Source organism: Paenibacillus baimaensis, from assembly GCF_025567575.1.
Genome location: NZ_JAOQIO010000023.1, coordinates 1 through 57,671, shown reverse-complemented (window position 1 = coordinate 57,671; position 57,671 = coordinate 1). Strand labels below are relative to the sequence as shown.

General features: G+C 39.6%; 46 protein-coding genes and 1 pseudogene (1 of these 47 running past the window's edge). 7 read left to right on the top strand and 40 right to left on the bottom strand.

Annotated features, from left to right (window positions below; all coding sequences use genetic code 11):
• Positions 1-2,638 carry the 5' end (the start) of a cadherin-like beta sandwich domain-containing protein gene (locus OB236_RS09785; RefSeq protein ID WP_262683819.1) on the bottom strand. Its footprint begins 6,119 nt before the window's first position, so 2,638 of the gene's 8,757 nt are visible here — the first part of the coding sequence; the start codon lies at positions 2,636-2,638; its stop codon lies beyond the left edge, outside the window.
• A 321-nt stretch (positions 2,639-2,959) separates the two neighbouring features.
• Between OB236_RS09785 and OB236_RS09780 the strand changes: the two genes are divergently transcribed.
• Entirely contained in the window at positions 2,960-4,159 is a 1,200-nt protein-coding gene (locus tag OB236_RS09780) for a hypothetical protein (RefSeq protein ID WP_262683818.1), read from the top strand.
• A 253-nt stretch (positions 4,160-4,412) separates the two neighbouring features.
• On the opposite strand, the gene OB236_RS09775 is transcribed toward OB236_RS09780, so the two are convergent.
• From OB236_RS09775 to OB236_RS40015, 4 genes and pseudogenes are all read right to left on the bottom strand, one after another.
• On the bottom strand, positions 4,413-4,946 hold the full coding sequence (locus tag OB236_RS09775; protein ID WP_262683817.1) for a hypothetical protein: 534 nt from the start codon (positions 4,944-4,946) through the stop codon (positions 4,413-4,415).
• 1,387 nt (positions 4,947-6,333) lie between these two features.
• Positions 6,334-8,919, bottom strand: a complete 2,586-nt coding sequence (locus tag OB236_RS09770; protein WP_262683816.1) for a metallophosphoesterase — start codon at positions 8,917-8,919, stop codon at positions 6,334-6,336.
• Between the two features lie 3 nt (positions 8,920-8,922).
• Complete coding sequence (locus tag OB236_RS40020) at positions 8,923-9,426, bottom strand: class I SAM-dependent methyltransferase (RefSeq protein WP_408638436.1); 504 nt, start codon at positions 9,424-9,426, stop codon at positions 8,923-8,925.
• A gap of 150 nt (positions 9,427-9,576) precedes the next feature.
• Positions 9,577-10,112: pseudogene (locus OB236_RS40015) on the bottom strand (SAM-dependent methyltransferase); the annotation flags it as partial.
• Positions 10,113-10,495: 383 nt separating this feature from the next.
• Here OB236_RS40015 and OB236_RS09760 point away from each other — a divergent pair.
• Both OB236_RS09760 and OB236_RS09755 read left to right on the top strand, forming a co-directional pair.
• Positions 10,496-11,557, top strand: a complete 1,062-nt coding sequence (locus OB236_RS09760; RefSeq protein ID WP_262683815.1) for an AAA family ATPase — start codon at positions 10,496-10,498, stop codon at positions 11,555-11,557.
• Between the two features lie 2 nt (positions 11,558-11,559).
• The gene (locus tag OB236_RS09755; protein WP_262683814.1) at positions 11,560-13,371 is read left to right on the top strand and encodes a DUF2201 family putative metallopeptidase; all 1,812 of its coding nucleotides are present in this window, start codon (positions 11,560-11,562) and stop codon (positions 13,369-13,371) included.
• A 111-nt stretch (positions 13,372-13,482) separates the two neighbouring features.
• Here the strand turns inward: OB236_RS09755 and OB236_RS09750 are convergent, their stop codons facing one another.
• Positions 13,483-13,749 carry a hypothetical protein gene (locus OB236_RS09750; protein WP_262683813.1) on the bottom strand — a complete coding sequence of 89 codons (267 nt, stop codon included), beginning with the start codon at positions 13,747-13,749 and terminating at the stop codon, positions 13,483-13,485.
• Between the two features lie 247 nt (positions 13,750-13,996).
• On the opposite strand from OB236_RS09750, the gene OB236_RS09745 reads away from it, so the two are divergent.
• Positions 13,997-14,353 (top strand): helix-turn-helix domain-containing protein, encoded by a 357-nt coding sequence (locus OB236_RS09745; RefSeq protein WP_262683812.1) that lies wholly within the window; start codon positions 13,997-13,999, stop codon positions 14,351-14,353.
• Positions 14,354-14,562: 209 nt separating this feature from the next.
• Here the strand turns inward: OB236_RS09745 and OB236_RS09740 are convergent, their stop codons facing one another.
• Together OB236_RS09740 and OB236_RS09735 are read right to left on the bottom strand one after the other, a co-directional pair.
• Positions 14,563-15,552 (bottom strand): hypothetical protein, encoded by a 990-nt coding sequence (locus OB236_RS09740; protein ID WP_262683811.1) that lies wholly within the window; start codon positions 15,550-15,552, stop codon positions 14,563-14,565.
• Positions 15,553-15,706: 154 nt separating this feature from the next.
• Complete coding sequence (locus OB236_RS09735) at positions 15,707-16,645, bottom strand: helix-turn-helix domain-containing protein (protein ID WP_262683810.1); 939 nt, start codon at positions 16,643-16,645, stop codon at positions 15,707-15,709.
• Positions 16,646-16,906: 261 nt separating this feature from the next.
• On the opposite strand from OB236_RS09735, the gene OB236_RS09730 reads away from it, so the two are divergent.
• The gene (locus tag OB236_RS09730) at positions 16,907-17,371 is read left to right on the top strand and encodes a nuclear transport factor 2 family protein (protein WP_262683809.1); all 465 of its coding nucleotides are present in this window, start codon (positions 16,907-16,909) and stop codon (positions 17,369-17,371) included.
• Between the two features lie 236 nt (positions 17,372-17,607).
• On the opposite strand, the gene OB236_RS09725 is transcribed toward OB236_RS09730, so the two are convergent.
• The 8 genes from OB236_RS09725 to OB236_RS09690 form a co-directional block, all read right to left on the bottom strand.
• Complete coding sequence (locus OB236_RS09725; RefSeq protein ID WP_262683808.1) at positions 17,608-19,347, bottom strand: GTP-binding protein; 1,740 nt, start codon at positions 19,345-19,347, stop codon at positions 17,608-17,610.
• Position 19,348: 1 nt separating this feature from the next.
• Positions 19,349-20,272 (bottom strand): sulfate adenylyltransferase subunit CysD, encoded by a 924-nt coding sequence (cysD, locus tag OB236_RS09720; RefSeq protein WP_262683807.1) that lies wholly within the window; start codon positions 20,270-20,272, stop codon positions 19,349-19,351.
• Between the two features lie 577 nt (positions 20,273-20,849).
• Positions 20,850-21,017: a hypothetical protein gene (locus OB236_RS09715; RefSeq protein ID WP_262683806.1), complete on the bottom strand. Its 168-nt coding sequence runs from the start codon at positions 21,015-21,017 to the stop codon at positions 20,850-20,852.
• Positions 21,018-21,744: 727 nt separating this feature from the next.
• Positions 21,745-24,312 carry a UxaA family hydrolase gene (locus OB236_RS09710; RefSeq protein ID WP_262683805.1) on the bottom strand — a complete coding sequence of 856 codons (2,568 nt, stop codon included), beginning with the start codon at positions 24,310-24,312 and terminating at the stop codon, positions 21,745-21,747.
• A 286-nt stretch (positions 24,313-24,598) separates the two neighbouring features.
• On the bottom strand, positions 24,599-24,913 hold the full coding sequence (locus OB236_RS09705) for a hypothetical protein (RefSeq protein ID WP_262683804.1): 315 nt from the start codon (positions 24,911-24,913) through the stop codon (positions 24,599-24,601).
• A gap of 641 nt (positions 24,914-25,554) precedes the next feature.
• The gene (locus OB236_RS09700) at positions 25,555-26,868 is read right to left on the bottom strand and encodes an abortive infection family protein (protein WP_262683803.1); all 1,314 of its coding nucleotides are present in this window, start codon (positions 26,866-26,868) and stop codon (positions 25,555-25,557) included.
• A gap of 66 nt (positions 26,869-26,934) precedes the next feature.
• The gene (locus OB236_RS09695; RefSeq protein ID WP_262683802.1) at positions 26,935-28,074 is read right to left on the bottom strand and encodes a hypothetical protein; all 1,140 of its coding nucleotides are present in this window, start codon (positions 28,072-28,074) and stop codon (positions 26,935-26,937) included.
• Complete coding sequence (locus OB236_RS09690; protein WP_262683801.1) at positions 28,071-28,583, bottom strand: DUF4365 domain-containing protein; 513 nt, start codon at positions 28,581-28,583, stop codon at positions 28,071-28,073. Before OB236_RS09690 ends, OB236_RS09695 begins: the two co-directional genes overlap by 4 nt.
• Before the next feature lie 240 nt (positions 28,584-28,823).
• On the opposite strand from OB236_RS09690, the gene OB236_RS09685 reads away from it, so the two are divergent.
• Complete coding sequence (locus OB236_RS09685) at positions 28,824-29,123, top strand: hypothetical protein (RefSeq protein ID WP_262683800.1); 300 nt, start codon at positions 28,824-28,826, stop codon at positions 29,121-29,123.
• A gap of 65 nt (positions 29,124-29,188) precedes the next feature.
• Here the strand turns inward: OB236_RS09685 and OB236_RS09680 are convergent, their stop codons facing one another.
• The 9 genes from OB236_RS09680 to terL form a co-directional block, all read right to left on the bottom strand.
• The gene (locus tag OB236_RS09680; protein WP_262683799.1) at positions 29,189-30,805 is read right to left on the bottom strand and encodes a recombinase family protein; all 1,617 of its coding nucleotides are present in this window, start codon (positions 30,803-30,805) and stop codon (positions 29,189-29,191) included.
• A 32-nt stretch (positions 30,806-30,837) separates the two neighbouring features.
• Positions 30,838-31,014: an SHOCT domain-containing protein gene (locus OB236_RS09675; RefSeq protein ID WP_262683798.1), complete on the bottom strand. Its 177-nt coding sequence runs from the start codon at positions 31,012-31,014 to the stop codon at positions 30,838-30,840.
• A 69-nt stretch (positions 31,015-31,083) separates the two neighbouring features.
• Positions 31,084-32,235 carry an Ig-like domain-containing protein gene (locus OB236_RS09670; protein ID WP_262683797.1) on the bottom strand — a complete coding sequence of 384 codons (1,152 nt, stop codon included), beginning with the start codon at positions 32,233-32,235 and terminating at the stop codon, positions 31,084-31,086.
• Positions 32,236-32,525: 290 nt separating this feature from the next.
• Entirely contained in the window at positions 32,526-32,834 is a 309-nt protein-coding gene (locus tag OB236_RS09665) for a phage head-tail connector protein (protein WP_262683796.1), read from the bottom strand.
• Complete coding sequence (locus tag OB236_RS09660; RefSeq protein WP_262683795.1) at positions 32,834-33,010, bottom strand: hypothetical protein; 177 nt, start codon at positions 33,008-33,010, stop codon at positions 32,834-32,836. Before OB236_RS09660 ends, OB236_RS09665 begins: the two co-directional genes overlap by 1 nt.
• An 86-nt stretch (positions 33,011-33,096) precedes the next feature.
• Positions 33,097-33,927, bottom strand: coding sequence for a phage capsid protein (locus tag OB236_RS09655; RefSeq protein WP_262683794.1), 831 nt, complete (start codon positions 33,925-33,927; stop codon positions 33,097-33,099).
• A 27-nt stretch (positions 33,928-33,954) separates the two neighbouring features.
• The gene (locus OB236_RS09650) at positions 33,955-34,572 is read right to left on the bottom strand and encodes a DUF4355 domain-containing protein (protein WP_262683793.1); all 618 of its coding nucleotides are present in this window, start codon (positions 34,570-34,572) and stop codon (positions 33,955-33,957) included.
• A gap of 585 nt (positions 34,573-35,157) precedes the next feature.
• A complete protein-coding gene (locus tag OB236_RS09645; protein WP_262683792.1) occupies positions 35,158-36,465 on the bottom strand; it encodes a phage portal protein in 1,308 nt (435 codons plus the stop codon).
• Between the two features lie 922 nt (positions 36,466-37,387).
• Positions 37,388-38,938, bottom strand: a complete 1,551-nt coding sequence (gene terL, locus OB236_RS09640; RefSeq protein ID WP_262683791.1) for a phage terminase large subunit — start codon at positions 38,936-38,938, stop codon at positions 37,388-37,390.
• A gap of 134 nt (positions 38,939-39,072) precedes the next feature.
• On the opposite strand from terL, the gene OB236_RS09635 reads away from it, so the two are divergent.
• Positions 39,073-39,708, top strand: coding sequence for a hypothetical protein (locus OB236_RS09635; RefSeq protein WP_262683790.1), 636 nt, complete (start codon positions 39,073-39,075; stop codon positions 39,706-39,708).
• 103 nt (positions 39,709-39,811) lie between these two features.
• On the opposite strand, the gene OB236_RS09630 is transcribed toward OB236_RS09635, so the two are convergent.
• The 15 genes from OB236_RS09630 to OB236_RS09560 all read right to left on the bottom strand — a co-directional run.
• Complete coding sequence (locus OB236_RS09630; protein ID WP_262683789.1) at positions 39,812-40,657, bottom strand: tyrosine-type recombinase/integrase; 846 nt, start codon at positions 40,655-40,657, stop codon at positions 39,812-39,814.
• Positions 40,658-40,815: 158 nt separating this feature from the next.
• Positions 40,816-41,550 carry a transposase gene (locus OB236_RS09625; RefSeq protein WP_262683788.1) on the bottom strand — a complete coding sequence of 245 codons (735 nt, stop codon included), beginning with the start codon at positions 41,548-41,550 and terminating at the stop codon, positions 40,816-40,818.
• A 127-nt stretch (positions 41,551-41,677) separates the two neighbouring features.
• Positions 41,678-42,220 (bottom strand): hypothetical protein, encoded by a 543-nt coding sequence (locus OB236_RS09620; protein ID WP_262683787.1) that lies wholly within the window; start codon positions 42,218-42,220, stop codon positions 41,678-41,680.
• Between the two features lie 211 nt (positions 42,221-42,431).
• On the bottom strand, positions 42,432-43,679 hold the full coding sequence (locus OB236_RS09615; protein WP_262683786.1) for a site-specific DNA-methyltransferase: 1,248 nt from the start codon (positions 43,677-43,679) through the stop codon (positions 42,432-42,434).
• A gap of 62 nt (positions 43,680-43,741) precedes the next feature.
• Positions 43,742-43,939 carry an aspartyl-phosphate phosphatase Spo0E family protein gene (locus OB236_RS09610; RefSeq protein ID WP_262683785.1) on the bottom strand — a complete coding sequence of 66 codons (198 nt, stop codon included), beginning with the start codon at positions 43,937-43,939 and terminating at the stop codon, positions 43,742-43,744.
• Between the two features lie 963 nt (positions 43,940-44,902).
• Positions 44,903-47,041 (bottom strand): hypothetical protein, encoded by a 2,139-nt coding sequence (locus OB236_RS09605; protein WP_262683784.1) that lies wholly within the window; start codon positions 47,039-47,041, stop codon positions 44,903-44,905.
• 23 nt (positions 47,042-47,064) lie between these two features.
• Positions 47,065-47,253: a hypothetical protein gene (locus tag OB236_RS09600; protein ID WP_262683783.1), complete on the bottom strand. Its 189-nt coding sequence runs from the start codon at positions 47,251-47,253 to the stop codon at positions 47,065-47,067.
• Between the two features lie 88 nt (positions 47,254-47,341).
• Positions 47,342-50,866 (bottom strand): hypothetical protein, encoded by a 3,525-nt coding sequence (locus OB236_RS09595; protein WP_262683782.1) that lies wholly within the window; start codon positions 50,864-50,866, stop codon positions 47,342-47,344.
• A 514-nt stretch (positions 50,867-51,380) separates the two neighbouring features.
• Positions 51,381-51,716 (bottom strand): hypothetical protein, encoded by a 336-nt coding sequence (locus tag OB236_RS09590; protein WP_262683781.1) that lies wholly within the window; start codon positions 51,714-51,716, stop codon positions 51,381-51,383.
• Positions 51,713-52,993 carry an S-layer homology domain-containing protein gene (locus OB236_RS09585; RefSeq protein ID WP_262683780.1) on the bottom strand — a complete coding sequence of 427 codons (1,281 nt, stop codon included), beginning with the start codon at positions 52,991-52,993 and terminating at the stop codon, positions 51,713-51,715. Before OB236_RS09585 ends, OB236_RS09590 begins: the two co-directional genes overlap by 4 nt.
• A 147-nt stretch (positions 52,994-53,140) precedes the next feature.
• Entirely contained in the window at positions 53,141-54,043 is a 903-nt protein-coding gene (locus tag OB236_RS09580; RefSeq protein WP_262683778.1) for a hypothetical protein, read from the bottom strand.
• A 122-nt stretch (positions 54,044-54,165) separates the two neighbouring features.
• Positions 54,166-54,825, bottom strand: coding sequence for a DUF4253 domain-containing protein (locus OB236_RS09575; protein ID WP_262683777.1), 660 nt, complete (start codon positions 54,823-54,825; stop codon positions 54,166-54,168).
• A gap of 42 nt (positions 54,826-54,867) precedes the next feature.
• Positions 54,868-55,194 (bottom strand): hypothetical protein, encoded by a 327-nt coding sequence (locus OB236_RS09570; RefSeq protein WP_262683776.1) that lies wholly within the window; start codon positions 55,192-55,194, stop codon positions 54,868-54,870.
• A gap of 259 nt (positions 55,195-55,453) precedes the next feature.
• Positions 55,454-55,801, bottom strand: coding sequence for a hypothetical protein (locus OB236_RS09565; RefSeq protein WP_262683775.1), 348 nt, complete (start codon positions 55,799-55,801; stop codon positions 55,454-55,456).
• Between the two features lie 126 nt (positions 55,802-55,927).
• The coding region (locus OB236_RS09560; RefSeq protein WP_262683774.1) for a hypothetical protein at positions 55,928-57,671 on the bottom strand (1,744 nt) is incomplete at its 5' end.

Here is a 57,671-nt window from a genome sequence, read left to right as displayed (position 1 = left end):
ACGGCCCAACTTTAAAGCTGTTGTTCATCGTATACGTACCGGATAGATCAAATCGGTTATTGCGGAATTTCAATTCTTCAACCGGTACGGAACCTGTAACCTTCTGGCTCCCTACCTGCAAGCCGATCTCAAGATCACCAGTCAAACGCAAGCCATCCTTGGCAAAAATAAGCTTGCTCGCCTTGACAGGCATATCCATATTCAAATAATCAGTTGCCTGACTGCTGTTCAGGGCAACGGAAAAGTTGTCCGACGAAATCGTAAACGCTCCGTCCTGAATCGTGTAGGACAAATTCGATCCCAAGGTTCCACCGCCATTGACGAATAAGCGGCCCTCTCCACTAATCGTGGCCTTGCCGGTTGATGGCTCCTTGGTCACCGCAAGACGGCTGCCTTTAAACATGACGGATTCGTTGATCGTCACGGTTTCTGATGTATCGTTAAGCGTATAGGTATTCACCGTATTTGGGTCCTCCGTAAACGGACCTTGCAGCACAAGGCTGTTCACTTCATTGCTTGCGGAAGTGCTTGGAACTTCTACTCGGGCAAAGTTGCGCGGTTTGTAGAAATCAAGTGCCGTCACTGTCAGCCCTTCAAGGAATACATTGAAATTAGGGTTGTCATCGTCTTTGTAGAACTCATGCTCCAGACGGACATCATATTTACCTGGCGGTAATTCAACCTTAACCTTCTTGTCATTCTCAACCTTATCCCTCACTGTCAGTTCCAACTGGCGAGAATTTAGGATATTGTAATCCAAATCATATCGTTGGCCGTCCTGACCCTTCAGGTAGTAATGAATCATATCCAACGGCTTGCGCAGCAAATTCGTAATGCCTGTGCCGACAGCGACTAGCCGCTTTTTATCATTAACATGCAGGAACGATGCACCAACCCGGTCGAAATGGACCTCCGGCGGCAGCATGTTCGGATCGTTCTTCATAGCAAAATCCTTGATTTCTGTGTAGCTTGTGCCAATCTCATTAACTGCATAGCCACGAATCTCATAATCCTGCTGCCAAATCAGACCCGGGATTTCAATGGTAAAGGGGCTTGGATCATCCGGGATTGTTCCCGTATAAGGTACCCGGGTCCAAGCGCTATCTCCCTTCTTACGGTACTCCACTCCTTGCGAGGAGATGGCTTTGTTGCCATTGTCATAAACATTCGTCACAACGCTGACGGTATCATTGATATGTTGAGAGTCAAATTTGATAACCGGATCCTCATCAAACTTAATACCTGGCGCTGTCGGCGGCGAATAACCGAACACCCAGGTTTCGTTCATAATAGTTGCAGGCCACGTCCCGACTTGAGCATTGCCGCTACTCGGGAAGTTTACAACACCAATTTCACTGCGGCTTCCGCCGAATACAACAAAATTTTTACCGTCAAATGCCATGCTGGCATAGCTGAGCGGGAAGGGAATCTGCTGATTGGAAACTAGCTGAACATCGTAGGAGACTGAGTTAGTGGGATTCGTTTTGTTCTCAAAGATTCCTTCCATGCTGAACTTCGGCCGCGCACTGCCTTCCCACTTGTCGCTACTCCAACCGTACGCCATGCTGTCGAACGCAGGGGGATACCTGGTCGTAGGCAATTTCAAGCCTTTCACCAACTCGGCAGCGTACGTATGCACATAGTCCCGTTCCCCACTAAAGAGCACAACGCGGCGTCCGTCATAAGCCATGACATGGCCCCAACGACCGTAATCAACATGTGGACCATTCACCGAACTCCATGACTGTGCAGCCCGATCCCACTTCCACAGCAGCGGAGAACTGTCATCATGGGTCACTGAATGAGTCGAATTGTCGCTGGTGGCTACATACGATTTCGTCACCGATCCCGAGTTACCGCCGTACAGCACCGCCGTATTGCCGTCGTAGGCCATCTGGCCGCTATATGCAGCAGGAGGTGACTGAGCTGGCTGCGCCTGCGTCCAGGTTGTTCCGTTCCACAGCCATGTATCGCCAAGCAGCGTCTTCGAATTTCCACTTCCTGTATAACCGCCGAACAAGACTAGCTGCTCACCATCATAGGCGAGCTGAGCTCCTCCACGGGCTGAAGGAGCTGTCCCGCTTACTTGCTCCCATTTTTCATCTGTGCCGTTCCACAGCCAAGTATCGCCAAGAAGTGAGCCTGACTGACCTACGCCGCCAAACATAAGCACTTTTTGGCTAGTAGCGTCATAGGCCATTACCGCTCCTTGACGTTTGGGAGGCTTGGAAGAAGTAATCGTCAATTCTTGCCAAGTTTTCTGTCTACCATCCCAAATCCAGGTCTCATCAAACAGTCCGCTATTGCCCTGACCACCGAACATGACCACATTGCCTGCCTTCTCGTCATGAGCCATAGCCGCAGCTTGTCTGGCAGCGGGAGGTAAATTTGACGTGACTCTCTCCCATTTATAGTCTGTTATTGAACTGGTCGTTGTGAGCGTAGTCAGCTGCAGCGTCGGCGTAACCACGGTGTAAGTATTCGACTGCACGGTATTAGTTCCACTGCCGTAAGTCTGTCCCGTTACCGTTCCATCTGCTTGAACCGCGCTAATCCCCCCATGCAAGAGAGGCATACACTGAACCAACAGAGCAGCAATTAATATTTTGGCCAATCCGGAATTCCAACGTTTTCTCACTAAATACTCCCCTTCACTTTCACTTGTATTACGCTTGCTAGAAGCGTTAATAGAAACAAAACTATCAACTTACCTACTGCATTCAAGCAGGCGAAAATCCTACAACGTTTGACACAATCCGCCCTTTCCCCTGTCTAATTTTGTCTTATTCTTTTGTATAGTTAGTTTAACATGTCTATTCTGAACCAATTCTGAGCAAAGCAAGGATAAGGCCTAGCAAAGTGAAAGAATAATCTGTTGTAAGCACTGGAAAAGGCAATGTTTACAATTTTTTAGATAATTTAATGCAAAAAATCCCACCATTGCTGGAGGGACTTTGCGTTGGATGAAAAATTAGTAATGAAATTTCTCACAATTATGCTTAGCACTTTGTTCCTATATTTGGTATATTTGGATTTGACAGATTTCGAGCAAATTCTTCAACCGATGGAGAGAGTATATGGAGTTGTTAACATGTGGGCATTTATTAGTGTCATGTGTTTCCTGGGATCACTTGCTTGTTTACTCGGGGCGATAATAGCACTTTTTCAAAAGAAAGGGTTGCACACTAAATACTTTATAATATCAGGAGCGTTATTTGTATTTTTTATAGTGGCTATAATTGCAGCGCCTGCTTCACCCGAAGCTTCAGCTAACACAATTGGGATAAATGTTGAAAGCGTCGCATCCAATCAGCCTCCCGTTAAAGAAACTCCAAAAGCAGTACCCTATACAATTTTTGAAGATAATAAAAGTAAGAAGGGACCGGGCAGAGGTGTCAGAGTTATGACTGATGCCGCTACCGAAGCTGAATTCTATCAAATTTATGAAAATATACGAAAGGATTCGAAAGGTTTCGAATTCGTCTGGCTATACTTTCATGACACAAATACAAATGCCTCTTCTACTTCCGGACAATTCCTGGGAGCAGTCAGATTTCCACTCACTCAAAGAGGGGTGGCTTTATCCGGTGCAAAAGATATAAATGAAATTTTATTCCAATTTGAAGGCGGATCACCACAGGCAGCTAAAGCTAAAGCTGCTAAAAATTTCAAAGATTATGAAACAGTTTCTAAAATGCTCGCACAAGAGGGGAAAATTAGTTCTGTTAGTCCCAGCATCGAACATTTCAAACAAGCGTTTAATGCATTCGCAAAAGAAATTGGGTTTTCACACCAAATTAACAAGATTGATCTCGGGGTTCAGGCTCCGGATAATTTTCAAGTGAAATTTACTAATAATCTGATATTAAACGGAGCTATCAATCAAAAAGATGGGAGTGTGCGCGAAGTTTTCATAGCCGGGGTAGGGGATGGAAAAACGGATGCATCTGGAACTGATATCATATTATCGATTGTTTCCCTGATTGCAGCCACAAATCCCAAATTAGAGGTATCAGAAATTTCGGCTATTATCACAGATCTTGGTCTCGAAGGTGAGAATGTATCTGATTTGAACTCCTCCGTCAATAAGAACGGGATCAAATACTCCCTAAAGACTTCAGTAAAGCTCGGCGTTTGGTTTTTCGCACAAAAATCATAATACATTCATTTTCCAAGCATGTAAGACAGCCCCTCTATTCCGCAAAAGGAATGAGGGGTTTCTAATTCTTAAGTCCTTGGGTGTAACTTAATATTTATTTCGCTGATTTAGCATGTTAAATCACACATTAACTTCAAAATAGATTAATTGCAGTATGCGTTGATTAAAGGGCATGTGCCAAGTAAATTGTAAATATCTTCAATATCGTTAAATATTTAGAGAAAATTTCGGATTAGTCTAATAGAAGGTCAAACTATTTTTTATAATTGAAAAAATGTATGTCTTCATTTGAAACTATTGTCTTGTTCCCTAACAAATCACAAATAAAATAGTACTGATTTCGATTTTTATTTACATTCGGCTCTAATCCCTCGTTAACTGAAAATAAATATGGGTTCTTTTTTTTAGGAAGTAGTTGAAATACAGCTTCTATATCATCTGTTTCTATTTTTGAATTGTTCCAAATTTGTATATAATTAAACTCTTCGCTAGATCTGGAATCCACCATCTGTGATCCAATACTTAGTGATATAGATTCCTTCAGAATTCTAGTTTTATCAAATATTTCTCTAAAATCATTAATTATCGCCTGATCAGTTCCTCGACTATACTCTCTACAAACATTGGTTGTTCCCCCAGCTAAAGAAGTGCAAATAAAATCGCCGCTCTCATCTAACTTTATGCAGTAATCAATATTATGGATATTTCCACAGCTCTTCATTTCTTTACCTTTGAAAAACAGGTTCATACCATCATTTTCTTCATCTAATAACAGTTTCAAATTCATATTTTTATTAGAACCTAATTTATTAATTAAATAATCAATATCGTTCTTAGAAACAATTTGTTTCTTTGATCTAATAGTAAAATAATAATTGTTATCGTTGCTTATAAATTTGAAATTTGGTTCTAGGGAATTTGCCATTACGTTGTTATGTATAGAATTGTATGAAAAATAAGAGAGAAATACGATCCAATACCCAAACACAATAATTATTGATATTATCCAATATCTTTTTACTTTCTCTTGCCTTCTAATAACAAAATAATTAAAAACAAAATAAATTATCAATAAAATAATAGTTGGTATTAATCCAATTCCCCAAACTAATATCATAGGCGTGGAAATTAATAATCCTGCACCTATTATTAAATTAACTAGCAGATATATGATAAGTATCAGTCTTCTCAGAGCAATTCACCCTTCCAGTTCACTTATACAAACCCTTCCTTCTCTGAAAAAACCAATCAATAATCATACCTACTAAGGATCGTGTGGCTATTAGTTCATCCCAGATGGGTGTCTGAACTCTTATGTTACCAGTCCGGTCACCTTTAAATCCGATAGACACTTTTCCCATAACAACTAAATGGTGTCTTCATTTGTTTGCTTACTTGTCCAAGCTCACAGGCAATTATTAAATTCTTTCTTCTGACAGGATATGCACATTGATTCTTTCCATAGTGAACGTACCGACTTCTTCAATTTGAGTCATTTATAAAATATTAACTTACTTTTCATTTATGGTTCTTGTTAATTTAATATTTAAAAAGAGGTAATATAATCCGAATAGTACACCACACAAGAATATCCACTTAAATTCGTACACGTTAACATTGGAATCAAGTATGTACATTATTATTCCAGTAATCCATCCCAAAAAATTATATATGACAAAAGAAATTGGAGAGAGTATTCTAAGACGCTTCTTACGATTCTGAATGAACATTACGATGCTGACTGGAACCCAAATGAATTCAATTAATGAAAATATATTACTCATTCTATTCGCATTATCTAAAGAAGCAAGTATTAAAACACCTTCAAAAATCTGGATTAATGCAATAAAAATTGAGCCTTGCAAATAAATTTTATAATTTCTCGAGGTATCTATATAGTTCACTACCTTCTACACAGTTTCACAATTACTTTTTAGCCTGTTCCCTTTGTTATTGATGCCATATGTATATCGTTTCACTATCTATTTTGTGAATAGCAAAATTATACCATGTATAACTCGAATTTGGCAGATAATTGTAATAAGGCTCGGACGTTGGCCGCGGGATCAATTATTAAATAAGCTCAAACGTCGGCTTGGGAAGCCCGGTGCTTGAGCTTTTTCATATAAAGATCACGAATGACAGATTACAAGATTCAGACACCCTACCTAATGTTATAGACGTGGATCGATCTCCCGCTCCTGCGACACCTCAAACAGCAGATTGGCCGCGATCTCTTGATAGGCCTCATGCTCAGGCGCAATATCATCAAATGACACCGCCAGCATTTGCATTCCAAGCTGGTACTCATTAAGCGAGGTACGAAGCTTTTTATTAACATTCTTTTGCTTGAGCAGCTTGCGGTATTTATGCGGAAACTTGTAATCATACCCGTAAATGATGGACAAATATTCGGGATTTCGCACCTTCATATAAGGTACCGTCTTTCCGTTCCACATCTCCGGTTTGATCACGATTCCCTCCATATGGTTCTCCATCGTAAGTTTGGAGAAGTAACTGTCGGCTTTCTTCATGTACTCCGGCTCAGATAGATCAAGCGTGAGTGCCTCGTCTTCCGACAGAAAGCCGTACATTTCGGAGGTCTTCCATTCCGGGACTTGGTCCTTCCCGTCTTCATATACGATTTTTAGAACGGCAAACGGTTTATACTCCATGACCTCGTCTTCCGCGTACAGCTCCAACTGCCTCTTGTACGTTTGATAGGCCTCCATATGTTCGGATAAAGGGACATAGGTTTCCCAAATATCATGGACGTACTTATAGTTTTGGTACACACTTGAGCCATACTTGTCGCTTAAAGCGGCTTTAGTGGTATGATGCTGGTCTTTTTCAAACCCACTCGCCTCATATTCGGCAATGAGCTTATTATATGCTTCTTCAAAACCGTTTTGCTTCAGGAACGTAAGCTCTGTCTCCAGCGCCCTCTCAATGGGCTTGAACTGTCTTTCGATAAGCCCTTCACCCAGCGACTTCCACGGGAGAAGCTCACCATCCAAAATCAGCATCACAATCTTCTGCTCCTGCATATAGCCGCCGAACTTGAGCAGTAGCTTGCCGTAAATCTCCGTTAAATCGACATGATTGATCTTGTAGCCGTTACGGCTCACAGCAAAGCATTGCTCCAGATCTTTATGTAAATAAATATTGCATCTCGAACCCATATATTTGGGTTGCAGGACAACTTGCTGGGTGCCGTGTTCTCTGAAATAATCGAGACCCCGTTTCAAAGACTCAAGTTCATTCGTCTGCTCGTTCTTATCCGCTGGAGACATAGTGCCTGAAATGAAGTTGATTTTGTTTCGCGAGCAATAGCGAAGTCTGCGAATGTCATCTTCCCCAAGGTCTCGAATAGATACCTTTCGCACATTCTTGAATAGAGTTTGCAATTCCTCAGCAATCACCGCTTGATGGGACTTCCGGGACTTCATAAACGGTTTATATGAAATGCTGACGGAAGTTAGCAGGTTGCCGTGTACACTGCCGGTGTCGATGTGGATTTTATTGCCGATCCGGAAAGACTGCTTGGCTGCGACGTGCCCAAACACGTGGTAAGGATGATTTTTGACCGCTTCCTCCTGCAGAAAAGCAAGCTGCCCCTCTAGCGGCGCTTCCCGGTCGATTCGAAAATTCCTTTGATGCCGGACGGAATTTGTATCCAGCTTACCGATGTACTTATTCCGGCACGGGGCATGAGTGACATAAAAGGACGGTCCGTTGGCCCCCACATACCTATAGAATGGCTTCGAAATCGATACCAAATGCTGAAATTTCTCCAGCAGCTCTGGATCGTTCAATAATACCTGCGTTGAGTCAAAATAAGCATGAAGCAGCTCTTGGTCGACACCGTTAATTTCACCTTTCATATACTTGTCAACGAAGTTCTCGTGGTTCCCAAGTACGAGGTAAAAGTGCTCTCGATTATCGTACAGAAACTGAATGATGTCCTTCGTTTGTTTACCTTTATCAATCCAGTCCCCAACCAGAACCAGCTTGGTTTGCTTCAGCTTATCATTGCAAATCAGTTTACCCATCTCGATCTTATAACCATGATCAAGCAGCAGCCCCTTCAAATCTTCCACACATTCGTGGACATCGCCAATGACGATGTACTGCTGATCTTGAGGAAGAATGGTAAATACGTAAGCATCCAAATCCTCGATGACGATGTTATATTCAGGATTTGCCCTTCCTTCTTCGGCCAGATAAAAGTCTTTTGCACGCACTTTATGAATCTTGCCGTAACCCTCACGGGCTAGCGAGCCAAGGACGTCCTTTTTTAGCCGGTTAATGTGGTACGTGATCAGTTTCTTTGATCGGTCCGACGCATAGTAATCGTCCCGCTTTCGATAATCGAACACAATGACCTCAAGGTTGTAGTTGCTCTGAAACGTAATCTCCTTCACCTTTGCCCGAAAATCCTCGGACAGCCCGGTTGTATCGACGACTACAAACTCTGCATTGACCGGAAAAGATGTCGCCACCTTCAGCCTTTCAAACAATAAATGAAAAGTTTGCTCGCTGGCCTCGAGCATCACCTGATCATACTTGTCGTATTCATATCCAAGTATCTCTTGGCGGATCTGGTCGGAGGACAAATATTGAACGTTGGCCCTGATATTCCGACTAGCATCCTCAAAACGCACTCCGGGAATCAGCACTTCCTTGGCAAACGTGGTTTTGCCGCATTCCGTAGACCCGATCAGCATGAAAACCGTGTGAACCTTCGTTTGGATGTTCAAGGGTCAGGCCCCCCTCTTCTTCAGAATAACGCCCTGTGTAGTCTTGATATGGTTGACGCCGTCTCCGACAGCTACAAATTCTGCATGAAGATTCGTTTCCTTAATCACATCACGCATCCACTGTTGAAAAGGTTCTTCACCCATCTCCCACTTATGGTCGTCATGTCGGAAATCGCTCAACTCGTAGTAGCGGTTAAAATCAGCGTTGGGCGTCGTAATGATAAAATTATCGAAATCAATATGCGAGCAAATTTGTTGGATCAGTTGCTTGGCTTCATCATGACTCATATGTTCAATAACCTCTGTAAGAATTACATCGACCTGCTCCCCGTTGTAGCTGTCCAGGAACTGATCGATCGAACCGAATGTGACGATGTTGTCGATCTCTTTTACCTCCGCTTTACGCTTTACCTTCTCTAGCAGCTCCTCATTGATATCAATCGCATAATAACTGCCCTCAATTTTCCCGGCAAATGGGAGCGCATAGAATCCCTCTCCGCAACCCACATCCAAGATCGACTTATCAAAAGCCAGCGCACTACCGATATAATTTCTCCGTTGTAGACCCGTACCTCCGTAAGCGAACTGAATGTCATATCGATCCGTTTTCTCAAGCTCCGCCTTGTATTTCTGAAACCGATCTCTGGAAGACAAGAAGTTCCGTACAAACAGGCTGCGAATATAGAACGGCGCATCGATCACGTTCATGCTCTTGATGTACTTATCCAGGATACTTTCCGAGATATCGATATATTCGTTGCCGAACATCGAGAGGAATAGGGCCAACACACTTACGAAATGAGCAGCTGATACAAGCTTTTCGTTGTCGTAACGGTAAGCGAATAGCTTTTATGGGCATGATGGGTGATTTCGAAAGAGAAATCCTTCAAATGCTTCTCAAAAAACTCAATATACCTGACCAGTTCGATATGTATCATATTGATGAAAAATGTATGCTCGTAGCCCTCCACGTCGCGTTCATCCTGTGCCTTAAGCGGAGAGGAGAAAAATTCGTTAATCGCATTCAACGAAAATAAGGGCGTATTGTACCTCGATACATTCAGATATTCGAAGTTTTCCTGCTCATGCTGCTTATAGGAGATATCATTATCCGCATCTTTAAAATAAACATTAAAAGTCTGCTGATCGGCATACCATCCGTACGCCATTCCCTTGCGGATCGAGCGAAGCATCATGCCGGAGTTTGGATTCTTCTTGATCAAAACGAGAACTGCGGATTCGTGGATCTGACTTGGACTATCGCCATATCAATCTACTCCTAAACTACAAATTGGGAACCTCGCGGGATAACCTTTACCGGACCCCCGCTATGTTAATTATTGTGGTGAGATCATCGAAGAAGTAACCCATCCATGCGGCTCGATGATCTTAGTCATGCTTACCTTTAGGCGTCTGCCTCTGATCCTATTTTCGCTTACTTATATGCAAACGAACAGGGTGAAAGTATTACGAAATCGGAGATATGAATCATACGTTATAACTAAACTTTATTATCAGACTCTTTATCATCTTGTGGTACTATTACTTTAACGTTAATTTATGGAAGGAATCAATAATGAATATATCTGCCTCTGTTTCGTCAAAACAAATAATGGATCTTTTATTGAACATAGCCGTAGTACGTCCGATTTTTATTTGGGGACCACCAGGAATCGGGAAGTCGTCACTAGTTCAACAATTTGCTGATATGGTGGGGTTGCCTTGTGTCTCGCTATTGGGTAGCCAACTGGCACCAGAGGACTTAATTGGGGTCCCACAGATTGTAGAAGGAAAAAGTCGATTTTGTCCTCCCAGCATGATCGCCCGAAATGAACCATACTGCTTGTTTTTGGATGAACTGAACGCTTGTACTCATGAAGTTCAGAAAGCATTCTACAGCCTGATACTGGAAAAGCGTATTGGGGAATACATACTACCAGAGGGCTCCGTCGTGATAGGTGCGGGGAACCGCGCTCAGGACAGTGCCATAGTGAAGCCAATGTCATCAGCACTTATCAACCGAATGTTTCATGTCCAATTAAGAGTTTCCCACCGAGAATGGTTAGAGTGGGCATACGAGAATGATATCCACCCTCTAGTGATCAATTATATTGAGACCCGCCCGGATCATTTGTGGGTTCAGCCTCCGAAACACGAAGAACCCTTCTCTACCCCTAGGTCCTGGCACATGTTAAGCGATGCATTAAAGGAATATGGTGACCGACTGCAACCTGAAATGTTGGATATTCTGGCAACAGGTTGTTTATCACCCCATCATGCTGGTCAATTCAAGGCCTTCTACAAGCAAACGAACAACAAATATAAACTGAATGCGATTCTGGAAGGAGAAACCGGCTGGCCTCATCAACCGGAGGATCGGGATATATTATACTTCATGGCACAATCCTTCCGTGCATACCTAATTAAAGAATTACCGGGATCTAAAGACATTCTGACCGAGCACCATAAGAAGCTCGCCCACCGTGCCAAAGCTCTAATTAAAAGTCTAAGCACGATCAGTCTCGAAATTGCCCAACTATCCGTTGCAAAGAGTGAAACCGGTGAAAGTCTTCCCGATTGGATCCTCGTTGAGATTGTCCGTGATCTACCGAGATTAGTACAGAAGAAGGAAGCTTGATTATGGCCAAACAAAAATCCCGAGAGTTGGATCCTGCTACAAAATCCTATATGGAGGGGCTGCATTTCATCAGTCAACACCCAATGTTCGCCCCCCTCGCATCCCATTCACGATTTATACGTCAAGAAGGGAATCTCTGTCCGGAAAATGGATGGGCCGTCACAACAAGTAACGGCCATATTCATGTTCATCCCAAACGAAGAGGTTTGCCCGAGGAATGGTTGTATATTCTTGCTCATGCCTTGCTTCATCTTGGATTCGGACATTTCCGAGTTATGGAGCGGCAGGATCTGTGGAATGCGGCATGCGATTGTTTTATCGCGAAGTTTCTTTATGACATGAAGCTTGGGCAGCCGCCTGCAGGTATGGATGGGCGAGTGGATATTCCAGCGAAAAGTGAGGAGGAACTGTACTACAGTTTTGTAGAAAGGGGATTCCATCCTTCCTTCCACAACTTTGGGTCAGTCGGGCACGGATTTCAGGATATGATCATGAATTCCCGAACAACCGGCCCCTCCTACTGGAACAATAAAGATGTAAATTGGCAGGACTGTTTGGGTAAGGGACTAATAATGGCTGTAACCAGCGCTGTCAATGTCACGGCGGGATACGAGGATTACTTGGGGGCTAACAAGGAAGTTCTGACACCTGTCTTGAAAGCTCGCAATTGGTTTATCAGCAGCTACCCTCTCATGGGAGCCATGGCGGCCGACTTCAAAATTATTGAGGATCCTATTCTTTGCACAAGATTATCCATCTCTGTAGCTGCTGTTAATGCTGAGGCAAAAGAGATCTACGTTAATCCAGCTGCAGGCCTTGACGAGCAAGAGTGCCGATTCGTGCTCGCTCATGAATTTCTGCATGTGGGATTGAGGCATCATGCCCGTGCCGATGGACGAGACCCTTATTTATGGAATGTAGCTTGTGATTATGTCATCAATCAGTGGTTAATGGAAATGGGACTGGGAACATTCCCCAGGATCGGAGGGCTCCATGATCCGGATCTAAAGGGATTGTCAGCTGAATCAATCTATGACCGTATCGTCAACGATATAAGGCTCTTTCGTAAAGTAGCTACATTCCGGGGAGTCGGTCTGGGAGATATATTGACCCCACGTGTACCAGATTGGTGGAACCGGAACGATGGACTTACACTCGATGAATTTTATCGAAACTGTTTAAGCCAGGGTCTTGATTATCATTATGAGCAGAACCGTGGCCTGCTTCCTGCAGGCTTTGTTGAAGAAATCCGGGCTCTTTCTCAGCCGCCAATCTTGTGGGATGTGGAACTTGCGAAATGGTTCGATCATTACTTCTCCCCGGTAGAAAAGGTTCGGAACTATTCCAGGATCAGCCGTAGACAATCTTCTACTCCCGATATTCCAAGACCTCGATGGGTACAGGATGCAGGTGACGAGGATGGTCGCACCTTCGGTGTTGTGTTGGACACCTCAGGTTCCATGGATACAAAGCTGCTGGGGAAAGCTCTGGGGGCTATTGCGAGCTATAGTATGTCACGGGATGTCCCGTTGGTACGAGTAGTTTTCTGTGATGCGGCCGTTTATGATCAAGGGTATCTCGCACCGGAAGTGATAGCAGACAGGGTATCCGTCAAAGGCAGAGGAGGCACAATCCTGCAGCCTGGCATTGATTTCTTGGAGCATGAGGAGGATTTCCCAAAGAACGGACCGTTATTGATTATTACGGACGGCTTCTGTGACAGAGTAAGCATCCGTCGGGAGCACGCTTTCCTTATTCCCAAAGGCCAGCACTTGCCGTTTGTACCTAAAGGAAAAGTTTTCAGGGTGGAATAGTAACGGAAACAATACGCCTCGTACCGTCCGGCACCATCCAGCATTCGAAAAAAAGGTTATTCTCGTCGTTCCTACAACTCGAATGACCCAAAAGACGTTTCTTAAGAGAGATTAGTCACAATTAGCTTCTAAATTTTTAATCTTATTTTCCAATAAACTTTTCTCTAGCCTGACATGAAGTAACTCTGTATCTAAATCCTGACTCATAGCATGAACCGCATTAACGATGTCCTCTGCTGTTAGTATATGGATAGAATCTGATTTACCTGAGATATATTTTAAAAGAACTTCAATAAACTCCTTGCATACTCCGATTCTTTGAATGAGGACATTTTCCTCTGCTAGAAATTGATCATATTTAATAAGATTGTCTTGCATGGCACTCTCCCCCAATCTATGCATTGGAACTAGAAACTTTACGTGTCTATTTAAGTTGAATGAATACGCATCTTTTGCCCATTAATCAATAGCGGTCAAATCATTCACTAATATCAGAAACAAATCGTGTCTTTATTATCTAATATATCTCCTTACCCTCCATACGTCAAGCATAAAAGAAACTTATCGTGTCCATTATAGTACCAACAGATTCCTGTTCCTTATAATGGATGAGAGGTGATTATCATTGTTCGGTAAACGATTAGCAGAACTGAGAAACAAATTAGGGATTAGCCAATATGAGCTTGCAGCACGGATGAAACTTTCCCGAGGGCAGATCGCTAATTACGAACAAGGCACCCGAGAACCAGATTTTAATACGCTTATTGCTTTGGCAGATTTTTTTGGGGTGAGTTTGGACAACCTTCTTGGAAGGGAATGGTGCTCCACTGAAGCTACTAATGAGTCTGCCTATATTACAAATTTGGATGGGTCGAAGGAAGAGCTTACTGAGGAAGAGTTTGAATATTTAAAGGGAAGCCTTCACTTGCTTCGACAATATGATATACAGATGAAGAAGAAAGTAAATCATTCAGCTTTATAAAATTATCGTGTATTAGTGTCTGTCAATAATTTTGTGCAGACTCTTTACAGACCTTTCCCCCGAGGGGTGGGAATTTCATGTTACAGACTCTCATGCCAAGAAGAAGTAGACAGTAAGAAATCCTCAGTTACAACTGTTAGTTTCAATATTTACACCGCCTCAGATACTTTTAATGGCTGTTTAGATCCGTTAGAGCAATAATAATAAATTTATAGGTTATCTACAGCATATTCTAGTATTTCTTCTCTTACACTCCTAGGTAAATCATATCTGTCATATCTCAATGCGTATGGATTTATCTCTACTGTTCTTCCTGCGCCTGCTTCTTGTTTAACTATATATGATAACGTATCTAGTGGATTTGAAGATTCCTTTAGTAGTAGAGCCCTCAACTGTGTTAGTAATCTTTGGCGATCTATGGAGTGGAATTGTAATAGACCTCTAGTACTCCTAACCTGAGATTCATAGTCACAATAATACTCAAGGACCTTCCAATCGAACCATTTAGTTACGAGTCGCTTGGATATTTCAGGGATATTATTAGCATGCCAGAACTCCACTCTTTTTTCTGTAACGTCAATATGGAAGCCACCGACAGGAAAATCCTCCGTCCATTCACTTAGAGAATGACTTGTATAACCATAAGATTTATCAATTTTATTAACAATTTCAGGACCAAAAGATAAATAAACTTCAATCCCCCCACATAAGGGGAACAATAGCATTTCATTATCTGAGAATTTTACACTTGCCACTGTATTAACCCAATTTTTCTCTTCAGGAGGTGCTAAACTTAAATCTTTAATATCATCTACACGACCTGTTAGCACCTTTTCTTTGGGGTAGCCTACATAGGATGCTAAATCCAATATACCTTCGTAAGCCCATTCTATTTCCCAACCATACCAAGTTTTATTCATAAGGCTCAGAAAGAGATTCCTTAGGGGAATGTCGAATAGTATATCTTCGCCACCATAGAATACCAACTTCTTATTATCTAAATCAAGAACAGCCCCACCTTCAGCCCAAACATCATCCAACCACCCCGACTCATCAACCTTTGTCTGCATTTCGATAAATTTAATGGCATATTGTGGTCCCCAAAATAAATCTTTTGGCAGAGTGTTTGCACACCAATGACTATAATACAAATCGTAAGTGTCATTACTAACAATAATTAGATTTGCTCTTTGCCCCATAATCCCCTCCGCTCAAATAAAATTACACACTAGCATTAATATTCCATTTCGAAAAGAAAAACCCTTCCAATCGTAGGTAGGATCCGAGCACCGAGACATCTCATATATTAAATCATTCCTCAAACAGCACTCCACATGTGTTGAGTAGGTAGAGTCAACACAACTTACATTCATAATCACAATAGCTGTGAATAGGTTCAACAATAGAATTTTCGGCAGCGTTACGATTCCTCATTGCCGATGGAGGAACCCCATACTTCTTCTTCCAGACTTTCGAGAAATGCGAGACGTTTTCGAAGCCTGTAGCCAAACAGACTTCTGTTATGGATATTCCGGAATGGGTTAATAGCTCCTTTGCCTTCTCTAACCGACGGTTACGAATCCATTGAAATGCAGGCTCATTATAGATCCTCCGAAATTCCCGTTTGAAAGTCGATAAGCTTCTGCCGGATAAATAGGCCAGATCCTGAAGCGATACGGGATTTAGTAGATTCTTCTCCACCACCTCTACAATGCTTGTGGGACGCTGCTGCCTCAGCTGCAGAATTCGGCTCAATAACCCTTTGTCCGCATCCAAAATATCAAATAGAAGCTCCAGCATTTTCAGTTTAATTAATTCGTCTTGAATGCCCTCCGGCTCTTCAAAATAGGGCTTGAGTGAAGCAATATAGCTTAACAGGCGCACATTCACCGAATGAACGGCAGCTGGAGCGGGTGATACAGGCTTGGAAGAAGGAAAACTGGATATCCTCATAAACTCATGAAGCAATTCATCCTTCAGAAAGAACATCATATAATCCAATACATGCCTCGAATCCTCTTCCCCATACTTCTCATACTCAATGACGATGCCTTTATGCAAGAGCACCATTTCGTTTTTCCTTACCGTATATTCCTGATCACCATATCTGACAATGTAGACCCCTTCCAGAACAACTAACAGAACATGATCCTGCAGATACATCCTCCCAGTTTTGATATCCGAATAGGCGCATGCCCCCATGACCGACAAACCTTTCATCTTCAGCATGCCAACACTGGCTTTGGCTAGACCCTGAGGCATTTTCACAGCCTTACTAATTACTGACCCCATTCGTCTCACTCCTTATCTGAGTAAAAGATAACATGAAGTCACCATGGCAATCCAATAGGAAATCACTGGAATGGATACTGCATGCTCCGGCACTTTGTAAGGATTCCAATATTGTCGGTTCAAATGAGCCGAATTGACAATAAAAATGAGCTGCACGACAAAGCTTATATACCTCGGCTCGGTTACTATGAGGATAGATGTGATGCAAAATATATGTAGAAGGAACACATACAAACAAAATGAAAAAAAGGTGAGGAAAAAATGGAAAATATGAAAAAACTATCCCTTGAAGAAGTTACTGACCGCGTTGCGATACGCGATCTCATTGATGCATATGCATATTGTGCAGACACGAGGGATGCTGATGGCCAAATGGCACTATTTACTGAAGATACTGTTTTTAGAGTATTTATGGATGAACGTCAAACAGAACCAACCCAAATCGTTTATAGCAGGACGGATTTAGCGCCTGTTTTTGATAGCTTAACTACGTATGTCTCCACGATGCATTTTAATGGCCAAAGTAAGATAACCTTATCTGGTGATACAGCAATTGGGACCACATATTGTTTTGCTCATCATTTAACAATGGATGGCGGTGACAAAAAATTAATGGTAGCAGCTATAAGGTATAGCGATGATTTCATAAAAATTAATAATAGGTGGTTTTTCAAAAAAAGAGATCTCAAGGTTGCATGGATTGAAACTAAACCTCTAAATAGCTAAAATGCCAGTGTCATCATTTTACCCGTGGCTTTGCCGCAGCACGCACTATACCTGTGTGAAGTAATTTAGGAGTGCCCCCTGCCGCGGACACAAAAAAATCCCTACATCACTATTCACGATGATGTAGGGATACTATGTTTCAAGGACTATTTCGTTGAATCGATTTTTCTAAGCATGTGTACGGGAGGCTTTCACTTCTTGCTCGATTGCGCTATCAAAAACGGGTTATGTTCGCATTAGAAATTAAGGAATTGCCCACGACTACTCTCATTGATTAAATATCTGATAATTCGTTTCACTACATGATTTGCAGCTTCTTCGATTGAATACCTGCTTGTATCGATTTCGATTTCCGGGTTTCCAGGTGTATCATTTGTGCTCGAACTGCCTGCAAGCGGTCTATTTACATAAACTTCAATATATTCTTTGCCAATGATGTCTCGCGCGGTTTCTCGGTCGTTTTCGCTCGGGGAATCATTCGATACCAATGCAATAAGTCCCGCATCGTTCATCAATTTTGCCACTTCTGCTAATCGCTGCAACGATTCTCCCTGGCCATTCCCCAGTAACATGGTATGGTGGCCTGTCGATACCAAACGTTTTTCGACTTCCTTCGCAAGCGTTGAGTTATCCGGAACCGTACCGGTGAACCAGAGGGTTAATGGATTTTGACCTTTTTGCTGAGCACGAACATCTCTGTTGATTTCCGTATCTAGCCCTACCAAACTGTCGGATCCTTGAAGGGCTTCGTCAATGACTCCGCAAGCAGATGTCATATTGGTTACACGATCGATCAGAATAAATCCGCCAATGCTTTTATTTTGTTCAAAGGAATCAAAAACGATGTTGTCCGATAAAGCAAATTCACATTGTGCCACTTCATTTTTGACAATATGATCGGTTGGAACCGTATTGCCAGTATTAATATCGATTTTATGCTTAATTGCCGTCACGGTACCGGGCAGGACTTTCGTTCCTACTTTGACCAAATAATTTTTACCGGGAGTCAGTACAGAATCATCCATCCAAAGAATCGTGGCGGCGAAGCTATCAGCCTCTTGGATTTGATTGTCTTTCGTAAATACACAGCCCCGCGAAACGTCGACTTCACGGTCCAATTGAATGGTTACGGGTTGTCCCGCATAGGCTAGGTCCCTATCTTGATCTGTCACTAAGATGCGTTTGACTTTCGCCTTCTCATGACTAGGTAGAGTCGTTAACTCATCGCCAACTGCGATGCTCCCAGCCTCAATCTGGCCTTGAAAACCGCGAAACGTATGGTCCGGTCGACATACACGCTGAATGGGCATCATAAAATGCTTCGTATTGCTGGCATCAAGAACATCCACATTTTCTAAATATGACAACAAAGGAAGACCGGCATACCAAGGAGTATGTTGTGACTGTTTGGTAATGTTATCCCCTTCTGTGGCAGAAACAGGGATAACCTGTATGCTTTGAAAATGAAATTCAGCGGCCGTTCGGGAGAAATCTTCTTGGATATCATCAAATATCTTTTGATCAAAATGAACTAAATCCATTTTGTTTACAGCTAATACAAGATGTTTAATCCCCATGAGTGCGCAAATCCGGGTATGGCGTTTGGTTTGGGTAATGACCCCTTTGGTTGCGTCCACAAGAATGATGGCCAATTCCGCAAAGGAAGCGCCTACTGCCATGTTACGTGTATATTCTTCATGTCCTGGTGTGTCCGCTACAATGAATGAACGGTGATCCGTCGTAAAATACCGATAAGCCACATCAATCGTGATCCCTTGTTCACGCTCGGCCATCAATCCATCAAGAAGCAAGGAATAGTCAATTTTTCCGCCGCGACTGCCGAGTCTGCTATCCAGCTCTAATGCTTTTTCTTGGTCGGCGAACAAAAGCTTTGCCTCATAAAGCATATGTCCAATCAGGGTAGATTTTCCGTCGTCTACACTTCCGCATGTAATAAATTTAAGCAAACTTTTCATATTAAAAATAGCCCTCCCGTTTACGTCTTTCCATGCTTCCAGCCGCCTCTTGGTCAATAACCCGAGTTGTCCGTTCGGATGAAACCGCACCAAGCGTTTCTTCGATAATGGCATCTAGCGTATCCGCCTCCGACTCGGCGCCGCCAGTAAGCGGATAACAGCCTAATGTGCGAAACCGCATCTTCTTCATTTCAACCTTCTCATTAGGTTCGAGCTTCAACCGATCATCATCCACCATGACCATATGTCCATCGCGATTGACGACGGGTCTTTCTTTTGCAAAATAAAGAGGCACAATATCAATGTTTTCTCTTCGAATGTATTGCCAGATATCTTTTTCTGTCCAATTGGATATTGGGAAGACGCGAATACTTTCACCTTTATTAATTCTTGTGTTGAAAAGCTTCCACATTTCCGGCCGTTGGTTTTTCGGATCCCACGCATGATTCTTATTGCGGAATGAAAAAATCCTCTCTTTCGCACGCGACTTTTCCTCGTCACGTCTTCCACCGCCGAACGCAGCCGTAAATCCGTATTTGTCCAATCCCTCTTTTAATGCTTGGGTTTTCATAATATCGGTATACGCGGAACCATGATCGATTGGGTTGATCCCTTGTTTAATACCTTCCTGATTCGAGTGAACAATCATGTTGATTCCGAATTCTTTCGCTTTGCGATCACGGAATTCGATCATTTCTTTGAACTTCCACGTCGTATCAATATGCATGAAAGAAAATGGCGGCTTCTCGGGATAAAAAGCTTTCAGAGCCAAATGCAGCATCACGGAACTATCCTTCCCGATCGAATACAGCATCACGGGATTTTCACACTCCGCCGCTACTTCTCGTATAATATAAACCGCTTCAGCCTCGAGTTGATCCAGATGCGTCATTTCGTGTATGGAATCAAGCATCAGTTTTTGCATGGAAAGGTGCCTCCTTTTAATTCTTACTAAATCTATCGTATTTCTTTATATTCTATCAGATTCTAGCTTTTATGCAAAGTGGAAAAAAGTAAAATTATTTATATTTGAATCAATTTCATAATTCCAAACCCTTGCTGGGCTTAAATCATTAAGGCAAGAAATAAGGAGTACCTCCCCAATCCCGAAGTGTTTAGCACCGCTACCACACACTTGAGAGAAGGTTAGACCCCCTATGTATAGGGCACACCAAGAAAGCTTGATTACTTTAGAAGATTTATTGAATTTGTCCCCATGTCCCAATGCAAATAAGTTCTCAACTCCCCACCTCACCCGCTCCCATCGCCGAAATCCCATGCCCTACAAGGCTTTCAGCCATTCATCCCCCCATTCCCCAAGAGCAATTTAAGTTTGAGCTGAGGGGCAAGGGATTTTGATTGGGAGATGGATTGGACTTGTCATCATCGGCACGAGACAAATGTGGCAAAATTGAGGGCTTGGGATCCAGCAGCGGAATGATTGTGATGGAGCCTGGGAAAAGGATGAATATTCATTTAGAAAGCTTGTCGATCAAGTCCAGTTAGGCAATTTCATTAAGGATAATACCCATGTTGATTTTGGCGATTTTCACGAGAATATTAATCACATTAACGGACTCATCGGTCTGGATATCCTTAAAAGCGGCAACATGGTCATCGACCTCCATCGGATGGAAATGTACCCAGCAAACCTCAATCACGATTAACATGGGGACGCGAATCACTCCGAGTCCCCAAATCCCCACTACAGTCACTCAAACCCATATATATCAACAAAGCTACCGTTTCCACATACACCGTATGCGAGTCAAAAAGTGAGTTTTATAGAGACTGTTATAGTCGGCTGAAGCTTTGATTTTACTGGTTTTTTGTCGTTCGCATTCCGTTCGCTTAGGCATGTTTTCTTGGTTTAGGATAGGTTTTTTCAAAAGTTTTACACTAGCTTTTTAAATGGTAGAACGTAATAGACTTGTAATTCATACATGCTCTTACCCTGTTTTTTTGCACCAATAAAATTGGGTATATAGGAAAATTCGAGCAATAAAGTACCAATAGGCGAGTTGATTTAATTACATATTATGTAGATCTAATATTTAGGTTCACTATATCTTGTATATATTTAATAGCTTCCGAATGATTGATGAAGGGCCGAAAAAACAACCGGGGATTTCGTTTTCTGCTTCATGGCTTGTTACAGTCAATCTAAACATAAATAAGGAGTGAGCAGAAATAATCCCTCCTGCTCACTCCTTTTCCTATTGAAATCAAAAAACTCAGTACCGAGCTGCCTCTCAATCGAGATTATCTACTTTTGGGGCCCCTTTACAGTTTATTTCGATTCACATATGAAGTATTTTACTCTTGCATCCTACAATGAGGACTTCAGCAAAGCTGACTTTCATCTGAAACCAGAGTCATCCTCAGCTTACGTCCCGATCACAACGAAACGCCTAGAAATCCGCGTGTTAATTGAAAATCAACGTTACCTTGTTGATAGAGCCGTGGAGTATAGCTATGCTCAATGACTTGCTTACAACTCTCTAGAATCTGATCGGTCCAAGCAGCGGGATTTCCGGTGAGTAACAGATCCAAGTCATTAGCATAGGTTTGCTGCATAGACGGGTCCGATGCCATTTGCAGCATTGGCACGAACGGATGCGTCTGCATAGGGCGACGATGGACCAGCGCTATAATCAACTCTACTCCCGTTGCTGCTAAGCCCGTGACCGTCTCTACCCAATGCTCGGTTGGTGTTTCCATGATGTGGAAGCCGGTGTGGCGGGCTTGTTCCCCATAGGCCAATGAAGGTTTGACATTGGATGTAGTCAATACATCCTCGCTGTAAGCAGGCGTGGAAAGCAACCCGCTGTTCTCGGGAACAATCACCATACCGCCTGCACCGACAATCATTTTTGTCAACATCGCCAGTTGTTCACTAGCAGCGTCAGTAACGGAACCATCACTTAGAATCCCAACACGCAATGCTTCTAGACCGACAGTCTCTTTCGTAATTGACCCAGTTGCAGACAATTGATCAGCAAACCACGCCTCCACCTTCTGAGTTACCTTATTAATCCCGCCGTCAAGTTGAATACTAGCAAAACCAAGACGACCCGGATCAACCCCCATCTCCTCCATCTCGTGACGCATAAAGTCATTGTGGGTTTTCTCACAGCCATGTTCCAGCAGCAGACAATGCTTGACTAGCGGATGGGTAACATAACCAATCATTGTTCGGGCATACAACTGCTCGGGTTGACCACCCGAATTCCCGCATCCTTCCGTGTGAGCCAAGGCTACAAAACGCGAGAGATGTCCGGGTTGACCTAATCTCTGGTTATTCAGTCGCAATGCAATCATATTCGCCACCTGACCGGCACATAGACTTGTGGGCAGGATTAAGCCGATTCTGTCACTGGCCCGATGGTCTCCGTGACGAGTAAACGTAAAACTGACGGGGTTGGCAGCCGCGGCTGCGTCCGTTCGAACCGCAATAGGCTTCCCTGTCGGCAGAGGCGCATTCAGCAATGTATTCAGTTGGCTTGTATCGGTTTGCCGCCAATTTCTCCAGATTTGCACCTGCGAATGGCCCGCTTTTTCACCCGCACTGCGCTGACCTGAGGCCACTTGTATCGAAAGCTCGAAGGCTTGCTTGCCCAGCTCATCCATGGATACGCCTTCCAAGTATACACCGGCGTTGATATCCATATCATTGGACAGCAGTTGGAAGCGCGGCGTCGTTGTCACCACCTTGACTGTCGGTACGAATGGAAAGTTAGTAACCGAACCGTTGCCTGTCGTAAAGTAAATCAGATTACAGCCTGAAGCCACCTGTCCGGCAATACTTTCGAGGTCGTTTCCGGGGCTATCCATAAAGTAAAAGCCGGGTTCACTCATGATCTCGCCGTACTCAATAGCATAATCGAGGCGGGTGTCCGGGTCTTTCTTGCGGGCAGCGCCAATGGACTTGAGGTAAATGTTATAAAGGCCGCGATATTTATTGCCGCCTGACGGATTTCCTTCGGCGTTAGCGCCATGCCAAGAAGTACGCTCCCTGAATTGTTCTACAAGCTTTAAAAATTTGCGGGCGGTTTCCACATCGCGCACCTTCTGCAGGACATAAGGCTCAGCGCCAATTAATTCATCGGTTTCAGCTAAGCTAGCAGCGCCACCGTAGCGCACCAATTCCTGTGCAATCCAGCCCAGCAGCGGATTTGCGGAAATGCCGGAAAAGGCGTCGGAGCCACCACATTGCAGTCCAATCTTTAGGTGGCTAATGGATTCAGGGGTACGTTCCATGGCACTGACAGTTGGCAACCATTCACGCACAATATCTTCCCCAGCGTTTAAATTATCTTGAAAGCCGCCTTTTAGTGACAGGAACCGATGCATCACTTCATCTAATGGATAATTGTGTTCGCGTAAGTACGCTTCCACCATCTGATTGGTCACAGATTCTACACCATAATCTACTATCAAGACTGCACCCACGTTGGGATTAACGATAAATCCGGCCAACGTGCGCAGCAATAGCGCCAGATTATTCGGTTGATCAATGCCCCCCTCCGTATGCGCCACGGGGACAATTCCATCCACTTGAGGGTAGTTCTTCAGATCGCCCTGCAAACGGGTTGCAAGCTGCTTGACATAGCTCCCCGTGCGTGAGGTCGTACCCAACAGGACAATCATGTTGCGAGTACCGACGCCGCGGGCCTGGCTGCGCCGATAGCCCTGAAAGGAGCGCGTATCCGGGTAAGCGGACAATGCAGGAGCCGGTTGGAAATTCACCTCGTCAAGCACATAAGGATGAACCTGATCGGCAAAATTGGGCGCCGTCGGCAGTGCAAATCCCAGCGAACGGACACTAAGCGCTTCCAACACGGCACTGTTGATCACGTAATTGCCGGGTAGAATCAGTTGCAGAGCCACACCAAAGGGTAATTCCCAGGAAAGCAGGGTCTCACCAGAAGCAATCTCCTTCACTGCAAAGCGATGGCCCTCCATGACCGTGTGATTCAAGGTCAGGGTTTGGCCTTGATAGTCAATGGTAGTGCCAGCCTCCAGTTGGCGAATGGCAATAGCGACATTATCTCCGGGTAAGGGAAGTCTACCGACTTCGTCAAAGTGATAAGATGCGTTCATAGATTTCTAACTCCTTATTTAAGATTTCACTTGAATTAAATATAAATCGGGTAGCCGCACAGATCTTTGGAGAGCTTACTGACCACCGAGTAGGAAGAATTGAAACCGATTACAGAAATTTGAACCGAAGCTTGGCTTCAGCGCATGTTCATGCAAATATTGTATCATGAATTGAAATAACTGGCTGATATTTTCTGCACAAGGGAAGGTTCTTTATGTTAGCGTTTATGAAGGGCAGCAGCACAGCGGACGGAAGCACATGTTCGTTCACCTGCACCGCTTCACGAGATTGTTCATGGTAATGAATCAGGGTGAAAAACTCTTGCCAAAAAAACACGATCTGATCATCTAACTTGGTAGGAGTTATTTCAATGCAATCACCTTCTTGTAAAGTAAAACTTTGATATGGCGTGTTTAAAAGTTTGCAAACAATCTTTTGACTGTTAGGATTATAACGCCCCACTCTACACCATACTTCCTCTGTTTGCTTGTTATCTCCAATTCATTACATTTTGACATCATCAGGAAATTTGATCCGAAAATCTAACACAAATTCATCATGATCATAATAACAATCAGTAATCTCACAGACTCGTTCGATATCTTGGTTGCTTATTCGAGTGTGTAGAACGAAAACTCGCAATCACTTATATACCCTGACCGCAATATTAACAAGCTATCGAAATTTTTTAATACAATAGGTTGAACATTCTCTTGATTCATGACAGCGCAGCATGCAAATTCGAAACTAAGTCCACATTCATGATCGATATAGCCCCTTAGAATGATTGCATTGGACTGCATGGGTATTTCATAACTCTTCTGAACGAAATCAAACACTTTCTTATCCCAAGTTACAATGAATTGTCTATCCAAATTGCGAAAGGATACTTCAGATATTTTCATATAAATACCATAAACAAGAGGTGTAGAAATGTCAGGAAACATATGTTTACATACAAAAAGCGTTGGTGGATGTACATATCCTTCCAACGCCTGTATTTATTGATCTAACTGAGCTTCGTAATATCCTCCCGATATATCCTTACCACACACTCCACATGTGTCGAGACAGTGAAAGGAACATAATAAAACCCAGTACAGCTACATGTTTTTTGTTCTGTTAACTAGTTTACTATCTAAATAGTTTAATATTATCAGTGTAATGTTTACTACTAAGAAAGCTTCTTCTTCCATGAGCAACTCATCATTAGGATGAGCAAGTGAAGCATTATTTCGAATTGGATTTAGTGCATCCACTATGTTTCCTATTGATCTTAAAACTCTGTTAATGTGTTCATTCTCATTACCATTAACTTTAAATATATCGCTGTTTTTTTCTATTAATTTAAGTAACTTAAAGATGCTTGCATCTTGTTCGTATAGTATCTTTTCGTCTTCACAAATTGTTCTTAAATAACCATGTAAAGCTGTGTGAATTCGATCAACAGCATTACTTACCTTATTAGCTTTAATTAAGGAATCAGCATCATTCAATGCTTCTCTAACTACTAATGAAGTAAACTTTGGTTTTTCTAATACATTGCTTATAATTTTTTTTGAAAGATATTTATTTCCATAAATGTCATCTATTTTTCCTTTAATAAATTTATGTATTTCTGTTAGACTTTTATCAATAAGTGAGACACAGTTGTCATATTCATTAAATTGTATGTTCAACAATTCCATATTCATATCCAATATTTGTATTATATCACGGTTTTCCAAGAGTTTTATTTTCATCAGACTATTTGTTGTTTTTTCATCCATCTTTATTATAAAATTTGCTCCCGAAAATTTATCATAATCGATGAGAAATTGAATTGATTTATTACTGTCTTTTTCATGTATTTTATTAAAAACTATATTTACTGATTTATTTATTTCTTCCATTTTAAGTTTAGCTTCAACATATTCTGTATATTTAGAATTTATTTCTTTTTTTATTATTATATTAATTTCATATTCTAAGTAAAATCTGTCAACATAAAAAAACTTCAAGCTTCGCCTCTTATTATCATCAAAACCAGAGTTATTTATTATTGCAAGCATTTGTTTTAATTTCATTCTATCATCCCATAATTTAGTGTTTATTCCGATCAATTCTATTAACTTTAAAACAAGATCTTCTCCTAAAAATTTTATGTTGCTTTTTATTTTATTAATTCCACCATATGCATATCCATCATCCGACGACTCTCCAGAACATATAATGGAATATCGTAATAATTCTAAAAATCTATTTTCCATATTAAATAATTCTTTGTATTTATGATAATATTGACATAGTTCCTCTATACAGTATTCGTAATTATAAAATGAACGATTAAATGCATTTATTATTTTCCCTTCATAGGATTCAATTAAATTATTTAATATCTCTTCAATGTTATTTTCACTTGTTATAATACTCTCCATAATAATGTTCCTTCCAAATAATATTGTTCATACATTAGCAAGTTATTAGGTCATGTAGACTATAATTTAGACCCAAATTGATATCTTAACAACATCAACCATTTTCCACGTATTCCCTTTTCTAAATATAGTCCCTACAACTTCTATCGGCAAACCTTTTCCGTGTGCATCATATGCAATACTATAACCTTCTTTATCCAAATCTAATTTAACATTTACTATCTTACCTTCGAAATCGTATTTCACAATTGCCTGTCTCGAAAATTCTTCATCGCTCAAAGGGTTCTTATTTGAATGAAGAGTAATAATTTTTCCAATAATTGTTTCTTGATAAGGTTCAATTTTAGAAAGTTCATATGCAGCATATTCAATTACTTCATAAGAAGCCTCTGTTAACTTCCATTCCTTACTTTTTCGTATGTCTTCTGAAACTTCAAACTTCGGACTCCAAGTAATATCAAATCCCAGATTTTTAGTTTTTGATTGAGATAATTCTAATAATGACTCGCACATTTTTGAGTTTAAACCAATATCAAAATTATTTATTAAAATCTCTGCATCATTTTTCATAACCGATTTCTCTATAAGATCAAAGCTACGAACAATCCTTTCCATTACTCGCCTCTCAAACGGAATAGCTTTGTCTTCTTCGAACATTGATAATTGTACATAATCATTGATTATTGGTGAATTTATAGTTATTCCGAAACTTCCTTCAAATGTATGACCGAAACGGCATAAATCCGCATGAAGTATCCCTACCTGTAAAGGTCTATCAAAATAAGGAAGACTTCTTTCTTCTGAACAAGCCGCATATATAAAAAGATCTTTCAGTCCATTAATACTTGTTGCAGCATACGACAGCGGAATACTATTTGAAAAGTCACCTGTATTTAAGATACGCGCTCGAAAAAGATCATGGCTTGTTAAATTAATTTCGTTTAAAATAATTTTTATATCTTTATTCAAGATGACAGATAGTACTTTAAGAGCATCATATATTCTTGAATAATAATCTTGATAATCTACCTTGTTAGGAATTGCTATTTCCAATGGTTTGCCCATGTCATTTGAAGAACCATAGAACATAATAACTTTATCATTAGGATGGGAGACTTGTTTCCAGCCAATACTATTGAAGTATCTTATAATATCAATTAATGAGACTTTCCCAATTTCTGTAAACATCAATGATTGGTTGTTCATTTGATAACCCCCAATCGAACATCATTAATTAATTTTACTACAGCGTCTGGGGAAAATATATTTGTTCTTGGGATTCTTATCCTAAAGGATGATTTATTCTCTGTTGCTTCCCCATTTACATAATAGTAATAACAGCATTTCCTCAAATTTAACCCTTCCTCAGAAATATGCATCCAATCGGATTTATTCCTAGGTAAACAGAGAACTACAAGGAGGCACGGTGTAGAAGAGTTGATGTGCCTGTATATAAGCTTATTATAAGTATCAGCCTCTAGATCATACACAATTGAGGTATCTTCTAGATCCCAATTTATTGTTGCTTTTAATTGACAGTCAAAAGACACTCCCATGTCCATCATTTTACCATTGAATGAATCCACACGCCTTACGCATACATCAACACCGTAATCCCTCGATACAATGTCGAAAGAGGCACCAGATTGAGCAACAATTGCACTCACGTAAGAAACTGATAATGACTCTTCAATACTCTGGATTGATACTGGCATAATCCAAGCCTCCATATTCCCTCAAGAACCTAATTACAAACCTCATGACAAATCATTGCGCTTACAAAACTATAGGAAGAATAGTATATTACACCCATTTATAATAATAACAGTATGTTTAAAACATTTATATAATAAAGAACAAACGACTTTCTTAACTAATTCAAAATCATAACTTGCCAACCTCTTCCCATCAGAGTTAACATACACACACTCAAACAATGGGAAGGGGACAGCACTATGGAAGATTGGCCGGAATGGCTAGTGGAAGGCTTGAACAAGAGGTTTGATGAATTATCTCTTACTGTCGAACAGCAAGAACACATTGCTCCGTTGGTCGAAAAATCATCAAAATTGCTATCGGATTTGAAAAGTCAGATGGATGATTCTGCTCAAGGTATTTTGCTAGAGTGGGAAGATGCTGTTCAATATCAGCAATCGGCTGAAAAGGAATGGCTTTATTTAAGAGGGGTTAAGGATGGAATGGGGATGATCAAGGAGATTAAGCTTTTATTGAAGGAGAATCAGTTGGAATTTTAACGATCAAACAGCATGGACTTACCATGCCATCTGCCTCATTATATGTTTATATTACAGGTTGGAGTTTACTCATCGATCTCTTCAATCTCCAGCCCGCTTTTCAAGGTAAATAAATAACGCGTTGGCGAGAGAATGGTTATCTTCTCTACCAACGCGTTAAATAGTTCATCGTCAAATTGTTCAAGTAAATCCTGCCGCGCATTCATTACTTGTATAATTTCGTTTACTCGGCTCTGGATTTGAGCTTTTTGATCCATATCTTTCTCAAGCATTATTTTCTTTTGCCGTAGCTTTTCTAATTCGGAGGATATCCTTGCATTTTCCTCGTTATATACGATCTCGTCAATATTATCTCGAAGCTTCAGGTTTACCAATCCCTTGAGATCAGCTTTCAACTGTTCGATGTTCTGTTCTACTTTAATAAGCGGCTCATGCCCTTCTCGCTTGGAAAGTATCGCCTCAATGTTCATATTCAGTGTTTGGATAAATCCATCCTTGTTTTCATGCATCCTATTGAATACTCGTACAAAGGCATCCTGCAACACATATTCATCGACTGCTTTGGCATCGCAAGCTTCTTTGCCTTCGTTGACGTAGGTTCGGCATTGCCATACGACTTTCTTAGAAATATTATTGCTGTTCCATGTTCGCCTTTTGAAATTAGCATTACAGCAGCCACAGAATACTTTACCACTGAGTGGATATTTGCTGGAGTATTTCTTCCTATCTCCCATGATATTACCCTTGAGGTATGCGCGGCGCTCTTTTTCCGTTTGTACCAGTTCAAACATCTCTTTGGAAATGATCGGCTCATGGTTATCCTCAATCAAGTATTTCTGTTCCTGACCATGGTTCTTAACTCGCTTATGGCTTAGAAAATCTACTGTGATGGTCTTTTGCTGGAGTAAAGCTCCGTAATATTTTTCATTTGTCAGAATCAGGGTTATGGAAGAATCCCACCATCTATCACCGCCAGTGACCGTTTTGATTTTATCCTTCATCAATCCTGTAGCAATCGCCTGATAGCTTTTACCCTCCAGATACTCCTCATAAATCCGGCGTACTAATTCGGCTTCCTTTTCATTGATGACCAGTTCGCCTTCCTTGTCCTTATCGTAGCCGAGGAAACGTGTGGTATTACAATGCACTTTTCCGTTTGCAAATCCTTTTTGAATGCCCCATTTTGAGTTCTCGGATATATTCCTGCTTTCATCTTGGGCGATGGAGCTAAAGATCGTCAGAAATACTTCACCAGAGGATTCGAGCGTGTTGATGTTCTCTTTTTCGAATAATACGGCAATGCCAAGACTCTTCAGTTCCCTTACATATTTCAACAAGTCCATCGTATTTCTTGAAAACCTCGATATACTTTTCACAAGGATCAAATCCATCCTACCGTTTCGAGCATCCTGTATCATGCGGTTAAAATCAGTCCGATGCTTGGTTCCCGTCCCCGAAATTCCCTCGTCCGCATAAATATCTACATAGTCCCAATCCGTATTACTTTGAATATACCTCGTATAATGTTGTAGTTGGTTCTCGTAACTCTCTTTTTGCTCCAAATGCTCCGTGCTCACGCGACAGTAAGCTGCTACACGTTTCTTTTGTATCTGCTGAATGCCATCTACCATATCCAATGTTTTAATCGGCACAACAACAACCTTCTTCAATACTTTACCCATACAATTCCCCCTCAAATATATTCCTTTTACTGTCACATGTTACGATTACTTCTGCACATCATCAAATCATTTCTGCCCATTTTACGGGCTTTGAAAGACTTTTTATTCAATAAATCGATCTCGGCAAACTCTTCATCGGTTATTAAATTTTGTAATATTAGTTGTTTTAATAGGCTCACGCTGAGCATGTAATCGATAGATTTTTTCATATGTATAGGCTCCTTTTAAATGAAAATAAAATTGGCCTACCCGAATGGGCAAGCCAATATGTATGAACGTTATAATAGACTTTTAAGCTGAATCATCTTTTCTATTGTAATCGTAGGATCGCTCGTTAGCGTGGCAATCAATACGATGTATTTGTTGATATATCCGCTACTGCTGCCAGCCTTCACCGTTGAGCTATTTCCTGTGCTTGCTGTGATGCTTCCCATGATGGGAGTCGTATCCTCTTGATTTCGCAAACTCCATTGAACCGACTGATCGAACACTTCAGTTCCATTGTCATATATGTGGCTGACGTAAGATGTACTTTGTCCAATTTTAATAGTTGGATTGCCTGTTAAGGATATGGTGTATGTATGAGTCATCGTTTCAACAGTTGTAATCTGGATCGTATCTTGAACATCGGGATAATAGGTCAACCTCGCTGTAATCATCGCTTGCCCAGCTTCTATTCCCATGACCTTGCCCTCATTATCCACGCTAACAACACTCGGATCACTTGATGAAAATGTAATGGATGGATTTGATATAGGATGGTCATCATCGATGACTGTACAATTCAACTGTAAAATATCATTGATCAGGACATTTGCTGTCGTTCCATTATCTATGGTTAGTGCATATGTATGAGAGGCTTCATATTTCCATCGGTCTGCTATGTTATTCTCCACATCATCATATGGAGTAGAAATGCTGCCCAACGAGCAGCTTAGTTTGATGATTCCATTGACGGTTCGATCAATGCCTTCCACTTTAAATGGCTGGTGTGTGTTATAGAAGCGTTGGCTAAGCGTAATTGCTCTCGTATCCGCGTTGTCTTGGAGATATACATGGATGGTTCCTTCCGGCATCGAAATCATCTTTCCATCATCAATCGAAAATGTTTTACCCTCTACAATGGCATCAAACCATTTCACGTTGCCGTTCCAGTTAAAGGCGATATTGTAATTACACTTTCGTATCCTGCTGCGATACGATTGTTTATTATGGTCAATTTCGCTTGTTATCAAATAACGCTCATTACGGTAATCAATAAAATCGCCAATATGCAATAGAGTTGCAGCACGCACTATTTTCTCATCACCTAATTGAATCTTATCAACCGCATCCCGAATGAGAGCAGTCTGCTTCACACCGTTTATATGTATAAGTTCACCTTTCTCCCGAAGGAAGAAATCCATCATCGTTTCAATACTTCGTGTCATGATCACTCCCTCCTACGCAAAATCCGGCTTACAAGGATATAGATATATTTCTATATGGTCGCTCCATTGTTTCAAGTCCAAGATGATGTAAATTTGATGGTCAATCCGTATATATCGGCATAGTTCCAGCTCGGAGTGTTGATCGCAAAAGGCACGATGCGTAGCTTCCAGCAAAATTTCATCCTCAAATGTATAGTTCTTTATGTATGGCTGAACATCAGCATAAATCGTTTTTATAGTCGTCAAATTTGCAGATTCTAAAATCTCCAGTTTCGTATCATTGAACATGACTAATACCCTACTTTGATTCTCGGTAGAGGAAGAGCCAGTCGAATACTTTGTGGAATACCTGGTTCATAACTGGCTGAACGTTCGCCTTCTTGCTTCTGCATCAACCCAACCGAGTCTTTATTCCTGTAGAGATAAACTGCATAATCGACAACAGTATCATCATATTCAGCAGGAAGTTCGTCCACGTTGCAATAGCCCGTAATATTGTTCTTGGCCTTTTTCAGATAGTGAGCCAGTACCTCATCCTTAGAGATATCGAACAAATCCATCCCCAACAATCGCTTCAACAATTCCAGTTGTTCATCCATTAAGATAACTCCTTGTCGTTACGCTTCGTGTTCTTTGCATCTGGCGTTTTGATTGGTAGTTCTCCTTTATTCGGTTCGTCTACCTGTTCATAACAGTAATTTGCCTGTAGTCGCTGAATCAACTCCTGATCTTCTATTTCCCATGTACAGCCTGTTTCTTTATTTAAAAACCACATATTCATCAGCCTCCTAAAATTAAAATAGAGGCATCCAAATGGACACCCCGAACGTGTTTCTTCTATATAGTATATGATCGGTCTGATTAAGATTTATTTGCCGTGAGTACAGCAATGGCTTCTGGCTTAATACACTTGGCTCCGAAAACTTGAAGTCCTTTAATCGCATCAGAAAATTGCTTCTCTGGACGGTAAGCTTCAACCGTATCCACTTGACCAGCAAATGAGATGGCACTCTTGTGTCCAGCAATAATTTTATATTTTACACCCGCTGTATTTGGCACATTGTTCGACTTGTACACTGACATATTATCGATACTGCCGACAAATCCAGTCCTCATGACATTTGCATCTTTCGTGTAACGTGGATCTTTGACGAGTAAGCCATAGAAGAAGGCAGGTACAACAACAAATCGATCCCCTTCTGGCACATCATTTTCATCCAAAATGACACCCAAATCCACAAGGTAATCATAGGCTGTAGATGAAGTCGGAATAATAGGTGTTGTATCATTTCCAATGGTATTCCCTGCCTTTACTTCCGTATAGAATCCTGCGATGTACTGATCCACCACATTAGCCAAACCATATGATGCTTCCACTATGCCTCCACTAAGCAAATCTACATTAGCTTGAGCCGCATCGACATCATCAACGGTAAAGTTATAAAATTTTCCTTGGTCGATGGTTAATGTTTTTTGTGCAGAATCCAACTCCTGCGGATTACCGATTCCTGCCACTTTATCATATGTACCAATGGTTACTGTACCAATAGAGTTAATCTTCACGGTTGAACCTTGGCCTTTGATCTCACCTTCATAATCTGTATTGACCACATTCCCATAAACCAGATTCTTCTTAAAGCTTTCATTTAAACGTGCGCTCCATATTGTAGGAATAAAATTTGTTACTGCCATGATTATTCACCTTGTCCTTTTCATTTTTTATTGTTTGTTTTGTAATACTAGTTTGACTTGATCCCAATTCTTGTTGATTTCATCGGACGACATGCCTTTAATCGCATCCAATGTGAAAGTTTTACCTGTAGAATCAACAGTGGGAGTATAGCCATCTCCTTTGAGCCGTTGTTCGACTTGCTGTTGTACTGCCAATTGAAGCGACTGTTCAAACGCAGTTAGATTGGCTGTCGTTGTAGACTCATCTGCTCCAATAAAAAAATCCACTAACTGGAGTGGAAGTTTCTTTTCAGATGCAGTTTTAATCGCTTGGCTGGTTAATCGTTCACGCTGCTTCTCAAGTTTCATATTCTCCACTTCGGCACGTAGCTTCTCCATCTCTATTTCTTTCTCATCCTTGGCAGGGAATCTGCGTTTTATCTCTTCTGTAATCAATCCTTCAAGTTGATTCGCTTTCCACGTTTCCAGCGACTTGGTTGTTCGTTTATCTACTGTGCTATCGAACCAACTCTTGGCTTCCTTATCAGTTTGGATGAATAGCTCAATACCTTCAACGTTGATGGGATTCACACCCTGAAGATATGCTTTCACTTCCTCTGTCGTGCCATTTGCTTCGATAAACTGTTTAACTTGTTCTAAATCCATTTTCATTAATCTCCTTTGATGCCCATTCGACTCGTAAGAACCAAACACGCAATTCTATGTATTTTTTGTAGCAGTTTAATGTCTTGCTCAGGACAATGATGTAACGCATTAGAGATGGCAAAAACGAGGATAAGGAACAAATACCCTACCCCCTCATTTTTGCCGATAATAAACCCTTAGTTTATATAGCTTTTTGAACCCTCTAAAGCGTAACATCAAGCCTGTTTTCGTCTCATCTTCCGCATCCGTAATTTTGTCTTTTCCTTCTTATTCGTTTCATCACATTTTTCACAATAAGATTGCCGATTAGAATTCGCCTCGAATGTAGTCCCACATTTCTTACAATTAACCTTCGGCTTTGCTACCTGTCTATCAACATGCATATTCCGTTCCAACTTATATTCGCTTTCTAACTTCTCATCAGCTGACAGCACTCCATTTTCAAAATATCGACAGCTTGGGAGAGGATTGTCCTGATCAAAAAATACACATGAACCATCTTTCCAGCAGCAATAATTCGAGATGCCATATTTGTCACTGAGATAGGAAGCACAATTATGTTTAATAAGTTGCTTGATTTTGTTTTTATTCTGCATGTTTCACATCTCCAGTCGATTCCATAAACCGTTGCTTATCGGTATGAAACTTGTTATGTTCGAGCTTCGGATTTTCAACGAATGGCAATAAGGCAAGCAATGATTCATGCGAAACAATATCCTTCAGCTTCACGATGACATCTGCCAATCCCACCAAATCAGTTGGCAAATTTCTCGTGAATTTAACAGCGATATCCCGATAATCATATTGAACACCTTCTTTTTTCTGAAGATAGGTAAAGAAATTCCGAAGCCTGCCCTTGATGACTTTCTCCATCATGGCTTCCCGAATAGCGACTCTATTTTCTAAATTTAGCAGCTTATTTCGAAGTGCCAACGAGGAAGTATTCGATGCCCAATTCTCATTGAAATTTACCTGATCCATCATGTCATAAATTTTATGCTCAAGATTATCCAGTTCATTTTTAACAAACGAATCATTTATCTCCTTGATTAGCCACGTTACTTTACCACCAACAGGAACTTGGATGATTCCCATCTTCTTCATTTTCAGTAAATCCTCTTCCTCTAACTTGGCGTTCTCAATGACCAGATATGAATTACGATGGTCTGCGATTTCGTTGACCAAATCCGAGTTAAGGGCATTATAGGCATCAAACAAAGAAATCACATCTTGGAAGCCGCATTTCCGCTCAGTATTAGCTGGGCAAGAAATGACAGGGACTCTTCCGAAGATGTGATCATGTTTTCCGATATATTGAAGTTTAGGTGATTTACTTTGCTCATTGAGGCTGTTTCTATTATCGCCCATTAATTCATAATGCAGAATTTCGTTATCCGTATAAACATCCAAGTAAACTTTATCGTCGAATCGCTTTGTAAACTTGTGAATAGCCATCAGTACATTTCGATCTTCTGTTCCATCCTCCAATACATAAGCATTCTGAGGTGTTAGAACAGTTGCCGAGAACAGTCCATCGTAATCCAAATAATTCAGTTCATAGCTTTCACCGTAAATTTCACTCTGCTTCCGAAGATTAATGTTGTGTTCCTTTTCCCAATGGCTCATATTCAAATCCAGCTTATGAACCACTTCATCCTTGTCTGATTTGGAAACGTAATTGACTGGCTTGCCAAGTATGTATCCTACTTCATTGTCCACAAATTTTCGTGGGAAGTTAAATATCAATTTTCGGTTGCTTCGACTCTCCTGCATTGCATAATCTTTTAGAATGGCGTGATTGCCGTTGTAATAGTCAAAGTATGTTTGCTTAGTTAGTGCCGCTTGATTGAGTTCCTTCAGACACTGTAAAATAATTGATTCCGTTATTTGCATACTTTTGCTTCCTTTCAAAATGGGCTATGTAATTGTTGCTTGTTAATTTTGCATAATAAAAAAACCACCTTTTAAAAAAGGCAGTTCCTTATTGTTACTATCATTCTCCGTTAACGTAACGAAGATATTGATTGTCAATTCGATTTCCATTTGTAATCGGAACTCTTCAGTATTTGACTACTTTTAGGGCTTGAAACAAACAACAAATAACCTAAGCTAGCTCGCATCCACGACCTAGTTCAATAAGATTTGCATAACTTAGCAACTAATCCACAGTATTATAGGATGGATCAAACTTCTTGATGTACAAGTATAACCCTGTTCATAATCCTTACAGAAACGTTACATAAATGAGTGCTGCAAAATTAAATATAAAACCAATAACTGCTCCTGTTTTTTTGTTTTTTGAATAAAAAAAACAGATTAATAAATAACCGCAGGAGATAGATTCACCTAATAAAACATAGGGAAGTGAAAAAACCAAATAATTTAGAATTATTGTAAATGCCAATAACATATGGAATAAAGGAAATAACGAAAAAAAATTCATCCAATTATTACGAGCGAAACACGTCCTTAATAACATTCCTATAATTATAAAATACAAAATAATTAACCACATCTTGTACATAGGTATTGCCCTCGAAAACTTATAGATATACATGAAATCAAATAAAAAAAACGATAAAATAATCAGTAAAAAAATCAAAATTATCAACATCTTTTTCACTTTATCCACGTTCCTACTTTTAATTAGTCGATTAATTCTAACCTAACAAAATATTACTAATGCTTCATCTAGAATCAATCTGCACAATATAGTAAAAGAAATCTGATATAACTAAGAACCAACTTTATTGAAGTAAACTGCCAGTTAGCTTAACTAGTTTGGTGATATAAACATTGGTTTTTAATTGCACCTTTAAAACAATAAACTCCGATCATAAAACTTCAAACTTTTCACTGACTGAATTAATTGAACAGCCCCATACAAACTATCAGGAGCATCATCCCACTTACAGTTTCGATTATAATCCTTTATTTGGTTATTGTATCGAATATTTGCTGAATTGAACAGAATATATCCCTTCTTAACATCAGGCTCTAAACTAATAATCCGTTCATGCTTCTGCCCTCGACTATTAATACTTTCAACTGGAGTAAACTTCTTAGCCTTCCAGAGTTCCTCCTCAAACTTTTGCTTCATATAACTTTGAGCTTGAATCGTCTCAAATCCAATCTTATCAACAGGGTAAAGGATCAACTTTTCAACAGCCACTTGAAATAAATCATCTGGCAGCAATTTATATATGTTACCATCAATCACATATAGTTGTTTCGTTTTACGATGCTGTCCTAAAATTGTGATGGCTGAATAGTCATTTCTCTTTCCATTTTTGATTGCCGGATCAATATACATATCTAGCTCCATCTCATCAAACTCAGGCAAACTATCCCAATACATGATGTTTTGAAATATGTAATCGTCCGTTGAGCGAGGATCGTTTTGAAGTTCCTTGTAGAATGACTTCTCTCCCATTGCTTGCTTCTTACACATCAAATAATAGTAATCCAGATACTCACTCCATAGAATTTCCGTACCCTCAAGCATCTCATCTTTATGGGCAATAAAAAAAGACAAGGCTGTGTTGATCCTGTCCTCGTCTTGAAGGTTGTTATATTGGATTTCCCATTCTGACCATAAGTTATCTCGATCCGAAAATTGGACAACGGCTGCTTTACGGATACTTCTGACACCAGGTATCTTTCCTTTGAGTAGATCAGCCATTATATCTTCTTCGTTCAGGATAGTACCGCAGATGAGAATATTCGTGTCTCTTGTTCCGATTGGCAAAACGACATCGGTGAATGTACTTTTAATCTGATCACGTTTGGTTTCAGACTTAGCTGTATCATCCTTGAGCAAATCATCGAGCAGAACCAAAGTTGGACGATGATGCTTATAGTGGATGCCTCGTAAAGAACCATCAACTCCACGAATCATAATACAGGAATCTAATCCACTTTTACTCTTGAGATGAATTTCATTATTGTTCCATCTACTGCCTTTACGGATACCGAAATCTTCAATAAGCATCGTGTTCGTCTCAAGCTCATCCTTGATCATATCTAAAAATGGGAGAGCTATAATTTCTGTTGCCGATATGATGAGTGTAAACTGCGATTTATCATAAAGAGTCGCATACAGTGGAAATAAAAAAGAACTGATCGTGGATTTTCCATGCTCCCTTGGGAGTCCGAAAGCCGTAATCAGTCCTGTATTGGAAAGCATATGTTTTAACTCAGCGAATAGTTGACGGTGAAACTGGCCAAATTGTCGGTCAAAGTATTTTGGGAAATAGCACAAGGCGAAATACTCGATGTCCATTTCTCCTATTAGCTTGCGAAGTTCTGAGAAAGAGAAGGTTTTGATTAATTGCTTCATTTTTGGTGGTTTGAAGTGCTTCTCCATATATTGCTTCAGTAGTTCAGTTTGGCGTTGTTGCTCTTGGTTTATTGTATCAATTGTTTTGGCTCCTTTTACTAGAATTCAATTCAGATTTGTAGTAGTATTTTGTTAAAATGACATTCAATAGGACGTGAAACATGATTGATTTAAAAAGAATTATCTCCGCATTACAATTTAAAAGACCATTGTTTCATTCTGAAGCTGACTTTCAATTAGCTCTAGCATGGGAAATTCAAATTCAATATCCTGAAGCCCAAATTAGATTAGAGTACAACTACCCCCATGTAGTTGATAATATTTATTTGGATATATGGGTTAGATACAAAGATCATCATTTCCCTATTGAACTCAAATATAAAAGCAAAAAATCTGCTCATATTATTCAAGGTGAGCACTATAATTTAAAAGATCATAGTGCCCAAGATTGTGGTAGGTATGACTTCATAAAGGACATTTCAAGAGTTGAGCAGGTTATTTCAAAAGAAATTAGCACAATTGGTTATGCTATTATTCTTACGAATGACAGTTTATATTGGAAACCCTCCAACAAGATTGATTCCGTCGATGCTGCATTTAAAATTCATGAAGGTAGAATTTTAAGCGGATCATTAAGATGGGGTGATTTAGCATCTATCGGTACAACTCGAGGTCGGGAAAAAGATATCCTTATAAACCATTCCTATTTATTCAACTGGGAACGGTACTCTCTACTATCCAATTCTTCTAGTGGAGAATTCAAAATTTTGATTGTTGAGATTAGAAGCAATTTGTAGTTTTACCGTAAAATCATCAAAAAAATTTCTGCACTCCTTGCTGGCCGCCCTCATTTCCCACTTAGAAGCACCCCTCCCCTGAAACAACAAAAAGAGTGGCTGTTTACCACTCTATACTCGCCAATGCTTCAGCCATATCCTTTTCAGTTGTCAAAGTGTATATATTCGTAGTCGATACATGATCATGTCCCAATATCTGCTGAATAGTCGTCAAAGGTGTATTCTTCACCAGCCTATACCCAAGAGTATGCCTTAGCATATGGGGAGTAACCTTCACTTGAACCCGATCACCGTACTTGTTTAATATCAAGTTGACAGCATTCCGTTCAAATGAGCCTCGTTGCCCGATGAATAAATGTTCTGACTCGCTTTCCAGCCTAACCTCCAAGTATCGAGTGAGTGCTTTGCGTACATCCTTATTTATAGGAAGTGTTCGTTGAGCATTTCCTTTGCCAAGTATTCGCAATAACCCTTTTCGTTCGCTCATGTCTATATCTTTCAGCCTTATACCAACCAATTCACTTACCCTGATACCTGTTCCTATCAACAGTTCGATCATACAGATATGCATTCGGTTGCCGTGTCGGTGGATTTCATTCCTCAGCTTCCATAAATCTGTATCTTCCAACCCTTTATATTGCCGGACATCCTTATTCCTGACCGCTTCAACGTGTATCTCTTCCTTTATATAGCCTTGTTTAAGCATCCAGCGGCAGAATACGTTCATACTGGCTATTTTTCGGTTTATAGTCAGTATCGCTTGTTCGCTTCGTTGAAGGATTTTCTTATACTCTACGCCATCCAGTTCGATCAGCTTATCCAACCCATACTCCGTCTTCGCCCGATACCAAGCTATGAACGCTAACGTATCCCTCAAGTAGCAGGATATCGTGTTCTCGCTCCGATCCTTACTTCGTAAATGCGTCTCAAACCACTGTAAATACGGCATATTACCCCCACCTTTCGCTTGTGTGTCACATCATACCGTTGGTGGGGGAGAAAGTCCACTGATTGCATAACTTTTCTTATGCACTTAAAATGGGCTATTTCGGGGCAATTATTGGGCTATAACTGGCGTTTATCTATCGAATAACTGACGACATAACGTTACGCATCCGACTCGTCAATGCCTTCCTCAGTATAGTTGGATTCCTCGATTGCTTCATATTCCGCTTCTATTACATCAGATTCGATCATATCAAGGAATAATTGCTTACGTTCCAGTTCAGCAGCTTTTGTATCGATAAGTATCTCGCGGCGGTCATTCCATTCGTTCGGTGCGCGGTTCTTCAAGTAGAATATCATCGCTGTAGGATTAGGCGGCTGATACCGTTTAACCTTTTCGATTCGAGTCCGCTTTTTTCCATTTTTGTCCTCTTCGATTATCGTTTTAATTTCTTCGTATTCAAACCCAGTAGCTGCCTTCAAAAGTGAAGTTTCCACGCGAGATATAATAACAGACTTGCTCCATTTAACTAATTCAGCAAGCATCGGATGCTTATCGATATACTCGTACCAAGTAGCAGGAGCTATACCGAGATTCTTAACAATTACACCACTGTCCACACCTTCTTGGAACCACTGCTGAATTTCAGCCAATCGTGGATATACATGTGTTTCCCATTTGGTTGGTCGTTCTAACGCTTCAGCAAATTTCGGATGTTTACGCCTATAATCGCCTAATGTCCAAATGTGAATATTAAGCCTTTTCGCAATCTCATCATCTGTTAATCCTTCACGCACCCATACAGGGATATCTCGGAGTCGAGGAATAACAAATTGATCATATTTGGTTAGTATTTTGGGCTTGTTCTTTTTCGATTTTTCATCATCCTTACTCATATATTCATCACCTCCAAATGAAAAAAAGCCTACGCAAAAATGCATAGACGTTAGTGGGTTACACTGACTTTCAGGTTAGCCGTTCTGTTTTATTTAAGGTCATACTATATGTTGATATATTTTCCAGTTAGTTTTTTCCCTCTGTAACCAAGACGACTTTTAGTTGATCCATTAATTTGTGCAAATCTTCTCGGTATTTTTCAACAATATCTCGGAGGAGAAGATCATCAATTACATCAGGACGGATATACTCCCTTACCCACTCATCGTAATATAGAGCAATGTCATAAGCTTTAGCAAGCGAAGGGACGGGTTCATCGAAATTTAATTCCCGATGTACGGAGAATCTATTTCTGAATGAAGTGACGTCATTCCAATACTCTTGCCACTTATCTTCCTTAAGACCAGCATTCAAGGTGATACTATTAAAGTCTTCATGATTATGTAACACTTTTTTCCAATGTGTTGGGTTTGAACTAGCAACGCCAAAGACCATACACCAGCAATTGATCGCTTGCAAGTAATGAGCATTTATGGTTTTCTCGAAAAAACTATTATACTTGGTTAGGTTATGATCAAACGACCATAGCTCTTTATAACTCACGTAGTGCAATAAAAAGTCCCGTAGGACAGGCATCTGCTTAACAAATGCATCGATGTTGTACGACATCCGAACACAACCTTTCATTCAAGCTGATAGCTAATATAACAGTATTATTGAACTCGTTATCCGTTAGTGTTTGAGATACGTTGAGTAAACTAATTTTTATATCTTCAACATAAAGGCACATATTTCCTGCATACAACCTACAAAAGACTGGTTTCTCAGCTCCTTTTTAACTTCCGCAACAGCTTCAGGAAACGAATCACCATATTCATTCTTACCTAGCCGACTCAGCAACGACTTCTTGATAGGGCATCTTCACTCCATCCCGAATCAAATACACTCCAGTATCACCGCCAACGTGAGCAATATATCGATTCACAATCACATCTGCATATTTCTCATCCAACTCCATCGTATAACAAATTCGATCCGTATCCTCACATGCGATAAGCGTACTTCCTGAACCTCCAAATGAATCGAGCACAATATCGCCAATCTTGCTTGAATTTTTAATTGGATATGAAATTAACGGCACACTTTTCATCGTTGGATGATGCTCATTCCGAAATGGTCGATCAAATTGCCACAGTGTAGTTTGCTTCCTGTCCGAGTTCCAATAGTGACCTGCAGTCGGCTTCCAACCTACCAATATAGGTTCGTGCTGCCAGTGATAATCTTGCCTTCCCATGACCATTGCTTGCTTAGCCCATATACAACATTGGGATAATTTGAATCCCGAATCTTTATGAGCCTTCCGAAAGTTCAAGCCTTCGCTATCTGCATGAAAAACATAGATACTCGCACCGTCATCTGCTACTTCGTACATCCGTGTATATGCAGCCAACAGAAACTCATAAAATTGCTCATCGTCCATTTTGTCATTTTGAATTGTTAAAGCATCCTTTGTCTTTCCTACATAAGCTACATTATATGGTGGATCAGTAACAATTAACCTGGCTTTCTTACCATCCATCAACGTTGCCATATCCTGCTCATTCGTTGCGTCACCAGCTAATAATCGATGCTTCCCTAACAGCCAAATATCACCTTTACGTGTAATCGGGATCTCTGGCAATGCATCATCAACATCGAATTCATCCTCCTCCGGCTCATCATCTTTATGCAACTCGTCAAACAACTTCTCTGCTTCTGAGAAATCGAATCCAGTCAGCTCAATATTGTAATCGTCAACCTTCAACTCTTCCAATAATCCAGCCAACGCATCAAAATCCCATTCACCTGTAATTTTATTTAACGCAATGTTCAAAGCCTTCTCTTTCGTCTTATCCACATCGATAATCACACAATCCACTTCATCGTATCCGATTGCCTTCAATACTTTAGCTCTCTGATGTCCTCCAACGATAGTGTAATCACTGTTACATATAATCGGCTCACAATACCCAAACTCGTTGATACTATTCCGAATCTTCTCAAACTCTGGATCGCCAGCTTTCAAATTCTTCCTCGGATTATATTCAGCATGAACCAGTTGACCAATTTTTAATTTTATAAATTCCATTATATAATCCCCTTTTTCTGTATAACGCAAAAAGAACCCTAGCCTTTAGCCAGAGTTCACAATTAGCAGTATGATATTTTAATTAGATTCAAAGCAATATTACCCGACTTTAGAGAGTCATAATAATTCAGCAATACATCCAATTGTTGACTTACCCCTAACACCACAGGAGAATTGAATGAACCTTGTTTCATATAGGTAGAAACCAACTGTATACGAAGATATTCAATTTCCGACTCTAGATCCTCAATATTCAACATTATTCCCCTTACAATAAAAAGTTATGTTGGGGCTATTTTACTATTATCGGCATACAGAAACAACCATATTTGATATAATTCACAAATGTATCATATAACAGAGGAATGAAAAGCCCATCCGATTAGAGTAGAAAATTGTCGATTCATTTTATTATTTTTCAAAATTTCGGTAATTTGAAACTCCATTCAACTTGCTCATATTGCATCCGAAAAGCCCAATATTTCAAGTCATTGTACCATTGCATTTATTCTCAACTCCCATAATTTTATTGGCTGCTGGTTATCCTTGTCTATGTTACGAGTAACAAGAACCTTACGACACAGCTCCGATAATACAGTTATTAATTGGCATCATATGAATAAACAATTTTTTTCATCACACAATTGCCTATCTACGGGCTGACAAGCCCGATCATATTAACTCATATCAACATAAACAAAGCATCAAATTACTATTGCGAAAATGAATATTTGTGGTAATCTATAGTTACTTCGTGGTGGAAGGGGTTACTATATATTGGTATCCCAAAGATCACCTGTCTGTTCTAATCGGAATAGTACGGGTGTTCTTTACTTATTTAAGCATAAGGTTCTATCTACCCGTTCAATATTTTGCATCATAATATCCTTTTATTCACAGATTACGATCCTTGTGATATATTTATTTACGTTGGGAAGCACCCACAAAGAAGAGCCTTGAGGAAAGAATCCTAAGGCTCTTTGTCTTTTATATGGATGTCAACTATTAAGAAAGCTCAAGTACCTACCGCGCAACGATAAACCTGTTGCTTGCTGTCACCCCAACAATCCAAGGAAAACCGCCTTGGATATGTCGGATGTGATAATTTTGTATTTGGTTGATTGAATGTTTCTATTCGTCCTATTTCATTTTATTACATTTCTCAACTTGCACTGTTCCCTATATATATTATTATAAGAAAGTGTGCAAGTTGAGATCCTGTATTAATTGACCAATAAACAGTGCATATAAGAGTCTCCACCTCTACCCTTTAGTCGTGAAATTTTTATTTGTTTATCTCCAATTAATTTTTGAATATTTTCCTTTTTGATGAGCCTACTCCAGTATGAGTCCGTTATTCCTAGTAGCTCACGAATTTGTTTAATAGGAACAGGTTGGGCATCCCACTCTTCACTAATAAATTTATATAGAAGTTTTTCCTGTTTATCGATACCATTCTGGTGATACTTCTCCAAATCAAATTCTGGAATCACCAAAACATCAAACTTACACCCCTTAAATCTTTGAGCTATCATTTCCTTTAAGCGAAAATCCCCCCCAAACAAGTAAATACACACTGGCTCGTTAGAACTAAAATCTCTCACCTTTGTACGAAATACTTCTTGCTCCAGATCGACCATTAACCTTCGCAGTTCGAATATATTGATATTGTCATGACCGAACACACTATTTATCCAATCGAATTGAATGTAACCCTGGACTTTCTTCATGTCCGAGTCATTGAGTTTACATAATTCTTCTAATTTTATAAATGTATACATAAATGCAGCTACAGTTTCATCCGATGGAAGTCGATTCCAGCCAACCTGAACCATTTTTCGACAATGCTGGAATAGATTTTTGCCTTTCGTATTGCCGAAATAAGGCACTATATTTTTTCCATTCTTATCTTTATCCAGCACAACACATGTATTGTTTTTTAAAAGTCTGGTAAGTTGCTGATTAGCATTCATTTTTCCACACATTTTATAGGAAACAACATAGGTGGTTTCTTTAAAAGTTTTATGAATCCAATCTGCTGCAACTTTCAATTTGGACTTCGATTTTTCAATGGAGTTTCTACTCATGTTTTCGCTCACAATATAAAAAGTCAGATTCGTGTACTCTTTATAATCATCAATATTAAAATGGATAAATTCGTCTGTATAGCTGGGATCTCCTTCTCCTGTGGCATCAAAAATGTACGTTCTGAAATTCTCAATTCGAAATTCCTCTTTCGGAAAGATCGATTTAAAATAAACAGAATTAGTTGTATTACAGAATAATCCCCCAGACTTAAACAGAATCTGGATAGCAGTCAGTTCATCTGAAAATTGATATCTAAAGTAGCGGGAAAATAGTTTCAGAAATTTATCGTCAAATATATCCTCATCATTAAATACAATCCTGCTGCGATAATCTTTATATTGCTTTTGCAGTTCCAATATCCTTCCGCTGACTTGGTGTAAAGCATCCTTCATATACATTTTATTATCTCGTTCTTCAGCGAGATCAGCTATACGCATTCCATTAACAGCTTGAGAAAGCTTCAACAGCAACGTTTCATCAACATTAAGCTGCTTCTCAAGGACAGGCTTCTCATCAATAATAATTACTTTTCGAGGGAGCAATCCCTTGTATGCATTGTAAGTGTAAAATTGACTCATTCTCTCAGCTCGGTAATAAGAAAAGCGCTCATTACTCATGGCTACAATTGGGCTGTCATTTTGCTCAAATCGTTGTTTAAATACCCAGCAATCTTTGTAAGAAGGACAGTTACGAGTCGTGCAGCAGCCTTGATAATATTCAGAAACACCGTTCGAGCAATTTTCTTTGTTCCAACCTTCCATAACATAAACCCAATCCGTTTGTTTAAATTCATCGTGGTAACCAAATTCCTCTCGAATTTTCGATTGAATTTTTTTCAAATCTTCAATTCGGTCACTGACAATAATCATCCCTATATCGATTTCTTTTTCGTTTTCATGAAATGCATCTATTTTCCCAATTATGGTTTCTAATATGGATTGGATCAGTGTCGACTTGCCAAATCCGGCTTTTGCAGGGATAACTACTGTTTGATCAGGAAATTTCAATTCACTAAATATAAGCCGCGCACAGTCCAATGAAAATTTCCGTTGTTTATCCGACACTTCTTTCTGATACATATTTTGAAATGTGGAAACGAAATGAGTTGAGATATCTGTCGCCAAGCAAGTTGTTCTATCATCTTCGTAAATCAAATCATCTATTTTGTAAGAATCGATATCCAAATTAAAAAGAGATTCTGAATACCGTCCATCTGTATAACCCTTTCCATATACGATATTATTATAAACCTTCTTTTTTATCGGTTGCTCCATACGTTGTGATCACCTGTCCATATCTAAACCAAGTTCGCTTTGAACTGGTTATATTTGCCCATTGTTTCTCGTAATTGAGCGGATTCATTAAATATATAAATGACACGATTCTGATCTTTCAAATCTAAGCGTTCATTTACTTTTCCGAATCCATTAAACATCAACCATCCTGCCATTCTTGATTGAGTAATTACAATTGTTTTATTTTCCATTTTGACCTCCAATATTAAAGTTATTAGAATGCGAAAGTATACTACAACCTGCCGCATTCCGCTCTACTGCCTGACAAGGCCAATCCAATTAACCTATAATATCGACCAGACATTTAATGGAACCTTTAGTCGTCTTCACTATTTTCTTAATGGTTATTTCCTTACCCATATAATTTCCCAGCATCGTATCGCCTTCTTTTCGCGCTATGCTGCGTCCTTCCGCGACTCCCAGCCAACCACGATCATCAAACAGCGTATACGTTTGGCCTAATATGATTTTCGCCACCTCATCGGGATTCCAAGGTTTCTTATCACCGCTAAGCAATGTAACTTCGTAATCGATCAGACTTTTCAATATGGCATCCGATTTCTTGAGATACTTTTCGGGGATGCTCATATCTTTGCCTTCCGGAAATTCAAGTGTATAGGCTTCATGTTTAGTTACAGCAGTGTAATACTCACCCAGCCATTCAAAAGCGTTATTATCAACAATTTCTGTTAAATTAATATACACTTTATCCTTATCTTCATAATTCAACTGGATATTTTGTAAAATGCCTTCACTGGCTACAACCCAACAGAAGGAGTAATTCGTATTATCATTTTTAGCTTTTGAATCCACGTAGGTCATTCTGACGGTAGCTGTAGCTAGTAGGGATGGACAATTACAGATTCCCTCTGCTTGCTCCTTAGTATTCTGATACAATTCTGCGAACTTTTCGTCCATTTCTTTCCTCAATCGCTTATGCCTTTCATCTGAAGAGTATTTATTAAGGCTCAGCTTTTGCTTAGTTAGAGTTCTATTTTTTTGCAGGAAAGTAGAGTATGTCTCCTGTAAATCAGCAATAGTTTGGTCGATAATAGTGGTATCCAAGTTAGGATTTTGATAGTACTGATAAATATTTTGGAATTTATGTCTTTGGATCTTATTATCCGTTTTTTCAATCATGATTCGATTTACATACGCCTTGAACTTTTCCATCACAATAGAAAAATCGTCCAAAGAAGAAGTATGTTTCTTATCCTTGTTGTACTCAACACCATCTTTAAATTTCATGAACTGCGGTTTCCATTTGCCGAATTGATACTCAATCACATCTGGGATGACAACTTGATCGAACAAGCCAGTCTTAGATGCATCAATACAGAGTCCCTGTAAATACTTCATGATCGCAATCGGCAGTTTATATTTTATTAAATCCCTTTCAGCATTGGCTATATTTTCGATGGTCGTATTCATATCCGTTATTTTGCCTGTTTTATCTTCGGAACGGATAATAAAGTCGATTACGTTTTGCTTCGTCCATGCTTCTGATTCAGCAGTAGCTTTATCGGCAACATTAACTTGAACAGCAGAATTAACAATATAATCCTGAAGGGTTACTTTGGATTGAGAGGGAAACCGTCCTTCGAAATGCTTCTGGATATTTGCATTCAATTCTTCGAGCAGATTCTTGCCGTGCTTCTCACTTTTTTCGTTATTCAACACAAAATTATATTGTTCAAGATATTCGATTCTGGTATCTGCAAAATTCCTCTCCGTTGAAAGTACGAGCAATTCATCGCCATCTCTGTCTGCACCCCCGAGACGATCTGGCTCCGTTCCAAGAGGAAGCTGTACAATATTATTAATATGGCGTATGAATTCAGAATCTATGCCACTGTAATCTATGAAACTAGTTCTAGTGATCTCGCTGAATGACATAATCGGATTTCTAGCAAATAATTTCTTTCCCATATTCTTTCCACCACTGTAGCATTGCTTTGAATCAAGAAACCCTTTACCCTTATAATCCCAAGTACCTTTATCCTCTGCCGCGGCGTAAGATAAAAATGCTAAAATATCCTGAGTTACATACATGTAATTGGCTTTCAGATAAAATTTCCCCAAACACATCTCATCGATTTTGTGATCAATGACATCCTTGATGGTTTGCATCACCTTGTGTTCAAAGACCATTTTTTTATTCAGATGAATCGCCTTAATCGCATCACTGCAATTTTTACCAATTCCATTATCCGAATTTTCTTTATAAACCAAGTTTAGAAATGCTTCGAGATACTGGATATCATCCCAGTCGATTTCATCTTTGCGATAGATGCTTAACGTTCGGTGGATCATATCGCCAAGAGTATTGGACAAACAAAAAACATCACATGGATGTAGATCGAGAGCCAACAATAATTGATACGATGATTTCCGATATTGTTCATGAATAGGTTTAGCAATATTGGCAATACCAATAGCATCATAACCAAATTCAATCAATTTGGATTTGTAGTCAGCAATAGAAGGGAATAGCCAGTGCTTATCATCCGAACCATCTGGCTTCAGCCCCACAACTTCTAATTTAGCTTTAAAGGTAGACTCCGTGGTCAAAATATCAATCTTGTCAGTATCATGCCATGCTCCAAAGATATCTTTGATTTTTTGAATTTTATACTTACGGAAATAACCTCGAAAATCCACACATGGAAAGAAGCCCTTTATGGCTGGCAATCGTAACTGATATCCAGTTATAGGAAAGCCAGTTTGTAAGAATGCCTCCATACTATGACCTAGTTCTTTGGAAACTAAGCCCATACCATCGAACACGTTCTCCATCACTGGATAAGCTTTCACTTGAGTAAGATGTAATCCTGTTGACCATTCGGTAATTGGGACATCTCTTCTCTCATATTGCTCCGTTTGGCCGAAAGTCCATACTGGAACATGAGTACCATCTTTCTTGATTATCTTCCAATCTGGTTCGATGAGAGCTTTTAAACTTACTCGTCTTCCCTCTTTCTCCCAGAGACCGACTGTTTTGTATTTCTCTCTGTCTTCAGGGGCAACCTTAGGCTCAAGCTTTCGTTCTTTGAGTTTCTCTAAAATCTTCTGGCGCTCCTTATTAAATTCTTTCTCTGAATGTAAATATTGTTGGAGAACAGCATATACGGCTTCTTCCTCTGGAGTACGAGTATATGGCACAATCATCTCCACATCTTCAATTACAGGAACCTCTTTGTCAGGGATAATACAAATCGTTAGTTTCTCCATATCAACAGGAAATAGGTGCAAATCTGTCGTCGTTAACGCATTACGAGTCAGATTCTTCGATACTGTGCATTTGGTCGGCTCCGTTCCAAGGGAAACATGGCGTTTCAATTCCTCGTAATATTTATCGAGGACGAATATTTGACGGCATTCTTTGTTTTGGCTTCCTGATAGAACATTATCCAGGAATACAAACTTATGACTGCTAATGACTTTCCCTGATTCAGAATAATATTTGGCGGTAAAACCTTCGCTCAACAGCCTTTTTAATTTTCCATTATTCTCAAGGGATCTGCCTCGACCAGTTTCAATAGTCATAATTGGAAGGACGTTCTTCTTTATTTTTATTGAAGCTCCACTTTTCGACTTCGTAAGCGAACCATCTCCATTTTTCTTATATTCAGTAGCTGACTCATACTGGCGATTCATAATTTTCTCATTCAGAATATAGTACATGAGTGTTTCCGTTGCCAGAGTAGCAGAATCTAAGGTGTAGTCCAGAGAAAGGGTTTCATCTTGATCTTTAAGATCATCGATATCGTATTGCCATAAGTGATACTGACGTTTAGTAATCAATTTGTTATGACCTCCGATATTAAATGCATAATATATTCATTCACTATATAATTTCATTTTTCACTTTCGGAAAAATATCGCCCTGTTAAGCACTATTGTTCCAAAACTCTTATAGAACAAGGGATTTTCGTTATTTTACACTTGCTATCTACCAATTCAATAAAATAAAAAATACAAAACTCGATGATTTACACTTGTGTTTCAACGCGAATCGTGATAAATTTAAAAAGTAAAAAGATAGATGGATATAAATTGTTGTAGAGTATGCGATTTTCGTTTTTAAAATAGGACTATAGCGTTAAAATGGATGCACAAATATACCTCCTCAAATGGAAATAGGATCATAAACGTATATCAGTTTTTAGTCAACTAACTAAACATATCATAATGGAAACCTATACTTCAATAGGTTTATTTTAGTTTTATAGACTTTTTATTTTTGAATGCAAAAAAGAACCGAAGGCGATGTGCTCTTTCGGTTCTTTTCTTTATCAATAAAATGCTTCTTCCTTGGTTATGGTTTTTGTAACAGCAATAGTTTTATCAGTTTAAATCTACATTTTATTATATCTTTATCACCAATCAAATCACCAGAGTCACCGAGATTGTTACCATTAATCGTAACACTTTTTGAGACTATGCTATTACCTGCGGGAACTGGAAGATTAACTTCAACATCTGAAATAGATGAATGTGTATTATGGTACTTATCATTCGCACCATCACCTGCACCAAAGTCTATATAAACTTTTGCAGTTGTAGGTGCGGCCCTAGCTTCGGGAATAAATGGGGATACTAGCTGAAGTGCAGTGGATAAAATACCCAACAAAGCTAGAAACTTTAACCTCATGGTTTAAGTTTCCCCTCTACAAATCGGTACTCACCTGAGCCATTTACAAGATTAAGTGAAAACCCAGCATAGCCTATTCTAGCGAATGCATCCTCAAAATATTTTTTATTAAATGCACCTACAATCCATGTATCATACATAACGACGTCCTTAAGCGGCAATAATTGCAGCGTATCCACAGGTGTACTTGAATTTATCATATCAATCCGTATAGAGTTCCATATCTTCAAGGTTTGTGGCATAACAAGACGTTGACCGGGTTTCTCAGATCTGTTATTGATATTCAAATGCACTGCAATAATATAATCTTCTGGGTTAAAATAACGATTTTCTTTAGCAACATCCTTGAACCAACTATGGTAGGGATTACTTGGATCAGCCATGTTGACAACAATAACTTGAGTTACCGACACATCCAGATCATCATATCCTAGATACAATTGCAGAGGTAATGGTTTGGATTTGGCATTAAGCATAGAACCTATGTTAGATCCAGTTAAAGCCACCTCAGCTAGCATTACCGCACTGGCGTCAACCTCCAACTTTCCACCAGCATTGGCTTTTAAAACCCGTTCAATAACTGTAATAGCCTGTGCACGTGTAGTGTCTTGATCCAGCGCTAAATCTCCGCCATCGAGACCTTGCATAAGACCTTTCTTTGCTGCGACGTAGACAAAGGTGAGATCATCGGTTTCGTCAATGGACTTTCGCTTTTCGGCATCCGTTGCACGAACAATCAATCGTGCCATTTCCAAACGAGGAATTGCCCCGTTAATATCCTGACTGAAATCTTCGTATCGATGAATGCCTGATTCAACTGCTATATTAAGGTAAGGTCCATACCAGTTATCACCAGATTCAGCTTGCTGCTTGTTTAAACCCATTGCACCAATCAACATCTTAATAAATTCTGCTCTAGACACACTTCGCTCAGGCTGGAATGTTCCGTCAGGATAACCATCCACATAACCTTTACTAATTGCCGCATTTACCCCTGATTCCGACCAATGACCGGCAATGTCGGACAAAGATACCTTCTTAACAGCAGACACGTCATTTGCCGCAAATAATGTAGTACGAGGAGCAGAAGCCGAAGAAACCAAATCATTTGTTGAGAATAATGCCATTTTTGAAGCTTGATTCGCTGAAACTTGTTGAACTTGTTGCGCCTGCGGGTACATTACGACGTCGTAATTTGTGCCTACAGCGCTTACCGTTGGTGCCAGCAAACTAACCGTTATAACTAATATTCCGGCTATTGTTAAAACTTTGTTCATGTACTTACCTCCTTAACATTTCTTTATTGTGTCTATCTGTAATAACAATATAGCCAACACTGTATGCCTATTAAGTACTTTTACATCATTAATCTGTATAAGACTCATATTTCATCCATCCCCTTTAATTGGTATAAAACTTGCATTTCATTCTAAATCTAATTTTCTTTTATTATTCCATATCGATTCAATACTTATTATTTTTTTGGCGATTAACGAATTTTGGAGACCGTTTTTATGAATCGAATTAAGCAATTTTATAAATTGATAGCAGAAACTTTTAATATCAACCTTTGTATTCAAATCATGAATACAAATATACATGAATATCTCATATCTTGGATTCCAAATAGCAAGCCGATCAATTGAATAGTCGATATTAGGTGTTAATTGGCTTAACAAATAGTATCCTATTAATTGATGCCAAGGATAGCTTTCGTAATGAATTTTCGAATTTACCTTTATGTCGATAAGCGTCTTATTTATAATCAAATCGCCATCAGCACCACCAACGAGAAAACTTATGTCGGCTCCAAAAGTGGGATTAGAAATAAATCTTTCTTCGGATTTGAATATATTCTCGTGATTCAATGTCATTATGATTAAATTGTTCAGGTCGTCAATATCAATCTGCTCAATATCTAAAATGTTTTCTGGAATGATTCGAGAACGATGATACTGATCTAATTTCCCGCAGACAATGCTTTGTCTTGTTAGATCTTCGTTCCAAGCCCCGAATCCCTTTATATAAGACCACGCATTGTCAGAAAAGACGTCTTGGTCAATTTCTGGAAAATCAAATAGTGTCTCTAGCATGTAATCATAAGCGTCAGCAGCATTATTGATACGCAAACAGAACAATTGTAAAAAATAGTCATATGCATGACCGATTAATGACGGATTTTTACTCAATAAGGTGTTTTTAATATCAATACTTTTTAAGTCTACTGGCTCACCGCTTTCAACCCTTATTAAAGACTTAAGGTTTGGAATTGTTTTAAATAACTCTTTCATATCTGAATTGGTTTTCAATAATGATGTTAGGGACATGTGTGGCGCGCTCCTCTTTTTCGATAATTGCAACATAAAACATGCCTTTTATTACCTAACAAGAAGTATCAACATCGAAACAATGGAGCAATCAAGAGCTTTTGCTTGTCCTAGAATTTGAATTAATCCCACCAAAGGTATAGAGAATACAACATCTCTATTGCTTCGGCCAATTCTTCTACACTACCTACGCCTTGATCAACAACATCGGGACAAAATTCATACACTTCTTTAGCAAAAGAAATTAAGTCGTCAGGTAAACTAATGAAGTCTGCTTCTACCCAATCTAAATTAGCACCACTGATTCTAAATGGATATTTTTGATTCCACTCTTTTAATTTAGCCAATACATCTTCATGTTCAATGCCATAATTAATTCCATCAGTTCGAACAGCTCTTACAATATCAAATTGATCTGTACCTTTTATCACGGCAATTATATCATGAGGAATTTTGTCTTCTCTTTGAGAATCATAACCTTTATCAAATAGAAAGATCTGGTATCCATTCTGGTTAAGTTTCTCTCTTAATTGCGCAATTACAGTAACTGTACGACTTTGCAAAACCTCAAAGCCAATACCTTTGGCAACAGCATCGCCGCGCAAAATAATCTCTTTAATTTCGCTATTTGAAATATCTTTAATGATTTGGCCTATCATTACATCAATATCATTCTTACTTAATAAGTTTACTTCCTCTTCATTTAACATTCTATTCCCACTCTCTATGTCTAGCATTGAAATAGCCATTTTATTAAATAAAATTATCTTTAAACTCTTCAATCAACACCACCTTTAATGTAAAGCACATCGTATCCATGATTTCTATCGTCCATAATTAGTTGCTTCACGATTGTTCAAGAAGCCACTTTTAGATAATGATTCAATTGAATCATTAATATCGCCATCGTCATAGAAAAAATCAACGCTATATGTTGTATTATCGTCTTCATAATAATTGATAAAACCTATAATCTTATTTGAGTAATAATTTCTTAGGTTTTTAATAATATCTACGATCTTATTTACATCACCTGAGAAGAACTCTTTATCTTGTGGAAATGCTCTACCTAGCACTTTATGTAATTTAGCCCGAGTTTCTGGAGTCTTTGACGTTTTTCCTACCTTTACCCTTCTAAATTGAGTTTTCATTCAAAAAGATCATTTTGTACATTACGATTCCTCCACAAAATAATAAAACCAGAAGCAGACTATGCCTCCAGTTCTATTTTCTTACAATATTTAGGGTAGTGCAACAAGTTTTCAATTTAGTGTGCCGCGGCGTATACTACAACTCCGGTTTGTTAATCATTTCTCCCAGCACAATGACTTCTCTCGAAACAATTATTCACTATTCTAACACGTTATTCCAAATAGCGGAATCGATTTACACAATTACTTTATAATAGTATCATCTGGAGCGAATCTTGCCCTCAAAATAAAGGCTGATAAATGCATATCCCATTGCCACAATAATTAACAGAATTATTACTAAATGAGTGAAAATTATTATACCGCCAACAGCTTTTTTTTTCTTAAAAATATATAACAATACTACTGTAATCAAACTTAAAAGAATGGATAACCACGGCCCTATATTTAGCGCAGCGTACATAGTAGCAGGCCCACCATTTAATTTATAAATGCTATCATAAGAGGCTCCAATGAAAAACAATAACATGTAGTAATTTACTAAGAACAGAAAAAAGGTTATAAGTAAAGGAGTTTTTTGTCCAAGCTTCATCATAAATTCACCCATATTGGATACCTCCCAGAATTTGTTATTAAGTTTAAACAGTTAACTATTTTTCAAATGATAATACTTCTTCTTTAAGAAAGAGTTGTATCGACAAGTCCACAATATAACACCTTTTCTCTGTCCCTATTAGTGTGCAAACGAATAGATCATACTCATAGTATCGGTAACATTATTATTTTGTCCATTGTTCCAGACAAGATTTTGAAAGTATGTAGCGTGTGTAGCAAATCCATTAGACTGAGGAGCCAGGTTGATTTGTAAGCTACTAGCAGGATTTCCATCAGGCCAGTAGAAATAGGTTGTATCGGGTACGGGATCAGTCGGTGCAGCAATTGAAATGACCTTCGTGTTGATATCTTTTAATGAAGTTCTAGGTGAACCAACCATGGCTAGATAATCAATTTTTACTGGGTCATTTACTTGTAAGTATCTAGCTGTACGTGCACCAGCGACTCCACCTCCACTATGTCCAATAATAATTCGTTTCCCGCCATCATAGTTATTCTTAACAAAATTTATTTCATCTTGGATTCTTTGTGAAACTCCCTCTTCCATTGAATCAATAGCAACATTCCTAATTTGTAATGCCCTCAAAGCAATCAGTTTAATTCCTGAAAATCCATCTAATGAGTTATATGGAAATAACTCGTACACCTGAACGTTTGATCCATAAAGACTATCGATCGTTACTTCTGAGTCAGGCCACATTCCACTTCTATACGTTCCAATCCCTGCCATCAAATATATGGTATAGTCACAATTTGGTGAACAAGCCGATGTTGATGCAATTGTATATTCACCTCCATATACAGGTGTTTCTGCACGTGCAATTAAGTTAGTATCCTTTACATTTAAGGTTATTCCTGATGAATTACTACTCACCGTCATTGTTAAAGAATCCGTGGACAAGTACGCTTCGGAAAACCAGTATCCTTGGCTATCTGCAAAATAATCCACGTTATTCACGAGACCGGATATATCATTACTACTACTTTGAAGATTTACAAATCGCCTTCCGTCACTATAAAGTCGTGCTCTTTGTCCATTAATTTGTTTCTCGGCTTGAGTAGTTGATTTTACGAATAAGTTAATATATTGGTATGAATTTCCAACAACAGTGTAGCCTTCTTCTTTCCAAAGATCATAATCCACTGTTTGTGAATTCCAATCCTTCAGCCATACTACAACCCGATAATTACCTTCTTTTGTTGGCGTCCAACTGTATACATTCGATGTCGAGTAGGCTTGCGCGATTTGCCACCCTGCTCCTTCATTGATCCAAAACTGATAATAGCGCCCCGTTCCTCCACTTGCGTTTGCTGTCACTCGTAGAGTCGTATTGGCAGGCTGTGGGCTTTGTTTCTCGAATGTGAGGCTGTTCAGTAAAAGAGGCCCTCCACTGATGCTGTAGCCTTCTTCTTTCCAAAGATCATAATCCACTGTTTGTGAATTCCAATCCTTCAGCCATACTACAACCCGATAATTACCTTCTTTTGTTGGCGTCCAACTGTATACATTCGATGTCGAGTAGGCTTGCGCGATTTGCCACCCTGCTCCTTCATTGATCCAAAACTGATAATAGCGCCCCGTTCCTCCACTTGCGTTTGCTGTCACTCGTAGAGTCGTATTGGCAGGCTGTGGGCTTTGTTTCTCGAATGTGACGCTGTTCAGTAAAAGAGGCTCTCCACTGATGCTGTAGCCTTCTTCTTTCCAAAGATCATAATCCACTGTTTGTGAATTCCAATCCTTCAGCCATACTATAACCCGATAATTACCTTCTTTTGTTGGCGTCCAACTGTATACATTCGATGTCGAGTAGGCTTGCGCGATTTGCCACCCTGCTCCTTCATTGATCCAAAACTGATAATAG

What these genes read in the sequence shown, in the direction of transcription:
- OB236_RS09565 (WP_262683775.1), bottom strand. Translation starts at nt 55,801, where the DNA reads ATGGGTGAATTTATGATGAAGCTTGGACAAAAAACTCCTTTACTTATA.
- OB236_RS09675 (WP_262683798.1), bottom strand. Translation starts at nt 31,014, where the DNA reads ATGAAAAAATCTATCGATTACATGCTCAGCGTGAGCCTATTAAAACAA.
- OB236_RS09710 (WP_262683805.1), bottom strand. Translation starts at nt 24,312, where the DNA reads ATGGAGGGCCATCGCTTTGCAGTGAAGGAGATTGCTTCTGGTGAGACC.
- OB236_RS09625 (WP_262683788.1), bottom strand. Translation starts at nt 41,550, where the DNA reads ATGAGTAAGGATGATGAAAAATCGAAAAAGAACAAGCCCAAAATACTA.
- OB236_RS09610 (WP_262683785.1), bottom strand. Translation starts at nt 43,939, where the DNA reads ATGTTGAATATTGAGGATCTAGAGTCGGAAATTGAATATCTTCGTATA.
- OB236_RS09725 (WP_262683808.1), bottom strand. Translation starts at nt 19,347, where the DNA reads ATGAAAAGTTTGCTTAAATTTATTACATGCGGAAGTGTAGACGACGGA.
- OB236_RS09605 (WP_262683784.1), bottom strand. Translation starts at nt 47,041, where the DNA reads ATGGAGCAACCGATAAAAAAGAAGGTTTATAATAATATCGTATATGGA.
- OB236_RS09760 (WP_262683815.1), top strand. Translation starts at nt 10,496, where the DNA reads ATGAATATATCTGCCTCTGTTTCGTCAAAACAAATAATGGATCTTTTA.
- OB236_RS09775 (WP_262683817.1), bottom strand. Translation starts at nt 4,946, where the DNA reads ATGAATTTGAAACTGTTATTAGATGAAGAAAATGATGGTATGAACCTG.
- OB236_RS09665 (WP_262683796.1), bottom strand. Translation starts at nt 32,834, where the DNA reads ATGGATGAACAACTGGAATTGTTGAAGCGATTGTTGGGGATGGATTTG.
- OB236_RS09680 (WP_262683799.1), bottom strand. Translation starts at nt 30,805, where the DNA reads ATGGGTAAAGTATTGAAGAAGGTTGTTGTTGTGCCGATTAAAACATTG.
- OB236_RS09570 (WP_262683776.1), bottom strand. Translation starts at nt 55,194, where the DNA reads ATGAAAACTCAATTTAGAAGGGTAAAGGTAGGAAAAACGTCAAAGACT.
- OB236_RS09630 (WP_262683789.1), bottom strand. Translation starts at nt 40,657, where the DNA reads ATGCCGTATTTACAGTGGTTTGAGACGCATTTACGAAGTAAGGATCGG.
- OB236_RS09580 (WP_262683778.1), bottom strand. Translation starts at nt 54,043, where the DNA reads ATGTCCCTAACATCATTATTGAAAACCAATTCAGATATGAAAGAGTTA.
- OB236_RS09645 (WP_262683792.1), bottom strand. Translation starts at nt 36,465, where the DNA reads ATGCAAATAACGGAATCAATTATTTTACAGTGTCTGAAGGAACTCAAT.
- OB236_RS09685 (WP_262683800.1), top strand. Translation starts at nt 28,824, where the DNA reads ATGGAAGATTGGCCGGAATGGCTAGTGGAAGGCTTGAACAAGAGGTTT.
- OB236_RS09670 (WP_262683797.1), bottom strand. Translation starts at nt 32,235, where the DNA reads ATGACACGAAGTATTGAAACGATGATGGATTTCTTCCTTCGGGAGAAA.
- terL (WP_262683791.1), bottom strand. Translation starts at nt 38,938, where the DNA reads ATGGAGAAGCACTTCAAACCACCAAAAATGAAGCAATTAATCAAAACC.
- OB236_RS09740 (WP_262683811.1), bottom strand. Translation starts at nt 15,552, where the DNA reads ATGGGGCAAAGAGCAAATCTAATTATTGTTAGTAATGACACTTACGAT.
- OB236_RS09635 (WP_262683790.1), top strand. Translation starts at nt 39,073, where the DNA reads ATGATTGATTTAAAAAGAATTATCTCCGCATTACAATTTAAAAGACCA.
- OB236_RS09755 (WP_262683814.1), top strand. Translation starts at nt 11,560, where the DNA reads ATGGCCAAACAAAAATCCCGAGAGTTGGATCCTGCTACAAAATCCTAT.
- OB236_RS09750 (WP_262683813.1), bottom strand. Translation starts at nt 13,749, where the DNA reads ATGCAAGACAATCTTATTAAATATGATCAATTTCTAGCAGAGGAAAAT.
- OB236_RS09735 (WP_262683810.1), bottom strand. Translation starts at nt 16,645, where the DNA reads ATGGGGTCAGTAATTAGTAAGGCTGTGAAAATGCCTCAGGGTCTAGCC.
- cysD (WP_262683807.1), bottom strand. Translation starts at nt 20,272, where the DNA reads ATGCAAAAACTGATGCTTGATTCCATACACGAAATGACGCATCTGGAT.
- OB236_RS09695 (WP_262683802.1), bottom strand. Translation starts at nt 28,074, where the DNA reads ATGAACAACCAATCATTGATGTTTACAGAAATTGGGAAAGTCTCATTA.
- OB236_RS09600 (WP_262683783.1), bottom strand. Translation starts at nt 47,253, where the DNA reads ATGGAAAATAAAACAATTGTAATTACTCAATCAAGAATGGCAGGATGG.
- OB236_RS09700 (WP_262683803.1), bottom strand. Translation starts at nt 26,868, where the DNA reads ATGGAGAGTATTATAACAAGTGAAAATAACATTGAAGAGATATTAAAT.
- OB236_RS09660 (WP_262683795.1), bottom strand. Translation starts at nt 33,010, where the DNA reads ATGTGGTTTTTAAATAAAGAAACAGGCTGTACATGGGAAATAGAAGAT.
- OB236_RS09590 (WP_262683781.1), bottom strand. Translation starts at nt 51,716, where the DNA reads ATGAGGTTAAAGTTTCTAGCTTTGTTGGGTATTTTATCCACTGCACTT.
- OB236_RS09620 (WP_262683787.1), bottom strand. Translation starts at nt 42,220, where the DNA reads ATGTCGTACAACATCGATGCATTTGTTAAGCAGATGCCTGTCCTACGG.
- OB236_RS09655 (WP_262683794.1), bottom strand. Translation starts at nt 33,927, where the DNA reads ATGGCAGTAACAAATTTTATTCCTACAATATGGAGCGCACGTTTAAAT.
- OB236_RS09690 (WP_262683801.1), bottom strand. Translation starts at nt 28,583, where the DNA reads ATGCCAGTATCAATCCAGAGTATTGAAGAGTCATTATCAGTTTCTTAC.
- OB236_RS09715 (WP_262683806.1), bottom strand. Translation starts at nt 21,017, where the DNA reads ATGTTAATCGTGATTGAGGTTTGCTGGGTACATTTCCATCCGATGGAG.
- OB236_RS09585 (WP_262683780.1), bottom strand. Translation starts at nt 52,993, where the DNA reads ATGAACAAAGTTTTAACAATAGCCGGAATATTAGTTATAACGGTTAGT.
- OB236_RS09650 (WP_262683793.1), bottom strand. Translation starts at nt 34,572, where the DNA reads ATGGATTTAGAACAAGTTAAACAGTTTATCGAAGCAAATGGCACGACA.
- OB236_RS09615 (WP_262683786.1), bottom strand. Translation starts at nt 43,679, where the DNA reads ATGGAATTTATAAAATTAAAAATTGGTCAACTGGTTCATGCTGAATAT.
- OB236_RS09730 (WP_262683809.1), top strand. Translation starts at nt 16,907, where the DNA reads ATGGAAAATATGAAAAAACTATCCCTTGAAGAAGTTACTGACCGCGTT.